This is a genomic window from Pseudophaeobacter sp. 1A16562 (assembly GCF_041008785.1).
GTDB lineage: Bacteria > Pseudomonadota > Alphaproteobacteria > Rhodobacterales > Rhodobacteraceae > Phycobacter > Phycobacter gallaeciensis_A.
Map to the genome: position 1 here is coordinate 170334 of NZ_JAXGFT010000001.1, position 56341 is coordinate 226674.

Sequence of the window (56341 nt, forward strand, 5' to 3'; positions counted from 1 at the left end):
TCAGCCTCGTCGCCTTTGACCCGGTGCAGATCGAAAGTGCCACCTTCACCGGCCCCTCGGCCCATACGCTGATGTTCTTCCTCGACCGCAACGCCATTCTTGAATTCGACGTGGGCCTGGTGCCGGGCGTCTTTATCGGCGCGATGCTGGCCGCTGCCCTGTCTGGGGAAATGAGGATCCAGGCCTTTGACGGCGCTGTCACCATGCGCAAGGCGATGATCGGCGCGGCCCTGATGGGATTTGGCGGCATGCTGGCGGGTGGCTGCGCCATCGGCGCAGGCGTCACCGGCGGGTCGATCTTTGCCGGCACTGCCTGGCTGGCGCTGTTCTGCATGTGGATCGGAGCGATGCTGACCGATTTCCTGATCGATCAGCCGGGCCGGACGGTGACCGCATAAAAATTTGTAGGTCAGTGGGATTATTTCTCGCGCAGGCGCGTCTTATTATCTGCCGGTCGCAACGGACCGGTACGATCTTAGATGAAAGGACCAAAAGATGCGCTTCACCTTCCCTATCGCCGTTATCGCCGCAGCCATGATCGGTTCAGTCGTACAGGCGGCTACCGCGATCCAGAGCGGCGACAGCGCCAAGGGCGCGATCCTGACCGACGGCGGCGGCATGTCGCTTTATACCTTCGACAAGGACACAGCCGCCGTTTCCAACTGCTATGGCGATTGCGCCACAAAATGGCCGCCGCTGGAGGCCAGCAGCAAGGCCCGACCGCAGGGCGCCTTTGGCATCATCCTGCGCGCCGATGGCGCCCGCCAGTGGACCCACGAGGGCAAGCCGCTCTACACATGGTTCAAGGATGCCAAGTCCGGCGATATCACCGGTGACGGCGTCAAGGGCGTCTGGCACCTCGCCCGCCCGTAGGCGCGCCCCGGCCCGAAGGTCCCCCCCTCCCATGACCGACTTGGACAAGATCGAAGCCCAGATCCCGGCACTGCGCCGCTACGCCCATGCGCTGATGCGCGACGCCGAGGCGGGCGACGATCTTGTCCAGGATTGCCTCGAACGGGCCGTGGCCAAGCTGCATCAGCGCCGTCCCGATGGCGCGCTGCGAGCCTGGTTGTTCCGCATCCTGATCAACCGCCACCGCGACCTGATGCGCCGGGCCCCACGGCCTGGCCACCTGATCGCCGTCGACGAGCTGCCAAGCGAACCCTCGCGCCCGGCAGGACAGGAGGCACATATGGCGCTGCGTGAAACCGAGGCTGCCATCGCCCGGCTGCCCGAGGACCAGCGCCGCGCTCTGTTGCTTGTGGCGCTTGATGGCGCCACATTCGACGAGGCCGCGACCATGCTCGACATTCCGCGCGGCACGCTGATGTCACGGCTGGCCCGGGCCCGCGCCAGCCTGCGCACCATGACCGGCCGCGGCGGCGCAACGTCCGCCGCACCGAAACCAACCGGAAGACCCAACCGATGACCACCCATCCCGACACCCCGCTGAGCGATGATGAGCTGCTCGCCTATCACCACGGCGAACTGGACGAGGCCGCGCGCGCCGCGCTTACCGAGCGGATCGCAGCCGACCCCACGGCACAGACACGGCTCGCCGACTGGGCGCAGCAGGACGAGGAATTGCGGATGCTCTTCCCTGAACCGGAGGAGCCCACGCCCGAGGCCCTGACCGATATTCTGTGCCGCCCCACCCCTGCAACCGCGCCGCGCTCGCCCCTTCGCGCCCCGGCACGCGTGGCGGCAATGGTGGGCCTTCTGACACTTGGCGGGCTTGGCGGCTGGATCGGGCGCGGCGCGCTGGCTCCCATGACGTCTGGCAATGATCTGGCACAGGCCGCGCTCAAGGCTCATGACACCTATGTGGTCGAGGTGGTGCACCCGGTCGAAGTGCCCGCCAGTCAGCGCGACCATCTGGAAAGCTGGATCTCAAAACGCGTCGGCGCCCCGCTGGTTCCACCCGACCTCGCTGCCTCCGGTTTTGCGCTGATGGGTGGCCGGGTTCTACCGTCCGAGGACGGAACGGCCGGGCTTTTCATGTACGAAAACGACGTAGGCACCCGGATTACCCTTTATATTGCCCCCCAGCATTCCGGCGGCGACAGCGCCTTCCGTTACGCTGGTGAAGGAGCAACACAAGGCCTTTACTGGCAGGATGGCCCGCTGGGCTATGCGGTGGTCGGCCAGATGCCACGTGATCACCTGCGCACATTGGCCGAGAAGGCCTATGATCAGCTGCTCTGACTTTTCGTGACCATATCGGCCAGCGAAAAGCAGTGCACAGAATCAAGTAGGAAGGCCCCGTGCCCTAAAAGAAACTCTGCGGGTCGATATCGACGCTGAGGCGCAGATCGCCCTTTGGCCGCACCGGCGCGATCCAACGGGCGATGGCCTCTTGCAAGGGCGCGCCCTTGGCCACCTTCACCAGCAGCCTTACCCGGTGGCGGCCCCGGACCCGGGCGATGGGCGCAGGGGCCGGGCCGAACAGTTGCGCGCCGATCTGGCGCAGGGCACCATCGTTGCGCGCCAGCGTTTCGCCAAGATCAAAGACCTGCGCCAGATCCGATCCCGACAGGATGATCCCCGCCATCCGGCCAAAGGGCGGCACCCCGGCGGCCTGCCGTTCAGCGGCCTCCGCCTTCCAGAAGGCTTCCTCGTCCCCCGACAGGATCGCCCGGATCACCGGATGCTCGGGCTGAAAGGTCTGCAAGAGCGCCTCGCCCGGCTTTTCCGCCCGGCCCGCACGCCCCGCGACCTGCCGCATCAGCTGGAATGTCCGCTCTGCTGCGCGCAAGTCCGAGCCTTGCAGACCCAGATCCGCATCGATCACGCCCACCAGCGTCAGCAGCGGAAAGTTATGCCCCTTGGCCACCAATTGCGTGCCGAGGATGATATCCGCCTCCCCCGCCGCAATCTCCTCGATCCGCTGTTTCAACGCGCGGGCCGAGCCGAACAGATCGGAACTCAGCACCGCGATGCGCGCCTCGGGGAACAGCGCGGCGGCTTCCTCGCCCAGCCGTTCGATGCCGGGGCCAACCGGGGCCATCTTGCCCTCAACCTGACAGGAGGGGCAGACCTCGGGCACCGGTTTCGTCTCACCGCATTGGTGGCACATCAGCCGTTTCAGGAACCGGTGCTCGACCATGCGGCTGTCGCAGTGATCGCAAGCCACCTGTGCGCCGCAGGCCCGGCAGATGGTCACCGGCGCAAATCCCCGCCGGTTGAGGAACAACAGCGACTGTTCCCCCCGCTCCAGCCGCGCCTTCATGGCGTATTTCAGCGTCGGAGAGATCCAGGTCGAGGGCAGCAGATCCTCGGCCCGCATATCCACCGCGCGCATCTCCGGCAGCACCGAGGCGCCAAAGCGCGAGGTCAGATCCAGCCGCTTGTACTTGCCTGCGTCGGCGTTGGCCCAGGTTTCAAGGCTGGGCGTCGCCGAGGCCAATACCACCTGCGCCGAACACATGGCCGCGCGCAGCACCGCCATGTCGCGGGCATTGTAAAGGACGCCATCCTCCTGCTTGTAAGAGGTATCGTGTTCCTCATCGACGATGATCAGCCCAAGGTTCCGGTACGGCAGGAACAGCGCCGAGCGCGCGCCGATCACCAGCTGCGCCTTGCCCTGCCCCACCATGCGCCAGACCCGTCGGCGTTCGGTCATGGTGGCGCCGGAATGCCATTCCGCCGGGGTGGCGCCGAACCGCGCTTCGACCCGTTTCAGAAACTCCGCTGTCAGCGCGATCTCGGGCAACAGGACCAGCGCCTGCCGCCCGGCGCGCAAGGCCGCCGCCACCGCTTCCAGATAAACCTCGGTTTTGCCCGATCCGGTGACACCTTTCAGCAGCGTGGTGCCATAGGCGCCGCTTTTGACGCCCTCTTCCAGCGCCGCCGCTGCTGCCGCCTGATCGTCGGTCAGCGCCTTGCCCGGCAGATCGGGGTCCAGATGCGGGTAGGGCAGATCGCGCGGGGTTTCCTCCTCGCGCAGGGCGCCCTGTTTTACGAGCCCCTTGACCACCGACGGAGTCACGCCCGCCATATCGGCCAGTTCCTTGGGGGTGAAAGCCAGCCCACCAAATTCCTCCATCGCGTCCAAAACCCGGGCGCGGGCATCGGTCATCCGGTCCGGCTCTTGATCGCCGCGGCGCAGGATCTTGCGCATCGAGGGCGGATTGGACAGCCCCGGCGCCCGGCTCGCCAACCGCAGCATCGCGGGCATCGGCGTCAGCGTGTAATCGGCCGCCTTGCCCAGAAACGCGCGCATCTCGCCCCGCATCGGCGCCACATCCAGAACCCGGGTCACGCTGCGCAGTTTCGACGAATCAAAATCGCCCGCGCCCGGCCCCCAGACCACGCCCAGCACCTTGCGCGGACCCAGCGGCACCTCGACATAGGCACCGAGGAAACAACCGCCCTCGGGGGCGCGGTAATCCAGAAGCCGGTCAAGCGGCTGCGTGGTCAGCACCGCCACTCGCTCTCCTGCTTCGAAATGCTCCTGATCGCTCACCGCTACCTACCTTGTGCCCTTGCAAATTGTCCGTGCAAAGTGTCCCTGCAAAACCGCCGGGGCTTTTTAATGCCTCCCCCATGAGGTAAAGGCTAGCCCAATCAAGGCCAACCCACGCCAAAGGATTCCCGGATATGAAATTCTTCGTAGATACCGCCGAAATCGATGCCATTGCCGAACTCAATGACCTTGGCATGGTGGATGGCGTCACCACCAACCCCTCGCTGATCAAGAAATCCGGCCGTGACATCATCGAAGTCACCAAGGAAATCTGCGATCTGGTCGACGGTCCCGTTTCCGCCGAAGTGACGGCCACCGATGCCGAAACCATGATCGCCGAAGGCCGCAAGCTGGTCGAAATCGCCGAGAATATCGCCGTCAAGGTGCCGCTGACCTGGGATGGCCTCAAGGCCTGCAAGGTGCTCAGCGACGACGGAAATATGGTCAACGTAACGCTCTGCTTCTCCGCCAATCAGGCGCTTCTGGCGGCCAAGGCCGGTGCCAGCTTCATCTCTCCCTTCATCGGGCGTCTGGATGACATCAACCTCGATGGCATGGAGCTGATCGAAGACATCCGCACCATCTACGACAACTACGGCTTCGAGACCGAGATTCTCGCCGCCTCGATCCGCACCGTGAACCACGTGCTGGATAGCGCCCGAATCGGCGCCGATGTGATCACCGCCCCGCCCGCCGTGATCAAATCCATGGTCAATCACCCGCTGACCGACAAGGGCCTCGATGCCTTCCTCGCAGATATCAAGGCCGCAGGCATCAAGATCCTCTGATCCGGGTCCAATAACCCGACGCCCCAAAGGCGCCCTTTCCAGGGCGCCTTTTTCTTATCCCACGCCCCGCCGGGTCAAGGGCCGCAGAGCGGTCGCGCCCCGCGCGATCCACCCTTGACGCGGTCCCTTCCAATACACAATCGACATGGCGCTTTGAGGGGGCAGAGCGCCCCCTCAAACGCTTCTCAGCAAACCTCAAAAGGTCCGCCAGGACCGCCACGCCGGGCAACAGCCCGGCGCCCGGCCCAACCAGCGAGGAGGCCGCCCATGGCGGCCCCGCAGTGGGCGGGAGCCTCCCGATACCCTTAATGCGGAGCTTCGGCGTTTTCCCACCAGAGACAGATTTTTCACCCGCATCGCCCGAAACCCATGTTATAACCCTGTCAAAAGACCCCAAAGAGGTTCGAACATGAGCAGCAATACCGCCAAACTCGACGACGCCCTGCGCGCCGCGATTCTGGAAAAACCAGACGCGATCCTGGAGGATCAGAATCTGATGAACGCCCTCGTCAGCGCCAATGAACGCGCGATGGGCTCGAATATCGTGGATCTGCGCGGCATCGCCATGGAGCGGCTGGAGGCGCGACTGGATCGGCTGGAGGACACCCACCGTTCGGTCATCGCCGCGGCCTATGAAAACCTGTCCGGCACAAACCAGATCCACCGCGCGGTGCTGCGCCTGCTGGACCCCACCGATTTCACTGGTTTCCTGACCAGCCTCAATCAGGAGATGGCCGAAATTCTGCGTGTCGATGCACTGGCACTGGTGCTGGAAACCCGGCAGGAGGACGGCAGCGCCGCCGCCGAACGTATTGGCGATGTGCTGAAAATCGTCTCTCCCGGCTATGTCGCCGACTATGCCGCCGCAGGCGGGCGCGGCGGGCCGGACCGTCAGGTCACCCTGCGCCAGCTGCAGACCGGCAGCGCCCGGATCTATGGCGGCAAGGCGGAGTGGATCCGCTCCGAGGCCTGCCTGAAGCTGGATCTGGGCAGCGGCCGCCTGCCCGGCATGCTGGTGCTCGGCTCTGAGGATCCGCATCAGTTCTCGCCGCAGCAGGGCACTGACCTTCTCGGCTTCTTCGCGGGCGTCTTTGAACGAACCATGCGCCGCTGGCTGTCATGAGCCTGATCTCCCCGGCCTGCCGCGACGCCCTGCAGCACTGGCTGGAAGGGCTTGCCGCGCTGGGGGGCGCCTCGGCCAATACGATCACCGCCTATCAGGGCGATGTCACCAGCTTCCTTGCCTTCATGACCAGCCATACCGGCGGCCCGCAGGGGCTTGGCGCGCTGGCGCAGATCTCCACCGCCGACATGCGCGCCTGGATGGCGTCTGAGCGCAGCGCGGGCACCGGCTCGCGTTCACTGGCGCGCAAGCTGTCCTCGGTCAAAAGCTTCTATCGCTGGCTGGCGGCGCGCGAAGGGTTCGAGCCCACCGCGGTTCTTGCGGTGCGGGCACCGAAGTTCCAGAAAAAGCTGCCCCGCCCGCTGGCGCAGGACGCCGCCCGCGCCGTCATCGAGACGGTCGAGCTGCAATCCACCAGCGACTGGGTCGCCGCCCGCGATGTTGCGGTCGTGACCCTGCTTTACGGCTGCGGCTTGCGCATTTCCGAGGCGCTCAGCCTCACCGGCGGCGATGCGCCGCTGCCACAGGTCCTGCGGATCAAGGGCAAGGGCGAAAAGGAACGGGTGGTGCCTGTGATCGCCGCCGCCCGCGATGCCGTGGATCGCTATCTTGACCTCTGCCCGCATCCGCAGATGCAGGACGCACCGCTGTTTCGCGGCCAGCGCGGCGGTGCCCTCAATCCCCGCCAGATCCAGGGGGTCATGGCGAGAACCCGCGCCCAGCTGGGCCTGCCTGCCTCGGCCACGCCCCACGCGCTGCGGCACAGTTTTGCCACCCACCTGCTGGAGGCCGGAGGCGATCTGCGCGCCATTCAGGAGCTTCTGGGCCATGCCTCGCTTTCCACCACGCAGGCCTACACGGCGGTGGATACGGCACATCTGATGGAAGTCTACAACCGCGCCCATCCCAAGGCTTGATCTCAGACCGAAAGGCCCCTCAGCGTCGCTGGAAGACAGCCCAGGTAAAGGGTTGCTCGGCGCCGCCCGGTGTCTGGTGTACTTCTCGCCAGTGGTGCAACAGGGTGAACGCGTCCCCCAGCTCCTGCCCCAGCCCTTCGGCGGAATATCTGCGCACCGGCAGGCCGCTGCATGTCTCCGGCCCGTCCGGCGCAAAGGTTGCAAGGATCACATGTCCATCGGGACGCACCCCAATCCGCAAAGCAGCCACATAGGCGGCACGGTCGGCCGCGTTGGTCAGAAAGTGGAACACCGCCCGATCGTGCCAGATCCCATAGGCGCGCGGCGGCACCCATTCAGTGATATTGGCAGCGATGCGCACGACCTCCTGCGCCCGGTCTCCCAGCCGCTGTGCCTGTACCGACAAAGCAGCGTCGGAGATATCCAGAACCGTCAGATCCCGCCAGCCACGTTCCAGCAGAACCGCCGCCAGATCCGAAGCGCCACCCCCAACGTCCAGAAACGGCTGATCCTGCGCGCCGATCAGATCAATAGCCTTCAGCGAAGCCTTGGGATACGCCTGATACCAGCTGACGCTCGTCGGCGCCTTGCTCTCATAGACAGCATTCCAATGTGCGCTCTGGTCTGGCATCGCGCTCCCCCTTCAGACGCTCCCCGTGCCGGAGCATATCTGGCCAGCACATTAGACATGCGATTATCAGAATGCAAAACGCTCAGGCGGCCCCCCACCGGATGAGACAGGCATCCAAGCGCGCGGAATAAATAAAATGCAATATATTCCGAAGCCTGCCGACAACCTCTCCTTAACCGCGTTCAGAGTTGATAGGGGCAAACCCGCTCCAGAAAGGATGCCCTATGTATCACGACCCCCATTTCTGTTTTGGCCAGGCTCCCGCTGCACCGGCGGCGCCCGTCTCTCAGATCCGCCTCCCCCGCTCCATTCCTGTTTCGCATTGGCCCTTCCCCGGCTCCATCCCCGGCGTCGTAAGGGAAATGCTGTATATGTCCGATGATGGTGCCGCCTTTGATGCGGCCGTGGAAAACGCGCCCCATATCAGCAAAACGCTGCACTGAACCCTTGCGGGCCGAGGGCAAATTCGCCATCACGGGTGAATGAAACCTCAGATCCGCGCCATTCTCGTTCATCTTCTAACCGCCACCGGCGCCGTCTTTGCCATTCTGGCAATGCTGGCGGCCGCCGATGCCAAGTGGAGCCTGATGTTCCTGTGGCTGGTGGTCGCCTTTGCGGTGGACGGTGTGGATGGCCCGCTGGCGCGGCATTATCACGTAAAACGCTACGCGCCGCAGTTTGACGGGGTCCTGCTGGATCTAATCATCGATTACCTGACCTATGTCTTCATCCCGGCTTTTGCCCTGTTTAAATCCGGGCTGATGGCAGGCTGGACCGGCTGGTTCGCCATTATCGTCATCACCTTTGCCAGTGCGATGTATTTTGCTGACACCCGGATGAAGACAAAGGACAACTCCTTTTCCGGCTTCCCCGGCTGCTGGAACATGCTGGTGCTGGTGATCTTTGCGCTGGAGCCGAGCCACTGGACCAGCCTGGCGCTGGTGACGTTGCTCTCCATCGCGATGTTCCTGCCGCTGAAGTTCATTCATCCGGTCCGCACCCAGCGCTGGCGCCGCATTTCGCTGCCGGTGGCGCTGGTCTGGACCGCGCTGGCAGGCTATGCGGCCTGGATCGATTTCCATCCCGAAAGCTGGGCCCACTGGGGGCTGATCGTGACCTCGGTCTACCTGCTTTTCGTCGGGATCGTGCAGCAGATTTTCCCGCCCAAACGCGCCTGAGCCTGCTGCCGACGCAACCACGTGCGACAAAACCGGCCTGAAACCAGTAGCTTCTGAATACGTCTCAAAGCCGTCTCAAATGCGAGGCACTATGGCTTCCCTCGGGTAAGCCTGCCTTAAATTCTGATCGTCAGGATCGATGGAGCATCCTTTGCACCGGGGGTGCGTTCCAATCGTTCAGGAGATCATACCATGAATTCGATCCATGCCCCCGGCGGCCAGTCATCCGCCCATCACGCCCACTCTGCGCCCCGGCAGTTCACGCCGCCCGGCCAGTCGGACCAGCCGGACCGCGTTGGTCCGCCCGATCATGCCAAGGCCTGGGGCTGGCGCGCCAAGCAGGCCGCTGAAACGCCCGCAGAGCCTCCGGCAGAAACCACACAACCCAAGGGTGTTAATGCGGTGCTGAGCGGCAGCTTTGGCGAAATTTCCATCCGGATTGAAGACCTCGGCGGCGCATTCGACATCGAGGTCACCCGCGAGGACGGCGGGCTGAATGTCGCGACAGACAGCGGCACCGGCGGCGGCGAGATCAGGATTAACTTCGAGAACGGCGAACACGGCGGCCTTGTGGCCCTGTTTGAAACCAATGAAGCAGGCGAGATCACCGTTTCTGTGAGCAATGTCAGCGACAGCGATCCGGCGACCGAGGTCGCGGTCAGCCCGCTTGAGGTCCCCGAAGAGGCAGAGCCCGCGCAGGCGGACACCAGCCTGGCAGAGACCAGCGGCGCAGATATGGAAACCGTCGTTCTGGGTCTGGCCGCAGGCGATCCTGCCCCAACCGGCACCGGCGCCATGTCAGAGTATGACAAGGCGAAAGCATTGTTGTCCTGAACAGCGCTTCAGGCGTCTCGCCTGACGGACAAACCTTAGGATCTCAGATCAGCAACCCTGCCGCGCCCTCATGGCGCAGCAGGGATACTTTTGTTTCGATCCCACCCTGCCCTGAAAACCCGCCAAGCCCGCTGCCACCCAGCACCCGATGACAGGGGATGATGATCGGAATGGGATTGGCGCCGCAAGCATTGCCTACGGCCTGCGCCGAACTGCCAAGAGTCTGCGCCAGCTGACCGTAGGTGCGCGTCTCGCCAAAGGGAATGGCGGCGATTTCCGCGCAAACCGCCTGCTGATAGGCGGACCCTGCCACATCCAGCGGCAGGCTGAAGGCCTCTAACTCTCCCGCGAAATAGGCACGCAGCTGCGCCAATGCCCGGCTCAACACCTCCTCCGTTGCGGCATCTCCGGCGTGCGCCTGCGTAGGTTCTGCGGGAGTTTCCTTCCATCGCAGCCGGGTGATCGCCCCATCCTGCGCGGTCACGACCACCCGCCCGACCGGGGTTTTCAGATGCGCGCTCGGCTGCTGCATGCGTTCTGTCCTCTTGCAGTTGTTCACTTTGGGCGTTCCCACCCTGCGGCGGGCCGAAGCGGGCCGCAAGCCCGGGCGAGCAGCTCAAGGTGCGAAATGCGCACTTTGGTATAGGTGCCTTATCCCTCTGCCGCTCTCCCCTGCCCAAGCGGGCAGGTGCCAAGCAGTTTAATTAATATGTATTAATGATGGAACGCAGAGCGGGGTGCCTGCGTCGTGCTGCAATATCCCGGCCTCTGCCACGGACAGCCTTTCGGCCACCTGGAGGAGCAATGACAGGACAGACCAGCTGCACGTCTCGGTAAAGTAAAGGTGGGAACAAGGACATGATTCGACTGGATGCGGCCAACCTGGCCTGGAAACAAAGCTGGTCAGCCAATCAGCCGGTCATGGTCGGCCCAGTGCAGGCTGAAAAGGAGAACACCAGCCTGTCCGAAAAGATGGGCCTCTCCGAACAATCGGCCTATCGCCTGAAAGCCTTGCCCGAGAAGGAAAAGATTCAAGCCGCGACCGAACAGGTTGATGGCAGCCAGCAGGGTCTGGCCTTCCGCCAGCAGCGCGAAGAGGCCCTGCAAAACTCGCCAAACATGCAGAATAGCAGTGTGAACTCGGTCTTTACTGGTCCGGCCAAGCCGTCCCTGGTGGTACGCGACGCGCAGCAGATGCCGGGGCAACCGGATGCATCACCCTGGGAAAAGGCGCAGGACGACATGCGCCGCGAACGCGTGACAGGCTCTGCCTACGGTGCCCAATCCGAGATTTCCGCCGCTGCCAAGGCACTGTGGCGGCAGTATATTGCGCTGCTGGCCGGCCACCCGGTTGGGCCGCTGCCGATGAACGTCATCAACGCCTGTGCCAATTACAAGGCGGCGCAAAAGGTCGTTGCAGCCTGATCTCCGCTCGCCGCCCCTCTCCAAAGACCCGGATGTCCGACGAAAAAGCGCCGCCGTTACCCTCAGAAGGCAACGGCGGCGCAATCTGTTTTGGACCCGCCCCCGCAAAAGGAGGCGGTACGTCTTAGCTCAGCGCGCTGTCGCAGCGACCACAGACACCGGCATGGGCATGGGTGCCCACATCCGGCAGGATCTTCCAGCAGCGCTGGCATTTCTCGCCTTCTGCCTTTTCAAACACAACCGAGATGCCGTCGATCTCTGGCATGCGGAAGGCTTCGGCTGGGGCCGGATCGCCGGTCAAAACCACATCCGAAGTGATGCAGATATCGGCAAAATTCACCGATTTCAGCGCCTCCAGAACCTCCGGGTCGCGCAGATGCACCACCGGCGCGGCTTCAAGCGAGGCACCGATCACCTTGTCGGTACGCTGGATTTCCAGCGCCGAGGTCACCACCCGACGGGCCTGACGGATCGCGGCCCATTTCGCGGCCAGCGGCTCGTTCAGCCAGTCGGCCGGGGTTTCGGGGATGTCCACCAGATGGACCGAGCTGTCCTCGCCCGGGAAGCGTTCCAGCCAGACTTCTTCCATGGTGAAGACCAGGATCGGCGCCAGCCAGGTGGTCAGGCGGTGGAACAGGATGTCCAGAACGGTGCGCGCGGCGCGGGCATTCAGCGTATCGCCATCACAATAGAGCGCATCCTTGCGCACGTCGAAATAGAAGGCCGACAGATCCACGGTGGCAAAGGTGAAGACCGCCGAGAACACGCCCTGGAAGTCGAAGGCGGCATAGCCGGAGCGCACCTTGTGATCCAGTTCCGCAAGACGGTGCAGCACCCATTGCTCCAGCTCGGGCATATCGGCGGGATCAACGCGCTGGTCCTCGGTGAAATCGCCAAGGCTGCCCAGCATGTACCGCATGGTGTTGCGCAAGCGGCGGTAGCTGTCGGCGGTGCCTTTCAGGATCTCCGGACCGATCCGCTGGTCGGCGGTGTAATCGGTCTGGGCCACCCACAGACGCAGGATATCGGCGCCGTATTGCTGTACGACCTTTTCCGGCACGATGGTGTTGCCCAGCGATTTGGACATCTTCATGCCCTTCTCATCCAGCGTGAAGCCGTGGGTCACCACGTTGCGGTAAGGCGCGCGGCCCAGGGTGCCACAGGCCTCCAGCAGGGAGGAGTGGAACCAGCCACGGTGCTGGTCGGTGCCTTCCATGTAGACATCGGCGATACCGTCTTCGGTGCCATCTTCGCGGTCACGCAGCACAAAGGCGTGGGTGGAACCGGAATCGAACCACACGTCGAGAACGTCGAACACCTGCTCGTAGGCGTCCGGATCGACGATACCGTCCAGCACCTGCGCCTTGAAGCCGTCCTCGTACCAGACATCAGCGCCCTTTTCGTCAAAGGCGGCGACGATACGGGCGTTGACCTCATCGTTGCGCAGCAGGAAATCGTCATCGGTGGGCAGGGCGCCCTTCTTGGTGAAGCAGGTCAGCGGCACACCCCAGGCGCGCTGACGCGACAGCACCCAGTCGGGGCGCGCTTCGATCATCGAATAGAGACGATTGCGCCCGGTCTGCGGGGTCCATTTCACCAGCTGGTCGATCGAGGTCAGCGCCCGCTCGCGGATGGTCTTGCCATAGGTATCGAGCCCGTCGCCCAACTCCTTGTCCACGGCTGCAAACCATTGCGGCGTGTTGCGATAGATGATCGGTGCCTTCGAACGCCAGGAATGCGGGTAGCTGTGCTTGATCTTGCCACGCGCCATCAGCCCGCCGACCTCGACCAGCTTGTCGATGACGGTCTTGTTGGCATCGCCCTCGCCGCCTTTGCGGTTCAGGATGTATTTGCCGCCAAAGAACGGCAGATCGGCACGGAAGGAACCGTCGTCCATCACGTTGTAGGTGATGACCTGCTTCAGCATGCCAAGGTCACGGTAGAGTTCGAATTCCTCCATCCCGTGGCTGGGCGCGCAGTGCACGAAACCGGTGCCTTCGGTGTCGGTGACGAAATCGGCCGCGCGGAAATCGCGGATATCGTCCCATTCGCCATTGGAGCCTTCGGCACCTGCGAGGGGGTGAGTCAGGCCGATGCCTTCGAGATCGGACACCGGAACATCGGCAACGCGGGTATACTGGTCTTCCTCCAGCCGCGCGCGCTTCATGACGTCGGCGGCCAGGTTATCGGCCAGAACGTATTTGTCGCCCACCTTGACCCAGGATTCCTCTGGCGTGCCGGTCACCTCATAAAGGCCATAGGCAATGTCTTCGCCGTAAACCACGGCCTTGTTCGAGGGCATGGTCCAGGGGGTGGTGGTCCAGATCACCACATAGGCACCTGCCAGTTTGTGATCCGCAGGCTCGGCTACCTTGAACTTCACCCAGATGGTGAAGCTTTCCTTGTCGTGGTATTCCACCTCGGCCTCGGCCAGTGCGGTTTTTTCCACCGGCGACCACATCACGGGTTTGGAGCCCTGATACAGCGTGCCGTTCATCAGGAACTTCTGAAATTCGCCCGCGATCACCGCCTCGGCATGGTAATCCATGGTGAGATACGGATTGGCCCAGTTGCCGGTGATGCCAAGACGCTTGAACTCTTCGCGCTGGATGTCGACCCATTCATCGGCAAAGGCGCGGCACTCCTGGCGGAACTCGATGACCGGCACCGCGTCCTTGTTCTTGCCCTTCTTGCGGTACTGTTCCTCGATCTTCCATTCGATCGGCAGACCGTGGCAGTCCCAGCCCGGCACGTAACGCGCATCATAGCCCATCATCTGGTGCGAGCGCACGATCATGTCCTTGATGGTCTTGTTCAGCGCGTGACCGATGTGCAGGTGGCCGTTGGCATAGGGTGGGCCGTCATGCAGCGTGAACGGCTCGCGGCCTTCGTTGTTTTCGCGCAGCCGGTCATAGACACCGATCTTTGCCCAGCGCTCCAGCCATGCGGGTTCCCGCTTGGGCAGGCCCGCGCGCATGGGGAAATCGGTCTTGGGCAGGTTCAGGGTGTTCTTATAGTCGGGGGTCTGAGGCGTGTCGGCGCACATCGGTGGCGTCCTTTGAATAGCTGGTCGTCGTCAGGATTATCTGTGGGATATTCGGTTCGGTGCGATGGCTCAAGCACCTTTGCCCGGCGGCTCTTAGGATTCCGTGTTCGGATCAGAGCGCCGGGTACGTAATTCGAATAATGATGGCCGCACGGTGGGACATGCGGGCCTTATAGGGCGCTGCATCAGGAGGGTAAAGCACACAACGTCGCGACACCCTGCGCTGCTGCGCAACATTCTTGCGCCTCAACAGTTGCCGGACACACTCATGCGCTGTATTTACGGAAGAATAATCAATTAAAAACACAACACAGGACCCTTTTTAGTGAAAACCTACATTCTACCCGCGCTGCTTTCCGCCAGCGTCACGCTTTCGGCTTGCGACACAGCAGAATCCCCCAGCGAAACCTACGCCAGCAGGCTGCAAACCGCAGAACAGCTGCCTGTCTCAAAGAATATCTCGCTGACCGCGGCCGGGAAAAGGCTGCCATTGCAAACGGCGACACAGACCCGGATCAGCTTTGCGCAAAACGAGTTGAACGAAGCCAATCCCCCCATGACCCAAGCGGACTGTACACTGACCAGCTCCGCCTTTTCGGGCGCCCTGCGGGTTCCGGGCAAGGTGAACCTGCCCAGTTTTGGTCGCGCCACACCGCCGATGACGATCGCCTGCACAGATGGCAAAAAGACTGTCACTCAAACCATAGAGGTGACGAACCTCACCAAGCTCAAGGCCCAGGAAAATGCCGCAGCGCAGGTTCTTTGGGGTGGTGGTCTGCTGGGGGCGGCTGTGCTGGCCGGAATGTCCAGTGAACGCGACAAGTCTCTGGACCTCTACGGCTACCCTCCAAAAATCCAGGTCAAGTGATCCGCGTTGCGGATCAGTCAGAAGCAAAGGTTCTGCGGCCCCCGTTGCGGGGCCTCAGCGCGCCATAAAAATGGAATGTCAGGATAACCTGACAAGGTCTTAAACCGTTTCGCACGCGAAACATTTCCCCCCGCAGGGCAGACACCGCGCCTCAAGCGTGGAACATCAACCCCACGCCGTAGGCCATGGCCGCCGCCGCGCCGCCGATCACCAGCGTTTCCCCGCCCGAGCGCCACCAGGGCGCCAGCGACCAGCGGCTTTTGAGGGCGCCAATGGCAAAGAAACAGCCCATGGTCATCCAGGAGGACACGGTAAAGGCGTTGGAAAGACCGAAGAGAAAGGGCAGCAGCGGCACCATCCCCGCCACCAGAAAGGCAGCAAAGGTAGCGATGGCGGCCTTCATCGGGTGCGGGTCCACCCCGGCCAGCCCGTATTCGCCCTCGATCATCAGGTCGACCCAGGTTTCACGGTTCTTGCAGATCTCGTCGGTGGCCTCGTCCAGCACGCGACCGCTTAAACCCTTGAGCCGCAGGATCTCTCGCACCTCCTCGCGCTCTCCATCCGGGTAGTGGTCGATATGATGGTTCTCGACCTGGCGCAGTCGGCGGGCGTCGTCCAGTTCAGCCTTGGTGCCGGAATAGTTGCCTGCCGCCATGGAGAACCCATCGGCCAGCACATTGGCCAGCCCCAACGCCACGATCACAAAGGGCGACAGCCCCGCGCCCGCCACCCCCGCCACGATGGCAAAGGTGGTGACGGATCCGTCGATGCCGCCATAGACCACATCGCGCAGCACCCCCCGCCCCGGCGGTGCGCCGATCCGGTCCTTGATCTCCTGCGGGCTGTGGCCGTGGTCTGTCATTGTGGGGTCTCCGGGCAGGGCATTTACGCTACCCTATCGCGGCAAAAGAAGGGGCGCAGCCCTCAAATAGAAGACCGCGCCCCGTCGTTGTTTTGCCCTCAACAGCAGGGATCAGAAGATGAAATCGCTTTGGTCCAGCTGATCCGCCATGACGCCTTCGAGCAGGATCGAGGTATTGCCAAATTCCACCCGCGTGCCGCGCCCCGCATCGCTGATGCTGAGATCGGCAAAATCCATGCCCAGCGTATTGAGGCTGATCAGGTCGATCCCGTCCTCGAAATCGGAGATCCGGTCGCGCCCTTCGCGCATATCGGCATAGACGAACTCATCCCAGCCCGCGCCACCGGTCAGCACGTCGCGGCCATTGCCGCCGGTCAGGACATCATCGCCGCTGTGACCCTTCAGCATGTCGCGTCCGGCGCCGCCCTCCAGCATATCATCTCCGCGGTGGCCTTTCAGCATGTCATTGCCAGAGCCGCCGTTCAGATCATCGCCGCCACCGTGGCCCTTCAGGTGGTCATCCCCCTCATCACCGAACAGGCGGTCGCTGCCCTTGTTGCCGAAAAGATGATCGTCGCCACCGTCACCGCGCAGCACATCGTTCTGGCTACGTCCCCAGAGCCAGTCATCATCGGCGCCGCCATCGATCCGATCAGTGCCCTTGCCACCATAAATCCGGTCATTGCCAAGACCGCCATCAAAGACATCGTCCCCCGCGCCCAGACGCACGGTTTCCGAAGCCCGCTGGAACTGGTCCTCAAGGATGTCGAGCGCCTGCGCCCGGTTGGTGCCTTCGATCTCACCCGCGGCCACGGGCAGCAGGCCGACATAGCCATCCTGCGATCCGTTGATCTCGCCGCCGGTCCCGGCGCCGAAGCCCGACCCCACATTTTGCCCATGAATAACGATTTCCCGGTTTTCCATCGGCATCAGATCCGCCGCAGTATAGTCGTTGCCGCTGACCGGGCTGAAGAAGTTGCTGTCGTCACCCAGCTCATAACTCTGGATGAAATTCATCGTGCCGTCCGACCGGGTCATCGGCAGCACCCCGTCGCCATCGGTCAGCGGCAACAGGATGTCGCCATAGGCGGCCAACCCTTCCAGCACTTCGACAAATCCGTCCTGATCCGCATCATCCGCAATCAATGGCATGCGGGCATCCGAGGGGTTCCCTTCGTCATCAAAGGTGCCATGCACATGCTGGGCGTGGCGCACATCCGGGGTCAGCCCCGCCGCCGAGATCGAGATATTCAGATAGCGGGTACCGTCCTCTTCGGTATTGACCGACAGCAGCGCATCGCCGGTGACGCCCGAATTATTCATCGCCCCCAGGTCTACCGACCAGAAGGCGTCCGCGCCGCGCAGGAACGTCTCGTAGGATGCATAGGATGAAGCCAGATGGGCCATAGGTATCTCTCCCTTTGTTTGAACCTCTGCCCACAGCCACGAAGCCCCCGCGCAAAAAGTTTCATGCCCGATGCGATTTTTTTTCAAAACGGCTTTGGCCAGCCTAGGTCAGCCCCCTTTTCCCGCGCCTCTGGCCCGGCTATTGCTGTCCTTCGAAACCAAAGTCAGGAGCTCCCGTGACCTCCCCCGATCTGCCCACCCCCCCCGCACAAAACGCCCCGCTGCGCCGCTTTGACATCAGCGGCGCCGAGATCGACGAGGTCGTGCGTGTTTTTTATGGCAAGATACGGCAGCACCCCGTGTTAGGGCCGGTGTTCGGCGCCCATGTGACCGACTGGCCGGAACACGAGGAAAAGATCGCCCGGTTCTGGCGCAACGCAATCCTGCGCGAGAAGTGCTACAACGGCAATCCGATGCGGGTGCATGTCTCTCGCCCCGATATCAAGGCCGAGCATTTCCCACTCTGGCTTGACCTGTTTCACAGCGTTCTGAAGGCTGAGCTGCCCACGCAGACCGCGCAAAGCTGGGGCGCGCTCGCCGACCGGATCGGCGAAGGCTTCAGAACCGGTGTAACCGCCATGCGCCAGCCCAAGGATGCCCCGCCCAAACTGTTCTAAGGCGCGCGCCTAGCGGTCTGCGTCCACCTTTGACTTGGATCTTGAAAACAGACCGGACAGCGCCCGCTGCACGACCCTGCGGGTCGAAGGGCGGTGGCGCGGGGAAAACGGCATCGGACGGCAGACCTCCATCGCGGCGATGCCAACCCGCGCCGACAGCGCCCCATTGACCACACCTTCGCCAAACCGCCGCGACAATTTCGACAGGACCGATCCGCCCAGCACGGATTCCAGCAGATCGTCCCCCGCCGCAACCGCGCCGGTGGCCACCAGATGCGCCAGCACCGCCCGCGTCAGCCGCCAGGAGCCAAGCAGGCCCGAGCGTCCGCCGTAGATCTCGGCCACCCGCCGGATCATCCGCACCGAGGCAACAAGCGCCGTCACAACATCGGCCAGTGCCAGCGGCACCAGCGCCGTCACCGTCGCCACCTGCCGCGCGGCGCCTTCGACCTCCTGCAGGGCGCGCGCATCCAGCGGCGCCAGCAACTCGTCTTCTGCCAGCTGCAACAAGGCATCGGCATCCATCACCTCGGGGCTGCGTTCCGCCAGCCGCGCGCGATGCCAGGCCAGATCCGCGCGATCTCCGTAAAACCGCTCCAGCCGCGCCACATAGGCGCGCGCCGCCGTGGGATCCTCCACCGCCGGGATCGCGGCCTGTCGCAGATCGTCAACCCGCTTCAGCCGCGCCAGCGCCAGCCCTTCGCGCAGCAGCATCAGCGCCGCCAGCACCAGCGCCAGCAGCAAAGCGGCAGAGATCGCCCAGCCCAGAACCGGCACCCGTGCAATCAGCCCGGTGGCAAAATCCCAGGCCGCAACGGACACCATCGCGCCGAGCAGTGCCAGAACCGTGCCCCAGAACCAGCGCGACAGCCGCGAGGGAGGCCGGGCCGCCAGCGCCGCAGCCCGCTGCATGGCAGCCGGAGGCGGCCCGCCCGGCACCTCCGGCCCAAGATCGGGAACCGGCGGCGCATCGCTGACAGCGGGGGCCGATTTCTGGTCTTCCTCCAGATCAAAGACGACGGGTCCCTGGCTCATCACGCGGCCTCCTGTTTCGCGGCCTGCCAGGCATAGGAAATATCCGGCAGCCCTTCGTCATTGCGCGCGCCATCGCTGCGCGCCGTCTCAGTAAACCCTTCGCGCAGGTAGAACCGCTGCGCCCCGGAATTGGCCTCAAAGGTCCAGAGGTGCAGATGCCCGCTGGTCCCCTTGGCCGCGTCCAGAAGGCGTTTGCCTATGCCCTGCCCGCGCGCCTCGGGCGCCAGATAGAGGGCGCAGATTTCCGCGCCATCACGGGCCAAAAATCCCAGCACCCTGGCGCCCTCCTCGGCCACGGTGACCCATCCCCGGTCGATCATCACCCCGCAAAAGGAAATCGCCTCGGCCCCGGAATACAGCTCTGGCATCCAGGGCGTTTCTGCCGCAAACCGGTGCAGGATATCGCCAATCGTGCCCGCATCCGTCGGGCGCGCCGGGCGCAATTCAAGGCTCATAGACGGTCTCCGATCAGGAATTCGGCGGCCCGGTCCAGTCGGATATGCGGCAGGCCATCCCCGGGTCTGAGGCTCAGGGGCGCAGGCGCAAAGGCCATGCTCTGATAGTCTCCCTCCAGCCAGCTCTCAGCACCCTGGCGCGCCGGGGTCAGCAGCTTGCCCGGGTCCTCGGGCAAAGCGCCGGGGTAAAAGGCCGCTTGCCGTCCACCCTCCAGCAATGTGCCGCGCACGCAGGGCAACTCCCGTCCCTGATGGGCGCGCATTTCCTCGGTCGTGGTCCGCAAAGAGGCCAGCGACAGGGCCGCCGTTTCCGCCCCGGCAAAGCGGGCGCGGTCCTGCGCCTCGCGAGTCAACGCCTCGATGATCGCGGTCAGCTGCGGATGCTGGACGTGGTGCAAATGGTCCGCCTTGGTGGCGGCAAACAGGATCTTCTCCACCCTTTTGCCGCCCAGGATCCGGGTCAGGAACCGGTTGCGCCCGGGCCGGAAGGCGCCCAGGATATCCGCCATCGACTGGCGCAGATCCTCGACTGCGGGTGGGCCGGAATGGATCGCCCCCAGCGCATCGACCAGCACCACCTGACGGTCGATGCGGGAAAAGTGATCGCGAAAGAACGGCTTCACCACCCGCGCCTTGTAGGCCTCATAGCGGCGCGCCATTTCACGCCGCAGACTGCCACGCGGCGGGCTGCCCTCCCCGGCGGCAAGCGGCGCAAAGGTCAGCACCGGTGAGCCTGCGAGATCACCCGGCAGCAGGAACCGGCCCGGCGTGCAGTCATAGAACCCGGCATTGCGCGCGGCGTTGAGGTATTCGGTAAAGGAGGCCGCCAGCGCCTGCGCCTGCCCCTCGTCATGGGCGGCATGCGCATCGGTGGCCCCTGCGGCCGCAAGGAACCCCTGCGCCTCTTCCCGCCCGGCGATCCGGGCCAGCACTTCGCCGGACCACTGGTCATAGCTCTTGTCCAGCAGCGCCAGATCCAGCAGCCATTCCCCCGGATAATCCACGATATCCAAATGCAGCACCCGGGGGCCCTGCAACCCGGCAAGCAGCCCGGAGGGCCGCACCTTCAGGCTGAGGCGCAGTTCGGAAACGGCGCGGGTGCTGTCCGGCCAATGCGGATCAGCCCCGGTGAGGGCGGCCAGATGGGATTCATAGTCGAACCGCGGCACGGTGTCGTCGGGCTGGGGTTGCAGATAGGCGGTCTCGATCCGCCCATCCCGCGCCGCCGATAGCTGCACCATGCGGCCCCGGTTCATCAGATTGGCCACCAAAGAGGTGATAAAGACGGTCTTGCCCGCCCGCGCCAGACCGGTGACGCCGAGCCTCAGGCTCGGTTCCAGAAAAGTCTCCGACAGGCTGCTGCCCAGGGCCTCGACCCGGCGGGCTGCGCTGTCGGCTAGGGATGTCAGTACCACGCGCCTGCCTTTGTCCTGTTCTGCTGTACTCTGCTCTGCTTTGTCGCTCCGGCGGCCGGGCCGCTCAGCCCAAGATAGGCAGGCTCCAGGCTGGATACCAGTGCCCGATGCAGCAGGCAAAGGCCCGCCGGGGCAAAGGACTTGCCTTGCGTCCCGCACCGCGCTACTGCCGCGCCATGCCGCGTTTTGCTCTCAAAGTCGAATATCATGGAGCGCCCTTTGCCGGCTGGCAAAGGCAGAAGGAACACCCCTCTGTGCAGGGGGCGATCGAGGCTGCGCTGGCGCGACTGGAGCCTGGGGATCACACCATCGCAGCCGCCGGACGTACCGATGCCGGAGTGCACGGGCTGGGCCAGGTGTCGCATTGCGATCTGCAGAAAAACTGGGACCCCTTCCGCCTGTCAGAGGCGCTGAACTTCCACCTGAAGCCCAATCCGGTCGCCATCACCGCCTGCGCAAGGGTCGCCGATGACTGGCACGCGCGGTTCTCGGCGGTAGAGCGGCAATACCTCTTCCGCATCCTGATGCGCCGCGCCCCGGCCACCCATGAGGCAGGCCAGGTCTGGCAGGTGCCGCATGAACTTGATGCCGAGGCGATGCAGCAGGCCGCAGATCACCTGATCGGGCACCACGATTTCACCACCTTCCGCTCCACCATCTGCCAGGCCGCCAGCCCGGTCAAAACCCTGGATGAGCTGACGGTGGAACGGGTCGACGGCTTCACCGGGCCGGAAATCCATTTCCACGTGCGCGCTCGCAGCTTTCTGCACAATCAGGTGCGCAGCTTCGTCGGCACGCTGGAACGGGTCGGCGCAGGCAGCTGGTCCCCCGCCGACGTAAAGGCAGCACTTGAGGCCCGTGATCGCGCTGCCTGTGGCCCGGTCTGCCCCGGACATGGCCTCTATCTGGCCCGCGTCGGTTACCCCGATCCGGTCTTTGCCACAGACAGTCGGTAGCACACGTCCCAGAATGCAGGGGCGGGCTCCCGCGCCTTTTCCCTGCATCACAGATGCAAAGCAAAGCCTTGGGCCGGGCGCCACTGACGCGGCGCAGATCCCTCCCCCACTGCCGGGTCAAGGGCGGCCCTGCCGCCGCGCGGCACGCGCGGTTTACCCTTGAGGCGGCATTTCAAACTCACAATCGAAGGCGCGCGTTCAGGGCAGACCTGCCCCTGAACCGCTTCCCCAGCCCCCCTGCGCCGCGCAAGCGGCGCCACGCCCAACTGTGCGGAGCATTCGCAGAATGCTGCAAGCAGGCGGGAGCGCTCACCCGCCGCAACTTCAGGAGGGCGGGTGCAGCACCAGAGTCTGCAAGGCGGTCGCGACCGGCCCTTTGGTGTCCTGCAGGACCGATTGCGACATGCCGATGCCGGTGCCGTGCCAATGCGACACGGAATCGGAGGCCAGCCAGTCGCTTTCCGGGGCGCGGTGCACATGCAGGGTCAGGTCGGTGTTCATGAAGCCCATTTCGGCCGGACGCGCGTTCCAGGAGATACCATTGCCGCAATCGGCAAGCGCGCAAAGCGACTGGATCGGCGACTGCTCCTCTTCCTCCAGCAGGGTCGTCGTGCGCATCCACATCGCCTTAGGGCCAGGGCCAAAGCCCGCCCCCGGTGGATAGGCAACATCCAGAAACTGCCCGAAATAGGGCCTGTCGTGCAGCCCGGCGCCGATGGTGAAATCGCCGGGCGTGGCCTCCTCCAGCCGCAGGGGCGTGACCGGCGCCGTCGGCACCTGCCCCAGATCCTTCTCGACCAGATGCATCGAAGAGGCCCGCACGCAGAGTGTTCCGTCGTCATCGTGGACAGTCACCGAAGTGGTTGCCAACGTCCGGGTGTGGCGGGTGGTTTCCGCCGCCACCCAAAGCCCCGCCAGCGGCAGGGGGCGCAGGATGTCAAGAGTAAGCCGGGTCAGCATCTTGCCCGGCCCCACCGCCTGCTCTGCCGCCCGCGCCACCAGCCCGGTGACCGGACCGGCGTGGCAATGATCCGGGGACCAGGGGCCCCGGGCCGGGTCATTGCCGACAAAAGCGCCATCGGCGCGCTGGGAAAAGAACGGCGCCGCCGACAGGGCGTTTGACGACTGCGCCTTTGACATCAGCCTCAGACCTTTTCCTGCGTGTATTTCTTCAGCTCGGTCCGTGCCACCTGACGGCGGTGCACCGCATCCGGCCCATCGGCAAAGCGCAGCGCCCGCTGCCAGGTCCAGCCCATGGCCAGCGGCGTGTCCTGAGAAATGCCCTGACCGCCGTGCATCTGCATCGCCTCGTCCAGCACCTTCAGCGCAACCCGGGGGGCAACCACCTTGATCTGCGAGATATGCGGCGCGGCAGCGCGCGCATCGCCCTGATCCATCATCCAGGCGGCCTTGAGGCACAGAAGCCGCGCCATCTCGATCTCCATACGGCATTCTGCGATGATATCGTAGTTGGCCCCCAGCTGCGCCAGCTTCTTGCCAAAGGCTTCTTTTTCGAGCGAGCGGCGGCACATCAGCTCCAGCGCCGACTCGGCCTGACCGATCGAGCGCATGCAATGGTGGATACGGCCCGGCCCAAGGCGCCCTTGGGCGATTTCGAAGCCGCGTCCTTCGCCAACCAGCAGGTTCTCGGCCGGAACGCGCACGTTGGTAAAGCGCAGATGCATGTGGCCATGGGGCGCATCGTCGTGGCCAAAGACCTCCATCGGGCGCAGGATCTCGATGCCCGGCGCATCGGCAGGCACCACGATCATCGAATGGCGCCCGTGTTTCGGCAGATCGTCACCGCCGGTTTTCACCATCACGATATAGACCTTGCAGCGCGGATCACCTGCCCCCGAGGCCCAGTATTTTTCACCGCTCAAGACATAGTCATCGCCATCGCGCACGCAGGACATGTCGATATTGGTGGCATCGGAAGATGCAACTTCCGGCTCGGTCATCAGATAGGCGGAGCGGATTTCCCCCTCCAGAAGCGGCGCCAGCCATTCCTTCTTCATCTTTTCGGTACCGTAGCGCTCGAAAACTTCCATATTGCCAGTATCGGGGGCTGAACAGTTGAACACTTCGGAGCCCAGCGGCGTCTTACCCATTTCCTCGGCAAAGTGGGCATATTCCACGGTGGTGAGGCCAAAGCCACGGTCGCTGTCGGTCAGCCAGAAGTTCCACAGACCGGCAGCTTTCGCCTTGGCCTTCAGCCCTTCAAGGATCTCTGCCTGACGCTCGGTATAGGCCCAGCGGTCGCCCTTGCCGATCTCGGCCTGATACTCGGCCTCCAGCGGCATGATCTCATCGCGCACCATCGCCGCGACCCGGTCCAGCAGCTTGCGGTTCTCGTCCCGCATCCCAAAATTCATATCCATGACCTTCCTCCCTGCGCCTTTCGCTTTGGCTGAAATCATGGCTTAGTCGCGCGAACGCTGTCCAGCACTGTGACGGAACGTAACAGGCTGACGGTACGGAAGTAACGGAAGGAAACAGAGCGAATGGCACTACTTATCAGCATCGGACATGGCGGCTGGTTCACCGAAGAAGAGCTGGCACAAGAGCTGCGCGCGCTCAGCCCCGGCGCGGATATCCGCCCGGCCTCAAACCCTGGAAACCTAGATGAGATCACCATGCTGGCCGTTTCTTCGCTGAAAACCGACATCGCCGCACAGCTGCCCAATCTGCAACTGGTGCAGAAACTGGGCGCCGGGGTCGAAACCATCGTCAACCACCCCACCGTGGCGCCGCATGTGCGCGTGGCACGGCTGAAGCCGGAAGAACCCGCGCGCGAAATCGCGGAATACTGCCTCGCCTATATTTTGCGCGAACAGCGCAATCTCCTGCATCACGCGGCGGCGCAGGCCCGGGCTGAATGGGATTCGGTGGCCCCGAAACGCACCCATATGACAACGGTCGGCGTTCTTGGCCTTGGTCATATCGGCGGGCTGACCGCGCGGCTGATGGCGAGCCTTGGCTTTCAGGTTCACGGCTGGAGCCGCTCCCCCAAGGAGATCGAAGGCATCACCTGTCACCACGGCGCAGAGGCACTGCCGCAGATGCTGGGCCAATGCGATTATGTCTGCGCCATCCTGCCCTCGACCGCCGATACGCGCGGGCTGATGGATGCGGAGCTTCTGGCGGCGATGAGACCCGGCGCGGTGCTGATCAACGCCGGGCGCGGCGATCTGATCGACGAGGCCGCCCTGATCGCAGCGCTGGATCGCGGCACGCCCGGTCATGCGGTGCTGGATGTCCTGTGCACGGAACCCCTGCTCCAAGATGATCCGCTGTGGCGCCACCCGCGTGTGACCATCACCCCGCATGTGTCGGGCTGGCATCTGGGGGATGCACTGGGGGATGTGGTGGAGAACCTGCGCCGCCTTGGCACCGGTCAGGCGCTGCTGCACGAGGTGGACCGGGCGCGCGGTTACTGACGCGCCCGGAAACCGGTCTTCAGATCGGGGCGAGGCACTGGAACCCCGACCGCTCATACAGCAGCGGCTCGCCATCGCCGTGGGCGATATCGGTGATCTCACCGATGAATACCGTATGGCTGCCCGCGTCAGTCGCTTCGCGTACCTCGCAGGAAAAGCACAATAGCGCAGAGGCAAGGCGTGGCAGGCCGCGGGAGTCCTCCTGCCAATCGCCCTCGGCGAATTTCTCTTCGCCGGTGACCCCACCCTGCCCCGCGAATTGCAGTGCCAGCAGGCCATCGGGTTTGGCCAGCAAGTTGACATTGAACCGCCCGGTGTCCCGGATCGCGGCGCCGGTACCGGTGGCGCGGTTGACGCAGACCAGAAGGCTGGGCGGCTCTGCCGAAACCGAACAGACGGCGGTGGCGGTGATACCCCGGCGCTCCCGGCCCGCATCTGGCCCCGACAGGGCGGTGATCACCGTCACCGCCCCCGGGAACCGCGCCATCGCCGAACGGAAGCTGGCTGGATCGACGCTCATGCCCATGCCTCAGGCCGCCTGCAATTGCGACAGATAAGCCTCTGCCGCCTGCGGATCGGCGAACCACGGGAAGAAGTCGCGCGGATCGTCGAACCCGTTGGTGATCCGGTTGGCCAGACGCGGCTCGGCGCAGGCGGTGCCCATGATGTTGAGCACATGCGGCGGCGGCGGCAGCAGCATCATGTTGGTCCAGTTCACCACCCATTGCGCATAGTCCCAATAGGCGTTGAATGTGCCCTGCATCCAGGCCTCGTCAAAGGGCAGATCATCCCGCGCAAGAATCCGGTCCATATAGACCTTGGCCGCCTTTGAGGCGTTGTTGGAGCCTTGCCCGGTGATCGGATCGTTGAGGCAAACCGCATCGCCAATCCCCAGCACCTTGGCCCCCGAGGGCAGCGTCGCCACCGGCTTGCGCACCGTCGGCGGGAAGCGACCAGCCAGGATGCCGTTGTCGTCGGTCAGCTCGATATCGGTGCACCGCTCGGCCTCCCAGGGCAGGAAGGTCGACAGGATTTCTTTGGATTTCGCCAGATGCTGTTCGGGGGATTTCACATCGCCCCAGCAATCCATCGGACCACCCGGCACGCCTTCAAACACCATGATCTCGCACGGACCGGTGGTGGTCAGCGCCGGGAAGACGAAATATTCGCCAACGCCCGGGATCAGGTTGAAACAGACCGCCGAATGCTCGGGGCGCGGGGTCATGCCGGTGACATAGGTCAGCGCCAGCGCCCGCATCGGTTTGTCATAGGGAGATTTCTCCGCGTCGCGTTCAAACAGCCGCCCCACATCGCCCTTGCCCGAGGCGACCAGCACCAGATCGTCTTCGCGTGCATAAAGCTCCAGATCGCTGATGCCGGCCTCCTTGATGACCAGCTGGCCGCCGAGGCGTTCGAATTCCTCCAGCCAGACCGGGATCTTGACCCGCTGGTCCACAGAATAGGCAAAGCGGTCCAGCCGCCCGGTCCAGTCGATCGCCTTGGCGCCTGCCTCTTCAGGGTGCGGCACGGCAAAGGAGATGCCTTCGACCGGGGGGCACTGGTCCTCGGTCCAGAAATCGATGCCGAGATCGCGTTCGTTCTGCACCGATTCGCCGAACATGCACTGGCTGGACATGACGCGGCCGGTCTTGATGTCTTCGGCGGTGCGGTTCTGCACGATGCGGACCTTGTAGCCCTGTTTCAAAAGGCCAAGCCCCAGTTGCAGTCCGGACTGGCCGCCACCGATGATGGTGATCATTCTCATGGTTGTTACTCCCTGTCGGTTTGTTTTTATGCGCAGGCTCAGGCCATCAGCTGGGCGATGGCTTCTTCGTCGCGTTCCGGCCCCATGGCGGTATAGCCGCCGTCGACGCGGATATCGGTGCCGGTGATGAAGCCCGCCTCGTCCGAGCAGAGGAACAGCACCGAATTGGCGACTTCCTCGGGGTTGCCGGTGCGCCCCAGCAGGTGGAACGGCTTGGCCACGCTGTCGGTCTTCTCCCGGTCGCCGCCGGTCAGCTCGTCCATGATGTTCGACCATGTCCAGCCGGGGCTGACCGCGTTGACGCGAATGCCATCGGGCGCCAGATCCATCGCCTGGTTACGCGTCAGTTGCAGGATGGCGGCCTTGGACACCGGATAGAGCCAGCGACCCTTTTGCGCGACACGCGCCGAGATCGAGCCGAAATTGACGATGGCGCCGCGGTTCTTGGCCAGATCTTCGCGCGCGGCCTGCATCAGCATGACCGAGCCGACGATGTTCACATCAAGGCTTTCCAGCCACTCCGCCCGGGTCGATTCCGCGCCGTTATCGAGGTAGGAACAGGCCACGTTGACCAGAAAGTCGATGCGCCCGAATTCTTTCTTGGTGGCCGCGACCAGCGCCGCGATGTCATCATCCTCGCGCAGGTTGGTCTTGCAAAAGGCGATGCCATCGCCCACCAGCGCCTGACCTGCCTCTTCATTGATGTCGGCGATCATCACCTTTGTGCCCGCGGCGCGAAACGCCTGTGCGATGGCCGCGCCGATCTTGGTGGCGCCGCCCGGAATGATGGCAACTTTGCCGTCCAGTCCCTTCATCTGTCATATCCCTGTCGTGCTGTTGTGGTTCTTGTGCAGTTGTGAAAGACAGGTTTCCCGCCGCATCGGTCTCCGGCTATCCGATAGGCGCAGCCATTATCCAAAAAACGAAGAAATCTGCGTCGCCCTAGGTGGAATGGCGGAACCCGTGCTATGCAGGGGCAGGTTCAACAGGACGACAGATGCCAGGCCCGCAGGAGACATTCCGGGAACCGGCAGTACCGCTTGCGCGGTTTGCGCGGTTCCGCACCCACGATCTGGACGAGGCCCGAGAGGCCGTCGGCCGCATTTTCTGTCCGCATCAGCTCAATACCATCGGCAAGGCACCATTCCAGGCGCGGCACCACCATGTGCCAGGGGAACGCGTGTCGCTGAACTACATCGAATATGGTGCCAAGACGCAGATCGCGCCGGGATGTCTGGACCAGTTCTATCTGGTGCAAATCCCGGTCAGCGGCAGCGCCGCCATCGTCAATGGCACCGATCGCTATACCAGCGATGCGGGGCGCGCCGCAGTGCTGAACCCACACCGAGAAACCACAATGATCTGGGAGGAAGGCTGCAAACAGCTGCTGTTGCAGATCAGCCGCCGGGCGCTGACCGCCCACGCCAATGCCAATCTCGGCCTCACCACCGATCAGCCCATCGCATTCGAAGGGGCGCTGGATCTGACCAGCGCCGCCGGGACCCGGCTGCTGCGCTTGGTGCATCTTCTGGTGGCGGATGCGGAACAGGCGCGGGATCCTGCCCTGCCCCCCAGCGCCCCATTCCCTGCCCCGTCCGCCGTTTCGGCAAATCCCAGCCCGCTGCTGACGCATTACATGGAAAACACGGTGATGACCGGCCTGCTGGAGGCGCATCGGCACAACTATTCCGGCCAGCTGCGGCGGGTGACCTCCTCGGTCATTCCCGGCCATGTGCGCCGGGCGCAGGCCTATATGCTGGCCAACCTCGACCGCCCGCTGGATATCGACGAGATCGCCGCCTATGCCGGGGTCAGCGCGCGCAACCTGCAACTGGGGTTCAAACGCTTCCTGTCGATGGCGCCCATGGCCTATCTGCGTGACATCCGTCTGCAGCGGGCACACGAGGATCTGCTGCAGGGGCGGCGCGAGGCCAGCGTCACCGAAGTGGCCGAACGCTGGGGCATGACCCATCTCGGGCGGTTCTCACAATACTATAAGACACGCTATGGGTGTACCCCACAGGAAACGCTGAAGAACGCCCGCGCCCGCGACTTTCTCGGCTGAATTTCCACCCCTTTCCCGTTTTCCATTGGATTTCTGCAGGTTTGAGGCTGAAGCCCTCCGCCTGCACCGTCAGTGCTGCGATGCAGCAACTGACCTTGCGTCAGCCACCTGCGCCAATCGACACAAGAATCCTGTTGCCTTTCTCCCCATGATCAGCCAAGAATTTCCCTATATCGGAACTTAATTCTACATAGTGGAATATCTCTGGGAGGAGACCGTCATGAATACCCCGTTTAAATCACGCCTGAAATCCGCCCTGCTGCCCGCTGCGCTGATGGCCTTTGCCGGCGTTGCTTCGGCGCAGACCACCCTGATCCACGGCGAGGCCGGCCCGAATCGCGGCGCCCGTGCCGCCGCGCTGCAATGGTTCGCCGATACCGTCGGCGAGACCTCGGGCGGCGATCTGAAGGTGGACGTGCAATGGGGCGGCGCCCTGTTCAAGGCCAATGCCGCCGTGCAATCCATCGGTGACGGCGTTGCCGACCTCGGCACCGTGATCGCGGTCTACTATCCGCAGGAAATGCAGTCCTATGGCATCGCGGATCTGCCGCTCGACAACCCGGACGCCTGGGTCGGCATGCGCGCCACGGATGAGCTGATGCGCTCTTCCCCGGTGATTGCCGAGGATCTGGCCAAGAAGAACCTCGTTTACATCGGCACCTTCACCACCTCCGCCGTGCACATCGGCTGCACCGGCGATGCGATCCGTTCGGTCGAAGACATCAAGGACCGCAAGATCCGCGGCACCGGCGCTTATGGCAAGGTCTTCGGCGAGCTTGGCGCCAACATGGTCAACATGAGCATCTACAAGGCCTACCAAGGTCTGGACACCGGCCTGCTGGAATGCTCGCAGGGTTATTCCTACGCTGTCACCGCCCTGAAACAGCAGGAAGTCATGGACAACTACACCCTGCTGAACTGGGGTCAGGTCGGCGGCCTTGGTATCCTGATGAACAAGGACGTCTTTGACAGCCTTTCCGAAGACCAGCAGCAGGTCCTGCTGGAGGCCGGTCGCGGCATGGCGGATGAATTCGGTCGTCTGATCACCACCGCCAACGATGCTGCCATCGAAACCATGAAGGAAAAGGGCATCGAGGTCATCACCCTGCCCGAGGAAGAGCGCGCCAAGATGGTCGCCGCAGGCACCAAGCATATCGACGCCTGGGTCGAGCAGATGAACGCCTCCGGCATGGACGGTGCGGCCCTCCTGGAGGAATACCGCGGCCTGATCGCCAAATACACCGAAGAGCGTGACAGCAAGGGTTATCCCTGGACCCGCTAAACCGTAGGTCCCGCCTCCTCATGACTGGTGGCAACACCACACCGGGACCAACGACTGCGGGGGCGGGCCTCTTGCCGCCCCCGCTTTTTCTCCTGCAATGCCTGACCCACACGAGGCTCTGATGCTGAAAGCACTGGAAACTTTCCTGCTGAACCTTGCGGTGGCAGCCGTCATCGCCCTGGGGCTGATGATCACCGCCAGCGTATTTTCGCGGGCCATCTTCAACGTGGCCCTGCCCGACACGATCGTCATCGTGCGCGAACTGATGGTCGCCGCCATCGTGCTGCCGCTGGCCGCTGCCACCCTGGCGCGCAGCCACGTAGCGGTCGAATTCCTCGCCAACCGCCTACCGCCAAAGGCACAGGCCTGGCTGGCGGTCTTCGGCTCAATCGTGGGTCTCTTTGCCCTGATGCCGCTGATCTATGCGGGCGGGCGCGAATTTGCCCATAACTTTACCTCGGGCGGGTTTTTCTACGGCGATCTGGAACTGCCGAAATGGCCCGGCCGCCTGATTTTCCTGATCGGGATTTCCCTGTGCTGGCTGCGCCTTCTGGTGCTGGTGGTGCAGGACATCCGCGCCATCCGCGCGGGCGATTACAGCTTTGCCGACACACATGCCGAGGGACTGGACTGATGGACGCCTCTACGATTGGGCTGATTGCCTTTGCCGCCGTTCTGATCCTGCTGGCACTGCGGGTGCCGATCAGCTTCACCCTTGCCGCTGTGGCGGCCGTCGGCACCTTCTGCATATTCGCCTTCCGCACCGGCACCTTCATGCCGGAACGCGCCATCCGGGCGACCACCTCGATGGTGTTTTCCAACTCCTTCGACCTTATTCACTCCTATGATCTGTCGATGATACCGTTGTTCATCGCGCTGGGGCATATCGCCTATAAGGCCGATATCACCACGCGGATCTACCACGCAGCGCGGGTCTGGCTGTCGGCGGTGCCCGGCGGCGTTGCCATGGCATCAGTCATGGGCTGCGGCGGCTTTTCCGCCATCACCGGATCGTCGATTGCCTGCGCTTCGACCATGGGCCGGATCTGCACGCCGGAAATGCTGCGCATGGGCTATGACAACCGCCTGGCCACCGCATCGGTCGCAGCGGGCGGCACCCTGGGATCCCTGATCCCGCCCAGCGTTCTGTTCATCATCTACGGCATCTTCACCGAAACCTCGATCAACCGGCTGTTCGTCGCTGGCATCCTGCCCGGTCTTCTGACCCTCGCCGGTTTCGTTCTGGTGATCTTTATCTGGGTCAAACGCGACCCCGCTGCCGCCCCGGTGGACACGGCCGAGATTTCCTACGCCGACAGGTTCCGCGCCGCTGCACTGGCCTGGCCTGCCTTCGTGCTGTTCATCGTCATCATCGGCGGCATCTACGGCGGCATCTTCACCGCGACCGAGGCAGCAGCTGTCTGTCTCAGCCTTGCAGTGCTGATAGGTGTGCTGCAGCGCAAGCTGACCCTGACCTCGATCTGGGAAGCCTTCCGCGAGACCTGCCTGCAGACCGCGTCGATCTTCTTCATCGCGGCAGGGGCCAAGATCTTTGTCGCCTTCGTGGCGCTGACTGGCGTCGCCCCCGCGATTGTCGATGTGGTGACCCAGGCCGAGCTGTCGGTGTTCTGGCTGCTGCTGTCGATTGCGCTGATCTACCTGTTGCTGGGCATGTTCCTCGATCCCATCGGGATCATGGTTCTGACCCTGCCGCTGGTGGTGCCGCTGGTGGAAACCTACGGGATGGACCTGATCTGGTTCGGCGTCGTGATCATCAAGCTGTTGGAAATCGGCCTGATCACCCCGCCGGTGGGGCTCAACGTCTTTGTCATCGCCAATGTGGTGGGCAAGGACGCGCCGATTGACCGGATCTTTGCCGGAATCGCACGGTTTCTGTCCGTCGACGTCATTGTCCTGATCCTTCTGATGGCCTTTCCCGCGATTTCGTTGCTTCTACCGAACTCGATGATGTAATCCGGTCTGAAGCAAAACATGACGGGATTGACACATATGGCCAAGGAAGCTCCGACGGATCGCCGGTTTGCAACCACCCTGGCGCGCGGGATGAGTGTTCTGCGCGCCTTCAGGCCCAGCGATGACGGGCTCAGCAATCAGGAACTGTCCGAGCGCACCGGTCTGCCGAAATCCACCGTGTCGCGGCTGACCTTCACCCTGCAGGCGCTTGGCTACCTATCGCACGGGCACCGGCACGACCGCTACCGCCCCGGCCCGGCGCTGCTGGCACTTGGCAATGTGGCGGCGGCCTCGGTGTCCTTCGTCGATACCGCCACCGACATCATGCAGCCGCTGGCGGATGAAACCGGCACCCTGGTTCTAATCGGGGTGCGGGACGATCAGAAGATCCTGCTGACCAAGACCTGGCGCCCGCATCAGGCGTCATCGATCTGGCTGGAGGTCGGTCACCGTATCCCGCTGACGCACTCCTCCTCGGGGCAGGCGCAGCTCGCGGCCCAGTCGGATCGGGAATTCGCCAGCTATGTCGACACCTATGGCGAAATGGTCGAAGACTCCGACGTCACCGTAGCTAGCCTGCGCGAGGATGCCTATTCGCAGCTGGTCGCCCGGGGCTTCGTGATCGCCGGGCACGGGCTGCGCTATGCCAGTACGGTCAACGCGGTTTCCGTTCCCTTCCGCAGCCATGAATTCGACGAACCCGTGGTCTTCACCTGCGGCGCCACCCCCGAGATGCTGACGGTCGAGCGGATGGAGACCGAAGTGGGACCGAAACTGCAGGCCGCCGTGCGTACGCTAGAGCGAATGACAGGCAAAAGTCCGGCGCTTGTCCAACGCGGATAATTCCGCATATCGGAATTGTATTTTATTTATTGAAATGATCGACGGCCCTGCTAAGGTGCCGCAAAATCGGCTGCGCGCGCCCGTGTTGTGCCCGCATCATGCCCGCGACCGGCGCAGTCCAGCCCCCGCAGACCAAGGAGCCTTCAATGTCCACTGACGACCTGATCATCCATTCCGAAACCGGCCCGCAGCGCCTGATCGGCTATGTTCTGGACGTCAGCAACAGCGCAGGTAATGGCGGCGCGCGCTGCTGGCTGGACCTCAACGAAACGCACCTGAACCGCCACGGGGTTCTGCACGGCGGCATCGCCACCACGCTGCTGGACAGCGCCAGCGGCGCCACCGGCTCTATGAGCGTCGATCCCACGGGACGCGCGCCGTTTCTGACCATCTCCCTGACCACCCAGTTCATCGCCCCCGCCTATGCCGGACGGGTTACCGCAACCGGGCAGATCACCGGCGGCGGGCGCAGCACCCTGTTCATTTCCGGGCGGCTGGAGGCCGAGGACGGCACCCTGATCGCCACCTCGAACGGGGTATTTCGCCGGGTTCCCACCGACCGGCTGAACGGCGGCTCTGCTGCCAAAGACTGACCCGCGCGCACCACTCCTGAACACTCACCACTGATCCCGGACCCAGCTCATGACCGATTATACCCGCATCCACGAAACCGTTGAGCATTGGGCCGTGACCTCTCCCGAGGCGCTGGCTCTCATTGATTTCGACGGGCGCCCGCTGAGCTATGCTGAATTGCAGCAGGCCAGCAAGGACGCCGAGGCGGATCTGCGCACCGAAGGCGTGGCGCCAGGGGACCGGGTTTTGATCGTGTCGGAAAACGCGGCGGCGACTGTGGCTTTCCTGTTTGCCTGCAGCCGGATCGGCGCCTGGGCGGTTCCGGTCAATGCACGGATGAGCGCGGATGAAATCACCCGCGTCACCGCCCATGCCACCCCGCGCGTGATCGTCTTGACCACCGCCTCGTCAAAGGACGCCGCCGCCCATGCGCTCCGGCTGGAGGCACAAAGCCGTTATGGACTTTATGGTCAGGTGGCCATTGCCGTGGCTGGTCCCAGCGCGCCGGAACCGGTTCAGGACGGGCCGGAGCAGATCGCGGTCATGCTCTATACCACCGGCACCACCGGCGATCCCAAGGGCGTGATGCTGAGCCATGCGAACCTGCTGTTTGCGGGACAAGCCTCGGCCAATCTGCGCGGGATCAAGCCCGGCGATCAAGTCTATGGCGGACTGCCTGTCACCCATGTCTTTGGCCTGGCCTCGATGATCGTTGCCTCGGCCCGCGCCGGGGCTGCAGTGCGGCTGCAGGCCCGGTTCACGCCCGCCGCCCTTTATGAGGCGCTGCAGGATGGCGTCACCGTGCTGCCCGCCGTGCCTCAGATGCACGCGCTGCTGATGCAATACGCCCGCGAGCAGGGCGTCAGCAAACTCGAAGGCAGCAAGCTGCGCTATGTCTCCTCCGGGGCGGCGCCGCTGGACCCGGCCTGGAAACGCAACGCCGAGGCCTTTTACGGTCTGGCGCTGCAGAACGGTTATGGCATGACCGAATGCACCGCCGGCTTGTCGGCCACCACCAATTTGATCGGCGATCCCGACACCAGCGTCGGCACCGCCCTGCCCGGTACCGAGGCCCGCATCAAGGACGGCGCCGAAACCGGCGAGATCGAGGCCCGTGGCCCGCATGTCATGGTCGGCTATTACCGCAACCCCGAGGCCACCCGCGCCACCATCGACGCGGATGGCTGGCTCAGCACAGGTGACATCGGCCGGTTCGATGAACAGGGCCGGTTGCATATCGTCGGGCGCAGCAAGGAAATCATCATCCGCTCAGGCTTTAACGTCTACCCGCAAGAGGTCGAGGCAGCCCTGAACGATCACCCCACCGTGGTACAAAGCGCCGTGGTGGGCCGCACGGCGGATGGCAATGAAGAGGTGCTGGCCTTTGTGCAGGTGGCCGATCTTGCTGCCACCGATGAGGCCACGTTGAAGGCGCATGTGGCCGAGCGGCTGTCGGGCTACAAACGCCCCTCGCGGGTGGTACTGACCCTGCAGCTGCCTGCTGCCCCGACGGGCAAGATCCTGAAGCACAAGTTGATCGAAACCTTCGCAGCGGATTTGGACTGAGCCGCCACTGCGGTCAGCCCAGCATGGTTCAACTTTGATCCGGGCGCGGCGCGATTGCGCTGCCGTCCGAGATCAGGTCCGAAGGGTGCAGGATGACCTGATCACCGGGGGAGAGCCCTTCCAACACCTCGGCGCTGCGGTCGTTGCGGCGGCCCAGCCTCACAGCTTTGCGCCGGGCGATGCCCGCCTCATTGACAAAGACCGCCCAGCCTGCGCCCTGACGGAACACCGCGCTCAGCGGCACCGACAGGACATCCATGCCTTCCCATTCGACGATGCGCAGGAAAACGGCATAGCCATCGCCCATGCCCGCGTAGTCTTCGGGCGCAGAGGTCAGGTCGAGGATCACATCGACCCGCTGTTCCTCGATCCCGAGGGCCGAAACCTTGGTATAGGCTGCCGGTTCGATGCGCCGCACCCGCGCTTCCAGCAGCGCATCGCGGCCCCAGCGTTCCACGATGGCCCGGTCGCCTTCCTTCAGCCGCACCGCATCGGTGGACAGAAGATCGGCAACGATCTCCAGATCCTCGGGATCCCCGATGGAGATCAGCCGGGTTCCGGCCAGCACGGTCTGTTCGCTCAGCACATCGACGGTCAGCACCTGCCCCGACATCGGCGCGGTCACGGTCAGGCAGCAGGTCTGCCCCGCCTCGGCGGCGCCGGGTTCGATCAGCGCAGCGCGGGCGCGATCCAGCGTGCCCTTGGCCATTTCCAGCGCCGACACTGCCGCCGTCATCGCCGCCCGGTCGATATGCAGCTTCTGTTCGAGCTCCTCCAGCCGGGTGCGGGAAACCACGCCGCGCTGCACTAGCGTATCGGCGCGGCGGAATTCGCTTTCCGACAGAGTCAACGTTTCCGAGGCCTGGCGCATCTTGCTGCGCGCCACCGCCAGTCCTGCCTCGGCCTCGCGCACGGCGGCCTCGGCTTCGGCCTGGCTGCGCGCATCGAGCAGATTTGCGGCGGCGGGCGTCAGCACCGCCACCACGGTTTCCCCGGCCACGACACTATCGCCCACCCGCACCGGCGCGCGCTGCGCGGTGCCGGTGATCGGCGCCGCGACATCGTAGATTTCGCGGATGCGGGTCTTGCCATCGGCATTGACCGTCACCTGCAAAGGCCCTGTGCCGATCTGGTGCAGATCCACCGCCACCGGATCGGTCCGCATGGCGACAAAGGCCAAGGTTCCGGCAACCAGCGCCGCCCCTGCGGCCATGACAACGGTTCGTGTTCTCAGCATCGTCTTTCTACTCCCGCGTTTTCATGACCTGGACCAGATCCAGCCGGTCCAGTCGCCGCCGCACCAGCAGCACCGACGCCAGCGCCGCCCCCAGCACCACAAGGCTGGCCGTGGCAAAACCCGCCGGTTTCAGGACCAGTGGAATCGAATAGAGGTCACTGGACGACCCATGTGCCAGCAGCGCCGCAATCCCCGCGCCCAGAAGCCATCCGACCGGCTGGGCCAGCAGCGCCAGCAGCATGGTCTCCCCCACCAGAATGAAAGAAACCTCGGCCCGGGTGAAGCCCAGGATCCGCAGGCTGGCCAGTTCGCGGGCGCGTTCGGACATCTGGATGCGGGCGCCGTTATAGGCCACCCCAACCGTGATCAGCACCGCGATCACGCCATAGACCGTGGTCATCACGATGACATTCTCGCGGATGGTTTCGCGGAACGACTGGCGGATCTCGCTCATCATGCTGAGCCCGCTGAGCGAGGGCGTTTCCTTCAGCAGGGCGTGCAGCTCTGGCACCGCGTTCTGATCCAGCCGCAGATGCGCCACGGTGATGCGCGGCGCCTGCCGCAGCAGTGCGCTCAACGTGTCGAGGTCCATATAGGCACCGATGCCGAAATACTGTGTCACAGTGCCCGAGACCCGCACCATGTGCGTTTCGTTGCGCCCGCCCTTGAACTCGACCTCGATCACATCGCCCGCGCGCGCCTCCAGCTGCCCGGCCAAACGTTCGGACAGCAGGATGCCACCTGCAGGCGGCTCCACCACCCGGCCGTCGCCATCCAGAATGCGGGCCAGATCGGCGCCGGGGCGGCGGGCCTCGATCGAGATATCCTTGCTGAGATGACCATGGCGCAGCACCGCCGCCTGATAGAACTGCCCCTCGGCCTGCAGCACGCCGGGCAGGTTCGCCACCTCGGGCAAGGCTGTTTCCGGGATATCAGGCGTAAAGATCAGCGCCGCATCCTGCCGGTTCGCTTGATAGAAAGAGGTCTCCATGATCTCGTCCAGCGCGTCCTGGAAAAAGCCCGAGGCCACCAGCACCGACACCGCCAGCGACAGCCCCAGAATGCTGAGCCCCGAGCGCACCGGCCAGCGCACCAGACTGCGCAGGATCATCATCACCGCCTGCGAGGGACGCAGCCGGGTCAGCATCCGGTCCAGAAGGTTGCGTTTGAACCGGGGCGGCGCGGGCGGCGACATCGCCACCGCGGGCGCCATACGGGCCACATGCAGCGCGCTTTGCGCCGCGCCAAGACCCGCGGTCAGCAACGCCAGCACCCCGGACAGCGCATAGGCATCAAGCCGCGTGTGGAAGATCAGATAGGGAAATTCGAAGAACTGCGCGTAGATCTGCGCCAGCGACCGCGACAGCCAGGTGCCCGCAGCCCAGCCAATGAGCACCCCAAGGCAGGCGATCAGCCCGGCCAGCAGCAGATAATGCAGGCAGACCTCATAGTTGGAATAGCCCAGCGCCTTCAGAAGGCCGATCTCACTGCGCTCCAGCAGCACGATCCGCCCCACCACCATATTGACCAGAAAGGCGGTGATCCCAAAAAAGATCGGCGGCAGGATCAGCGCGGTATTGCGCAGCTCGCTCAGCTCGGCATCGATGAACTGATCCGACAGTTGCAGATCGCGGCCATGCGCGCCAAGCCCGCCATAGGGCGCCATAATATCGTCGATCCGGTCGATCACCTCATCCTGCCGGGCGGCGGGGTTGAGCTTGACCGACAGGCTGTTGAAGGCGCCCTTCATATCAAAGGCCGCTTCGGCCACCCGTTCCGGCAGCCAGATAATGCCAAAGGTTTCATTGTCCGGCAGCAGCGCACCGGGCCCCAGAGTATAGATGAATTCCGGCGACAGCACCGTGCCAGTCACCCGCAGGTCGCGCCGCTGGCCGTTCAGGTTGGCGCTGAACCGGTCGCCGGGGCGCAGCCCGTTGGCGCGGGCAAAGGGATCATTGATCGCCACCTCGTCCGAGGCATCCGCGTCCGGCAGGCGCCCGCTCCGCAGGAGTGGCACGTTGAGCAACGGCCCGCCATTTCCGGGCAGCGACAGCACCAGCCCCGTCACCGTCTCGACCTTCTCCGGCAGATCGAGGATGGCGTAGTGTTCGACCCGCGCCTCGGCAGCGCGCACACCGTCGATGGCCTGCACCCGCCCCATCTCGTGATCCGGCACCCGCGTTGCGCGTGCAAAGACATCGGCAAAGCGGTTTCGCTCGTAATAGGCGGCGCGGGTGTCATCCAGAGCCCGCTCCATGCCAAAGGCCATCAGCAGGATCGAAACCCCACAGGCCAACACCAGTGCAATGGCCAGCGCCTGCGCCCAAAGACGGCGGAAACTGCGCAAGAGTTTAAGATCAAGCGCCTGCATCGCCCTACCACTCGATCTCGGCAGGGGCGAGCCGGGTGGCGTTTTCCTCCACCAGACGGATCTTGCCATCCTGGAACCAGATCACCCGATGCGCCATCTGCCGGATCGCGGCATTGTGGGTGATCACCACGGTCGTGGTACCGGTGCTCTCATTGATGCGGCGCAGCGCCTCCAGCACCTGCACCCCGGTCTTGCTGTCGAGCGCCCCAGTGGGTTCATCGCACAACAGGATCTCGGGGCGTTTGGCGATGGCGCGGGCAATGGCGACGCGCTGCTGCTCGCCGCCGGACATTTCCGCCGGGAAGTGATCCATGCGGCTGCCAAGGCCGACCTCTTTCAGCGCCTCTTCGGGCGGCATCGGGTCGCGCGCCACGTCCGTCACCAGCTGCACGTTTTCCCAGGCGGTCAGACTGGGCACCAGATTGTAGAATTGAAAGACAAACCCGACGTGATCGCGCCGGAACCGGGTCAGCCCCCGGTCGCCCATGCCCGTCAGCTCCTGATCGCGGAACCAGACGCGGCCGTCGGTGGCGTGATCCAGCCCGCCAAGAATGTTCAGCAGCGTGGATTTGCCACTGCCCGACGGCCCCAGCAGCACCACCAGCTCACCAGCGTATAGTTCAAGATCGACACCCGCCAGCGCATGCACCTTTTGCTGGCCGGTATCATAGACCTTGGTCAGGTCCTTGGTTCTGAAGACGACGTCGGGCATGTTCACCTCTTGGCCCCCATCGATAGGGGCACGGCGCGCCCTGAACTTTGACATGGCTCAACCCCGAATACAAAGCCCCGGCAGATGGGCCCCCTACCGTTGCAGCGACAACGCCCGCACCTGCCCCGCAAAAGGCACGCAACGTGACGGAGGGTTCTGCCCGTCCAAAGGCTTGACGCCCCGGCGACATCGGGCAGGATCTCGCCAGAACCAGGGAGGACAGAATGACAACACAGACCGAAGCGGAGCTTTCCGCCACCATCGCCCGTGCCCGCAGCCAGCAGCTGGGCGATCTCTTGCGCCGCAGCGCCGCCCGCACGCCGCAGAAGACCGCGCTGGTGTTCCGCGGGCAGCGCGACAGCTTTGCCGAACTCGATGCAGCGGTGAACCGCGCTGCCAACGGTCTGGCCGCGCGCGGCATCACCAAGGGCGACAGGGTGGCGCTCCTGTCCCACAACAACCGCGCCTTCGTGGTGTTCCGACTGGCTCTGGCACGGCTGGGGGCGGTGACGACGCCCGTCAACTTCATGCTGAACGCCGAAGACGTGGCCTATATCCTCGATCACTCCGGCGCACGTGCCATCATCGCCGAGGACGCGCTCTGTGCCACTGCCGATGCGGCGCTCGCCCAGCTGGAACAGCCGATGCTGTTCCGCCTGTCGATTGCCCATGCCGCCGACGCGGTTCCCGCAGGCTGGGAAGCCGCCGAGACCGTGCTGGAGCATACCGACGACAGCGCGCCGTATGTGGAGATCGCGGGCGATGATCCGATCCAGATGATGTATACCAGCGGCACGGAATCCCGGCCCAAGGGCGCGCTGCTGTCCTCGGACGCGCTTTATGCGCAATACGGCAGCTGCATCAGCGATGGAGAGATGGCTGCCGACGACATCGAGCTGCACTGCCTGCCGCTGTTCCACTGCGCGCAGTTGGACTGTTTCCTGACACCCGACATGTATCTGGGTGCCACCAGCATTCTGATGGAGGCCGCCGATCCGGGCAAGATGCTGGAAGCCATCGCCGCCGAGGGCGTCACCAAACTGTTCTGCCCCCCCACCGTCTGGATCGCGCTGCTGCGCCACCCGGATTTCGACAAGACCGACCTCAGTTCCCTGCGCAAGGGCTATTACGGTGCCTCGATCATGCCCACGGCAATCATCGAGGAGCTGACCAGCCGCCTGCAGAACCTGCGCCTGTTCAATTTCTACGGCCAGACGGAAATGGCCCCTGTCGCCACCATCCTGCTGCCGCATGAACAGCTGAGCAAGCTCGGCTCGGCCGGTCGGCCCGCGCTGAACGTCGAAACCCGCGTGGTCGATGACGATGGCAACGACCTGCCCGTTGGCGAAGTCGGCGAAATCGTGCACCGCAGCCCGCATCTGATCCTTGGTTACTACAAGGACCCCGCCAAGACCGCCGAAGCCTTTCAGGGCGGCTGGTTCCATTCCGGCGATCTGGGCCGTTTTGACGAGGAAGGCTACCTCTATGTGGTCGACCGCAAGAAGGACATGATCAAGACCGGCGGTGAAAACGTCGCCAGCCGTGAGGTGGAGGAAGCCATCTTCCGCCATCCCGCCGTGGCCGAGGTCGCGGTCTTTGGTATTCCGCACCCCAAATGGATCGAGGCGGTAACCGCCGTGGTGGTGGCCAAACCGGGCGAAGACACCAGCATAGAGGCGCTGATGGACTATTGCCGTGAAAACCTGGCCCATTTCAAAAGCCCCAAGCATATCGCCCTGGTCGAGGCGCTGCCCAAGAACGCCAGCGGCAAGATCCTGAAGCGCGACCTGCGGATCGCATACGCGGGCGTCTTTGAAGAAGAGAGTGCCTGACCAGTAGATCCAGGCCCCCAGACCCCGCCCGAACCATGGGCGGGGCGCCCCCCATCCGCATCCTCCATATGACGCTTTGAGTGGCGAAAATTCTTGCCTTTGCCCACAAATTAGGCGAAGGCTCAGAAGGATACATGTCCAACATATGACCGCTTGCCTGATCGGCGCGGTGTTTCTACCGATTGGACAATTGTCCCGTGTTTCAGGGGCTTATTCAACAGGGGGATTGTTCCATGACAAATGAATTCAAGGGCGCCGTATCGCGCCGCCAGTTCCTGGCCACCAGCGCTGCCGCTGCTCTGACCGCAGGCGCCGTTGCCGCGCCTGGCCGCCTGATGGCCTCTGAGCCGCTGAAAGTTGCGGGCATCTATACCGTGCCGGTCGAACAGCAATGGGTCAGCCGTATCCATGTGGCCGCCCTGACCGCGCAGGACCGCGGCGACATCAGCTATACCTATTCCGAGAACACCTCGAACTCGGACTATTCCCGCGTGATGCGCGAATATGCCGAACAGGGCTACCAGCTGATCATCGGTGAAATCTTCGGTGTCGAAGCCGAAGCGCGCGAAGTTGCCGCCGAATACCCCGATGTGGCCTTCCTGATGGGCTCTTCCTTCAAGGAAGACCCGGCAATCCCGAACCTGTCCGTTTTTGACAATTATATTCAGGATGCCTCCTATCTTTCCGGCATTATCGCGGGCGCAATGTCGAAATCCGGCAATATCGGCATGGTCGGCGGCTTCCCGATCCCGGAAGTAAACCGCCTGATGCACGCCTTCATGGCCGGTGCGCGGGAGATGAACCCCGAGATGAAGTTCCAGGTCTCCTTCATCGGTTCCTGGTTCGATCCGCCGAAAGCCAAGGAAACCGCATTCGCCATGGTCGAGAACGGCGCCGACATCCTTTATGCCGAACGCTTTGGCGTGTCGGACGCGGCCAAGGAAAAGGGCCTTCTGGCCATCGGCAACGTCATCGACACCCAGTCGGATTACCCCGAAACCGTGGTTGCCTCGGCGATCTGGCATTTCGAACCGACGCTGGATGCGGCCATTGCAGCGGTCAAGGACGGCAGCTTTACCGCCGCTGACTACGGCATGTATTCCTTCATGAAGGAAGGCGGCTGTTCGCTGGCGCCCTATGGCACCTTCGAAGGCAAGATCCCGCAAGAGGCGCTGGATCTGGTTGCCTCCCGCACCGCCGCGATCAAGGACGGTTCCTTCACCGTTGCGATCAACGACGAAGAACCCAAATCCTCCTGATACGGGCCTTTCGGCTATGACAGAAACAGACAAGGCGCAGGTTGTCCTGCGCCTTCAGAACATTACGAAACGGTTCGGTCCCGTCACCGCCAACGAAGACGTCAGCTTTTCCCTGCACCGGGGTGAGGTGATCGCGCTTTTGGGGGAAAACGGCGCGGGCAAGACCACGCTGATGAACATCCTGTTCGGCCAGTACACCGCCGATGAAGGATCGGTGGAGCTGTTCGGCCAGCCCCTGCCCGCGGGCAATCCGCGCGCGGCGCTGGATGCGGGTGTCGGCATGGTGCACCAGCATTTCACCCTCGCGGGGAACCTGACGGTCTGGGAAAACATCGTGCTGGGTGTTGATGCCCTTAGCGCTGCCAGCCTGAGGCCCGCCGCCGCCAAGGCGCGCATCCGCGACCTGTCGGAACGCTTCCACCTGAAGGTCGATCCCGACGCCAAGGTGGGACGCTTGACCGTCGGCGAGCGTCAGCGGGTCGAGATCCTGAAGGCGCTTTACCGCGATGCAAAGATCCTGATCCTGGACGAGCCCACTGCGGTTCTGACCCCGCAAGAGGCCGACGCGCTGTTCGCCACCCTGCGCGAAGCGATTGCCTCGGGGCTGTCCGTCATCTTCATTTCCCACAAATTGCACGAGGTCATGGCGATTTCCGACCGCGTGCTGGTGCTGCGCCATGGCCGCCTGGTGGCCGAGCGCGCCACCACAGACACCAATGGCGAGGAACTCGCCGCGCTGATGGTCGGCGCAGAGGTTAGCGCGCCCAGCATTGCCCCCGCTACCCCCGGCGCGCCGCTGCTGTCCTTGCGCGAAGTCACCACGCCGGGCGCCGGATCGGCGCCGGGGCTGGCACGGGTGGCGCTGGACCTGCGCGCAGGCCAGATCACCGGCCTTGCCGGGGTATCTGGCAATGGGCAGGCGGCGCTGTCGGATCTGATTTCCGGCCTCATCGCCCCATCCAGCGGCAGCATCACCCTGCACGGGCAAGCACCGCAGGGCTGGTCGCCCCGCGCCGCCATCGCCAACGGCGTCGCCCGCATTCCCGAGGACCGGCACAAGACCGGCACCATCGCCGATTTCGACCTGACCGAGAACGCGATCCTCGAAACCTACGCTACCCGGTTCAGCCAGCGCGGCTGGATGAACTGGAAAAAAGCGCGCGCCTTTGCCGAGAGCCTGATCAAGGGCTACGACATCCGCTGCCCGGGGCCGGATATCCGCATTCGCCTGTTGTCGGGCGGCAATATGCAAAAACTAATTCTCGGCCGGGTGCTCGAAGGCGCACCGGATATCATCCTCGCCAACCAGCCGGTGCGGGGGCTGGACATCGGCGCGGTGAACTACGTGCATGAACAACTGGCCAAGGCCCGCGACCGCGGCGCCGCCGTTCTGCTGATCTCCGAGGACCTCGATGAAATCATGCGCCTGTCGGATGTGATCCACGTGATTTCCGAAGGGCGGCTCAGCCCGGAATTTGCCCGTGGCACCATGCGCCCCGAGGATCTGGGCCGCTGGATGGCAGGCGAAGGCTTTGACAAGGACATAACCGATGCGGCTTGAACCCATTGCTGCGCCCTCCCTTGGGCGGCGCGTGTTGCCGCCAGCGCTGGCCATCGCCGCGACCTTTGTGGTGGCGGCCCTGCTGGCGATGATCGCGGGCGGCAACCCCTTTGCCGTCTTTGGCCTGATCCTGAAAGGCGCCTTCGGATCCAAGTTTGCCATTCTGGAAACGCTGAACAGCGCAACACCGCTGATCTTTACCGGGCTGGCCATCGCGGTGGCGTTCCGGGCCAAGCTGTGGAACATCGGTGCCGAGGCGCAGCTTTATGCGGGTGCGGTGATCACGGTGGTTCTGGGGACAGGTGCGATGTCCCTGCCCGCGCCGCTGATGCTTGCACTTTGCGCCATAGCCGCGATGCTGGCCGGGGCGCTGATCCTCTTGGGCCCTGCCCTCCTGAAAACCCGGCTGGGGGTCGATGAGGTGGTGACAACGCTACTCCTCAACTTCATTTTCCTGTTGTTTGTCAGCTACCTGCTCGAAGGACCGTTGAAGGATCCCATGGGCATGGGCTGGCCCAAATCCGCGCGACTGCTGCCAGAGGCTCGCCTGCCCCGCATCGTCGAGGGGCTGCGCCTGCACTGGGGCTTTGCGCTGGCACTGATCGCGGCCCTTGGCGTCTGGGTGATCAACACCCGCACCACGCTGGGCTATGAAATGCGCGCCGTCGGCCAGAACGCCGAGGCCGCCGGTTTCGCCGGCATCCCGGTCACCAAGGTGATCCTCAAAACCGCACTGCTATCCGGTGGCCTTGCCGGTCTTGCGGGCTTTTCCGAGGTCTCGGGCCTCAAGGGGTCTCTGACGCTCGATCTTAGTCCCGGCTTTGGCTACACCGGCATCGTGGTCGCCATGCTGGCGCTGCTGCACCCGCTGGGCGTGGTTGTCGCCGCGCTGTTCGTGGCCGCCATCTTTGTCGGCGCCGACAGCATGAGCCGCGCCGCAGGCGTGCCCAGTTACCTTGCCGATATCATGCTCGCCTCGGCCCTGTTGTTCATGGTGCTAGCGATCCTTCTCACCAAATTCCGCCTGCGGAGGGACTGACATGGATCTCATCGACATCCTGCTGTCGGCCAGTTTCTGGGCTGCAGCCATCCGCATCGCATCGCCGCTGATCTTTGCCACCATCGGAGAGCTGATCTGCGAACGCGCGGGCGTTCTGAACCTCGGCATCGAGGGCATCATGGTCGCGGGCGCATTTGCAGGCTGGATCGCGGTCTGGGGCGGCCTGCCGCTTTGGGGCGGGGTCGCGGTGGCCATGCTGACCGGCATGATGCTGGGGCTGGTGCATTCGGTGTTTTCCGTGCCCTTTGGTCTGTCGCAGCACGTGGTCGGGGTCGGGCTGACGCTGTTGGCGACCTCGCTGACCTTCTATACCTACCGGGTGATCCTGCCCGAGGTGTCTTCGCCGCCGAAAATCACCGCTTTTCAACCCTATGAGATCCCGCTTCTGTCAGATCTGCCCCTCGTAGGCCCTGCGCTGTTCTCGCAAACGCCGCTCACCTATGCCGCCTTTGTGCTGGCGGGGCTGACGGCGCTGGTGCTGTACCGGACGCCGCTGGGCCTTGCGGTGCGGGCAGCCGGGGAAAACCCGCAGGCTGTGGCGGCGCAGGGCCTGTCGGTCACCGCGATCCGCATGGGCGCGGTGGTGGTCGGCTCGGGCTTCATGGCCATTGGCGGCGCCTTCCTGACGCTGTCGGCCTTTGACAGTTTCTTCTTTGACATGGTGAACGGGCGCGGCTGGATCTGTATCGCGCTGGTGGTCTTTGGCGCCTGGAAGCCGGGCAAGGCGGTGCTGGGCGCGGTGCTGTTTGCCGCCTTTGACGCCCTGCAAATCCGCCTGCAACAAACCGGCATCGGCGCGGTGGTGCCCTATCAGGTCTTCCTGATGATGCCCTATATCCTGTCCATTCTGGCGCTGGTGGTGATGTCCCGCCGCGCCGAGATCCCGGCGGCGCTGATGGTGCCCTTCAACAAGGGGGAAAGATGATGTTCGACCTGATCGTCAAGGGCGGCACCCTGCCCGATGGAACAACCGCCGATATCGGCATTGCAGGCGGCAAGATCACCGCCATCGAGGCCCGTCTGGAGGCCGAAGCGGCTGAGGTCATCGACGCAAGTGGCGATCTGGTGGCGCCGCCCTTTGTCGATCCGCATTTCCATATGGATGCGACGCTGTCTTATGGCAAACCGCGGCTGAACGCCTCTGGCACGCTGCTGGAAGGGATCTCCCTTTGGGGGGAGCTGCGCGACATCGCCACGGTGGATGAGATGGTCGAGCGCGCCCTCACCTATTGCGACTGGGCGGCCTCCATGGGGACGCTGGCGATCCGCTCTCACGTGGATACAACGCCCGATCACCTTAATACCGTCACCGCCATGCTGGAGGTGAAGGAGAAGGTCAAAGACTACATCGACCTGCAACTGGTCGCCTTCCCGCAGGATGGCCTATACCGTACCAAGACGGGGCGCGAGAACGTGATCCGCGCGCTGGACATGGGGGTGGAGGTCGTCGGCGGCATCCCCCATTTCGAACGCACCATGGCCGACGGCGCCGAGTCGATGCGTGATCTCTGCGAGATCGCCGCGGAACGGGGCCTGATGGTCGACATCCACTGCGATGAGACCGACGACCCGATGTCCCGCCATATCGAGGCGCTGGCCTATGAGACCCAGCGGCTCGGCCTGCAGGGGCGCGTTGCGGGCAGTCACCTGACCTCGATGCATTCGATGGACAACTACTACGTCAGCAAGCTGTTGCCGCTGATCGCCGAGGCCGGGATCTCCGCGATCCCGAACCCCTTGATCAACATCATGCTGCAGGGGCGGCACGATACCTTCCCCAAACGCCGTGGCCTGACCCGCGTGAAGGAAATGCAGGCCCTTGGCATTCCCGTCGGCTGGGGACAGGACTGCGTGCTCGATCCCTGGTATTCCCTTGGCACCGGAGACATGCTGGACGTCGCCTTCATGGGGCTGCATGTGGCGCAGATGAGCCATCCGGACGAGATGGCCCGCTGTTTCACCATGGTGACCGAGGTCAACGCCCAGATCATCGGGCTGCAGGACTACGGCCTGAAGGTCGGCGCCGATGCCTCACTGGTGGTTCTGGACGCCAGCACCCCCACCGAAGCCGTCCGCCTGCGCCCCGCCCGTCTGGCGGTAGTCGCCAAGGGCAAGGTCATCGCCCGCAGCGCCCGTGGAGATGCGCGCCTAGGCCTGCCGGGACGTCCCGAGACTGTGCGGCGGCGGCATGAGGTGGGGTAGTGCGCAGAAGTATCGCGATGCTTAGCTACCGCCGCGCGAGGTGAACCACCTGAGTTGGGAAACCAGCATAGGAAAGTGCTGATGCAGCGAGGCGACTTGCGTCTTCGTCAAAGGTGAAAAAGAAATCGCAACGGGAAGCTTCTTCAATGTGCATTGCATCTTTGAACTCAGCGGCAAACTTTTGAAGTTGGCGAGTACCAGAGAATTTGCCCTTTCGCTTGGTCAAGCCCAAAGTGAAAAGTAGAAAAGAGAAAACCGTCAACTCACCGCTAGCCAACGGTCTTTTCGTGGCAAAATGGAGAGGGTACTTTTCTTCAATTTCATCGCGGCTCTCCTCGTCGAGAGTTGAGAAAAGATGGGCGACTTTTTCTGTAGGATCCATGTCTCTCATCGGATCGCCATGTCTGGTAGCCTGGAACTGGGTCTCCACTATCAATCGGCTTTTCTCTGCATCGATCGAGGTAAGTTTTTCGCTCGAACCGGCAAGGGCGGCCTTGATTTTCTCCCGCACCGCAGAGCGGCTAATTTTATCTACATGATCCCCGACTAGCTGAGACAACAAATCAGAAACCTCGGACGCCGTGCCTTCCGCAATGTCGGAAATTGTCGCGTCCTTTTGCCCCCCTAGCAAATGCTGCATTGGTGCCAGCATCGCATATAACGCCTGATTTGCGGTTCTAAAGTCAGCGTGTTCGATGAACCGTCGCTCTATGTCACATTCATCTAGGGAGCAGATGTGATGGTATTCCCCATGAAGCACGCCTGGGTTTCGGATGAATAAGGCATCCAACCGTTGTAAGAGACGGGCGTAGTTGGCGCAATTATCCTGCATCTCTTCGAGGTGAACATCAGAAAACGCAACCCTATTGTCACCAGCCAAGAAGGAGTTGAGCAGCCAGTCAAAATCTGGCTCCAGCATCTTGCTGTAAACACAATTGTCCAAGTAATAAACAAGCTGCTGTTTCATCCGAAACCCATTTTGCGATCGAACACAACTTTGCCGAGCTGCCGCACCCACGGCAACCCCTGCACTTGGGAGTGAGCTAGGTACGCTGCAGACGTGCCTCACCCTCTGTGGCCTCTCAAACTCCCAGATACTGATCCGTCAGATCCGGGGTCAGGTCCTCCATGCGTCCGGTCCAGACGCTTTGGCCGCGGTTCAGGATCACCGCGTGATCGGCGATCTGGGCGAGTTCCTTCAGCGTCTTGTCCACCACCAGGATCGACAGACCCGCCTCACGCTTCAGCTGCGCAATCGCTGCCCAGATTTCCTGCCGCACCACGGGAGCCAGCCCCTCGGTCGCCTCATCCAGGATCAAAAGGCGCGGGTTGGTCATCAGGGCGCGGCCGATGGCCAGCATCTGCTGCTCGCCGCCCGACAGGGAACTTGCGGTCTGGTCGCGCCGTTCCTTGAGCCGCGGAAACAGCCCAGCGACACGCTCAAAATCCCAGGGGCCCGGACGGGCGGCGGCGGTCAGGTTTTCCTCCACCGTCAGCGGGCCGAAACAGCGGCGCCCCTCGGGTACCAGACCAATCCCCAGCCGCGCAATCTTGTGCGAGGGCAGCTGCCGCAGGTCGTGCCCGTCAAAGCGAACCTCACCCGCAGAGGGATGTACCATGCCGCAGATCGATTTGATGGTGGTGGTCTTGCCCATGCCATTGCGGCCCATCAGGGCGACGACCTCGCCTTCGGCCAGATCCAGCGAGACGCCGAACAGCGCCTGCGAGGGGCCGTAGGAGGCCTCGACTTTGTTCAGGGACAACAGGCTCATGCGGCGTCCTCCTCTCCGAGGTAAGCGCGGCGCACCTCGGGATTTGCGCGGATTTCATCGGCGGTGCCGGTGGCGATCACCGCGCCATAGACCAGCACGCTGATCCGGTCAGCAAGGGCAAAGACCGCATCCATATCGTGTTCCACCAGCAGGATCGGCGCCTCGTGACGCAGCTCATCCAGAAACCCGGTGAGGGTCTTGGAGCCACTGGCGCCAAGACCGGCCATGGGTTCATCCATCAGGAACAGTTTGGGATTGAGCGTCAGGGCCACCGCGACCTCCAGCTGACGGCGCTGGCCATGCGACAGATCCGCAGTGCGCCGCTGCGCCTCATCCTGCAGACCGACGCGCTCCAAGGCGCGGCGGGCAGGCTCCAACAAGGTCTTGTCCTTCATCACATTGCGGAAGAAGGAAAACACCCGGCCCTGCGCGCCAAGGGCGCCCAGCACCACGTTTTGCAGCACGGTGAACTCCATCGCGAGCGAGGAGATCTGGAACGTCCGCCCCAGTCCCAGCCGCGCCCGCGCCACGGTATCAAGATCGGTGACATCGCGGCCCAGAACCTCGATCCGGCCGGTGTCGGGGCGCAAACTGCCCGAGATCTGCTTGATCAGGGTGGATTTGCCCGCGCCATTGGGGCCGATCAGGGCGTGGATTTCACCGGGGCGCAGGTCGATGCTGACATTGTCGCTGGCCTTGAGCGCGCCAAAGCTTTTGCTGATGCCTTCGACCTTCAGCACCGGGTTTGTATGCGGATCAGTCATGGGCCACCTCACGTCCTGTCAGGGCGCCGATCAGGCCGCCGCGGGCAAACAGCACCATGAGGAGCAGCAATAGCCCGAGGAAGATCTGCCAGTATTCACTGATCCCGCCCAGAAGATGTTCCAGCAGGATATAAACGGCAGCGCCCACAACCGGGCCGAACAGCCGCCCCACCCCGCCGATGATGACAAAGACCATGATTTCACCGCTGGTGTGCCAGCTCAGCATGGTTGGGCTGACAAAACGGTTGAGATCAGCATAAAGCGCGCCGGCAAGACCGGTGATCGCGCCCGAGATGACAAAGGCCACAAGCCGCAGATGAAAGGGCGTCAGCCCCACGGTCATCACCCGTTCTTCGGTCTGGCGGGCAGCCGCCAGCGCCAGGCCAAAGGGCGAGCGCCCCAGCCGGGCAGAGAAAACCAGCACCAGGCAGAGGATGACATAGGCGATCATGAAGAACTGGATCGGATCCAGCGTGTTGAGGCCGGGAAATTCGTTGCGCACCCAGATCGACAACCCGTCCTCACCGCCATAGGCGGACCAGGAGATCGCGAAATAGTAAAGCATCTGACCAAAGGCCAGCGTGATCATGATGAAATAGACGCCCGAGGTGCGCAGCGACAGCGCCCCGATCACCAGCGCCACCAGCGCGCTGGCCACGGTGGCCACCAGCCAGATCACCGGCATCTGATTGGTGCCCTCGATCAGAAATGGCACCTGCATCAGCGGCTCATAGTTCTGGGCATGGGCGGCCAGAATGCCCATGGCATAGCCGCCGATCCCAAAGAACGCCGCATGGCCAAGGCTCACCAGCCCGCCGATGCCCAGCGCGATATTGAGGCCGACACCGGCCAGCGCCAGGATCGCGACCTTGGTGGCGAGGGTAATGATAAAGGGCTCGTCCATGGCATTGGCCCAGAGCGGCACCGCCAGCAGTGCCAGCGCCAGCGCCCAGTTGAACAGGTTTTCGCGGGTCATGCTCATGCGCTCCCCCCATAAAGTCCCGAGGGACGCACCAGCAGAACCGCCGCCATCAGGATGTAGATCAGCATCGATGCCAGCGAGGCCCCGACCGAGGCAGCACTTGCCGGTTCCAGGAACAGACCAAAGAATTGCGGCAGGAAGACCTTGCCCAGCGTATCCGTTAGCCCCACCAGCAGCGCGCCGACCAGCGCGCCCTTGATCGAGCCGATGCCACCGATGACAATCACCACAAAGGCGAGGATCAGAACCGGCTCTCCCATGCCGACCTGAACCGACTGGATGGCTCCGACCAGCGCGCCCGCAAGGCCCGCCAGCGCGGCGCCAAGGGCAAAGACCAGCGTATAAAGTCGGGAAATATCCACCCCCAGCGCCGCGATCATCTCGCGGTCGGCTTCACCGGCGCGGATCTGGATCCCAATGCGGGTGCGGGCGATCAGCCAGAACAGCAGCGCTGCCACCACCAGCCCGATGCCGATAATGGCAAGGCGGTAGGCCGGGTATTCGATGCCGCCCGGCAGGCTGAGCGGCCCGGCCAATGCGGCAGGCACATCCAGAAACAGCGGAAAGGAGCCGAAGATCCAGCGGGTGCCTTCGGAGAAAATCAGGATCAGCGCAAAGGTCGCCAGGACCTGATCAAGGTGATCCCGGTCATAAAGCCGCCGGATCACCGCGATCTCGACCACAGCCCCGGCCGCAGCCGCCGCAGCCAGGCTGGCCATCAGCGCCAGCAGGAAGGAACCGGTCAGCCCGGCCACTGCTGCCGCCGCAAAGGCCCCGACCATATAAAGCGCACCATGGGCGAGGTTGATCAGGCCCATGACGCCAAAGACCAGCGTCAGGCCCGCAGCCATGAGAAACAGCATGACCCCGAACTGCAATCCGTTCAGGATCTGCTCAAGAATGAGAACAATGGACATGGGAGATTTCCGTTCTGACGGGGGCACCAATGCGGCGCCCCCGCAGGGAGGATCAGATTACATCTTGCACTCGGCCGCGTAGGCGTCGGAATGATCTGTCAGACTGGTGCCGATGATCTTATTGGTGAAGATATCACCTTCCTTGATGACCTCGCGGACATAGATGTCCTGGATCGGGTGCTGGTTCGGACCAAAGCTGAACTTACCCCGCACCGATGCGAAATCGGCTTCTTTCAGGGCAGCGCGGAAGGCGTCTTTGTCCGACACGTCGGCCTTGTCCAGCGCGCTCAGGATCAGGTTGGCGGTGTCATAGCCCTGCGCCGCATAAAGCGACGGCAGGCGGCCGTATTTTTCCTGGAAACCAGAGACGAATTCGGCGTTGGCCGCATTGTCCAGATCCTTGTTCCACTGCGAGGTGTTCTTCACCCCCAGCGCCGCATCGCCCACGGCCTGCAGGATGCCCTGATCAAAGGAGAAGGCCGGGCCCACTACGGGCAGATCGATACCGCTGGCGGCGTATTGCTTGAGGAAGGAGATCCCCATTCCGCCAGGTAGGAAGAAGAAGACCGAGTCGGCGCCGCTGGCACGGACCTGCGCCAGTTCGGCAGCATAATCGGTCTGACCCAGCTTGGTGTAGATCTCACCCGCCAGTTCACCCTTGTAGAAGCGCTTGAACCCGTTGAGGGAATCCTTCCCGGCCGGATAGTTCGGCGCCATGATGAAGGTCTTCTTGAAATCGGCGCTGGTGGCGTAGGCACCGGCCGCTTCGTGCAGGTTGTCGTTCTGATAGGAGACCGAGAAATAGTTCGGGTTGCAGCCCTTGCCCGCCAGCTGCGCCGGCGCCGCATTGGTCGACAGGTAGAACAGCCCCTGCCCGGTCGCCGAGGGCACCACGGCCATGGCCAGGTTCGACCAGACGATACCGGTCAGGATATCCACCTTTTCGGACTGGATCATCTGATCGGCGATCTGGACTGCGGTTGCTGGTTTGCGCTGATCGTCCTCGATCACCACTTCGACGTCATCGCGCCCGGCGTTTTCCATCGCCAGCATGAACCCGTCGCGGGTATCCACGCCAAGGCTGGCGCCGCCGCCGGACAGGGTGGTGATCATGCCAATCTTGGTCTCGGCCTGCGCCGCGACGGCCAGAGCGGACACCGCTGTCGCCAGCGCCAGTGTTTTGATTGCTTTCATTTCCTATAGTCTCCCTATTGCAGTTATCGACCGGATCCGCGTTGGCCGCGGTTATTCCTGTGACCCCACTATTTCCGCTTCGCGCGGGTGGCGCCAGTCCTTGATCGCCTTTTCCCTCTGACGGGGACACCTTCTGCCGTTTGCCGTGCAGTGGTGGATTTCACATCCTGACGTCTCATCCGCCGCCCGGGGCAAGGCTGCCGCATCCGGCAGGCCCACCGCCTGGTGGCTGACCTCAAAACTCTAGGCGGCTTCTCTGTTTTGTTTCAAGATTAAAATATTAAACCCTAAAACATAATTTAGCATGGAGTCGGAAAGGGGTGCACGCAACGGTTGAAGGACCCGTGATTTACGCAGCAGCACAACGCGTTAGATCAGTCATAATAGCAAACTAAGCACCTGATATATAATAATTACCTAAGCCAACACCAGTCGCGCCCGCCTGTTCCAGAAAGGCTTCTGCCACGATATACGCACCGCTCATTTCACGGTCAGATGACATCTTCACCAGATCCATTCCGCGCCTCATCTGAGGCATATCTAACGACCTCGGCACAACCTAAAGGCCTTGTGCCGCCAGCTCGCCGCCAAGACGTTCGGGCAGGATCACACCCTAAGTGACCGATGCTGCCGTCAGACGAATCGGATCCGTTTGGGCAGCTCTTGGCTTCTCCAACACGCCCCCAACGCAATCCCCCTTCGCCCCCTAGTCCCTGCTCAGATCCCGAGCAGGCGCCCCGGGCCCTTGCACTGTTTCGGCGCCCGCGCCAACTGCGCCATATGCCAGGCAAGCACCTGATTGCTGCTCAGCACCGGCCTGCCTAGACGCGCCTCAAGATCGTCTATGATATCGAGCGTGCGCAGGTTGGTGCAGGACAGGAACACCGCATCGGCGTCCCCGGCCACGGAAAGGGCCGCCGCGTGGATCGAGGCCGGGTCGATCCGCGCCACCCGCGCCTCCACTTCTTCCCCGAACGACACGGTGCCGCTGACATCATATCCCCGCGCCGCAAAAGCCTGTCGGACCGGGGCACTGACGCTTTCCACATAAGGCGACACCAGGGCCAGCGACCGGACGTCCAACGCCGCAAGCGCTGCCAGAGCCGCGGTCAGAGGATCGGTGACATGGGTCGAGGCAGCGCCCTGCCGTACCAGATCCGCGACCCGGTCCGCACCGATCAAGGTCGTCCCGGAGGTACAGCCATAGCCGATCACGTCGAATTCCGCCGCCGGGGGCAACAGCGCGGCAGCCGCAGGCAGCGTCTCTTTCATGGTGGCAATGGTATCCGGAGTCAGCTCATCGCCGCTGGGAATACGGCTGACATGATGGGCGACCTCGCCTCCCGGCAGCAGGCGGCGCATGTCCTGCTCCAGCGTCTCATCCACCTGCAGCACGATATGGCCAAAGGTTGCGCGGCTGCCGATCGGGCCAGTCAGCTCATAGGGAAAAGTCTGCATGATCTACTCCAGAACCGGCAGCTCTGCCGGTGCGCGGGTGGACAAAAGCTCGGGGCCGCTGTCGCGCAGGACGATGTTTTCCTCGTGCACCAGAATGCGGCCCGGGGCGATCTCGGCGCCCGGTTCGAGCGTCAGCACCATCCCGGCGCGCAGCACCGTCTGATCCTTGGGCGTAAACGAGGACCATTCGGTCAGCGTCACCCCCAGTCCATGGCCAAGCCGCCCACCGCCGGGCGTGGCGCCATGGGCACGCAGCCCCTCGCAGAGAATCCGGTGCGCATCCGCGGCAGTCATGCCGGGGCGCAGCTGCTCCAGCGCCAGATCCGTGGCCGCATAAAGCGCTGCATGCGCCTGAGCGGTCTCAGGCGCGACCAGACCGATGGCGTAGTTGCGGTCGAAATCGCAGAAATAGCCATCGCGCACCGCACCGGTGTCCAGCATCAGCACATCGCCTGCCGCCAGCGGCTGCGGCGTCGCCGGAGAGATCACATCACCGTAGCCCCCCGGCCCGGCACCCCCAGCCGTGTAGCTGACCCAATCGGCGCCCTCTTCCAGCAGCACCCGCTGGAAATCACGGAACACCGCATCAAGCGGCCTGCCGGGGCCTGCGAACTCCGGCACCCGGGCAAAACTGCGATCCGCCACCGCGCAGGCGGCGCGGATCTTGGCCACCTCGGCCTCAGACTTTATCTCGCGCACCCGCTGCACCACATCCGTGGCATCCACCATGCGGCGCGGCGCCAGGCGCGCGGTCAGCGCCATGTAATCGCCAAGCGCCATGCGCAATTGCGTCTCCAGCCCCATCGGCGTGCCGATGGCCCCGGTTTCCGGCACCAGATCGCCAAGGGTCGCCGCCAGCAGGCTGACGCCATCATCCTTCGGATCCGGCGCATCCCAACAGCGGATGTCGGAAATCCAGCTTTGCCGCATCAGATCCACGCCAATGGCGGGAATCACCGCAACCGGGTCACCTTTGGCCGGGACCACCACAAACCAGGGGCGCGCCGGGCTTTCCCAGAACCGCGTCAGGAACCCAGTGACATAGAAGATATCCGCCGCCGCAGTCAGCAGAAGCGCCTCCATGCCCGCTGCCGCCATGCCCGCCTGCAGGGCATCGCGCCGCCGCAGGAACTCACCCCGGTCAAAGCCGCGGGCGGGCTCAGCCATCTTCCGGCCCTTCGCTGAGGATGGCCAGCACCCGCGCATCGGGTCCCAGATCCTTCACACGCCCCGCCAAAAGCGCTGCCAGACCGGCGCCGCCCGATGGCGTCGTTGCATAGCCATATTCGGCAAGGGTCCGGACCCCTGCGGCAGCTTCTTCCTCGGATATGGTGGCGAAGACATCGGCATCGCGCGCCAGCCCGTTCAGCGCCACCATCGACGGGGTCTTGCAATCGAGCCGCCCCATGGAGGACACCGGCCCCTGCGTGTCCTGCAATTCGCCGCTGCGAATACTCTCGATCAGCGCGGGCGCCGCGTCCGGTTCGACC

General features: G+C 63.6%; 55 protein-coding genes (2 of these 55 only partly in view). 28 read left to right on the forward strand and 27 right to left on the reverse strand.

Going from position 1 to position 56341, the window contains the following annotated elements; translation table 11 throughout:
- From SM764_RS00810 to SM764_RS00825, 4 genes are all read left to right on the forward strand, one after another.
- Positions 1-398: the end of a YeeE/YedE family protein gene (locus SM764_RS00810; RefSeq protein ID WP_065272662.1), read on the forward strand. The gene continues 664 nt to the left of window position 1, outside the view; the window shows 398 of its 1062 coding nt (coding positions 665-1062); the start codon falls outside the window, past its left edge; its stop codon occupies positions 396-398.
- Between the two features lie 97 nt (positions 399-495).
- Entirely contained in the window at positions 496-873 is a 378-nt protein-coding gene (locus SM764_RS00815) for a COG4315 family predicted lipoprotein (protein WP_369000769.1), read from the forward strand.
- Positions 874-904: 31 nt separating this feature from the next.
- Positions 905-1429, forward strand: a complete 525-nt coding sequence (locus SM764_RS00820) for a sigma-70 family RNA polymerase sigma factor (RefSeq protein ID WP_274831320.1) — start codon at positions 905-907, stop codon at positions 1427-1429.
- Entirely contained in the window at positions 1426-2205 is a 780-nt protein-coding gene (locus SM764_RS00825) for an anti-sigma factor family protein (protein WP_369000770.1), read from the forward strand. The genes SM764_RS00820 and SM764_RS00825 overlap by 4 nt, the downstream gene beginning before the upstream one ends.
- Before the next feature lie 64 nt (positions 2206-2269).
- Here the strand turns inward: SM764_RS00825 and SM764_RS00830 are convergent, their stop codons facing one another.
- The gene (locus SM764_RS00830; protein ID WP_369000771.1) at positions 2270-4465 is read right to left on the reverse strand and encodes a primosomal protein N'; all 2196 of its coding nucleotides are present in this window, start codon (positions 4463-4465) and stop codon (positions 2270-2272) included.
- A gap of 134 nt (positions 4466-4599) precedes the next feature.
- Here SM764_RS00830 and fsa point away from each other — a divergent pair, with 134 nt between their 5' ends.
- The 3 genes from fsa to SM764_RS00845 all read left to right on the forward strand — a co-directional run bounded on the left by fsa (position 4600) and on the right by SM764_RS00845 (position 7293).
- On the forward strand, positions 4600-5253 hold the full coding sequence (fsa, locus tag SM764_RS00835) for a fructose-6-phosphate aldolase (RefSeq protein ID WP_347509075.1): 654 nt from the start codon (positions 4600-4602) through the stop codon (positions 5251-5253).
- A gap of 409 nt (positions 5254-5662) precedes the next feature.
- Positions 5663-6376, forward strand: a complete 714-nt coding sequence (locus SM764_RS00840; RefSeq protein WP_369000772.1) for a DUF484 family protein — start codon at positions 5663-5665, stop codon at positions 6374-6376.
- On the forward strand, positions 6373-7293 hold the full coding sequence (locus SM764_RS00845; protein WP_369000773.1) for a tyrosine recombinase XerC: 921 nt from the start codon (positions 6373-6375) through the stop codon (positions 7291-7293). The genes SM764_RS00840 and SM764_RS00845 overlap by 4 nt, the downstream gene beginning before the upstream one ends.
- A gap of 19 nt (positions 7294-7312) precedes the next feature.
- On the opposite strand, the gene SM764_RS00850 is transcribed toward SM764_RS00845, so the two are convergent.
- Complete coding sequence (locus tag SM764_RS00850; protein ID WP_369000774.1) at positions 7313-7924, reverse strand: methyltransferase domain-containing protein; 612 nt, start codon at positions 7922-7924, stop codon at positions 7313-7315.
- Between the two features lie 224 nt (positions 7925-8148).
- Between SM764_RS00850 and SM764_RS00855 the strand changes: the two genes are divergently transcribed.
- The 3 genes from SM764_RS00855 (at position 8149) to SM764_RS00865 (ending at position 9936) form a co-directional block, all read left to right on the forward strand.
- Entirely contained in the window at positions 8149-8367 is a 219-nt protein-coding gene (locus tag SM764_RS00855) for a hypothetical protein (RefSeq protein ID WP_274827716.1), read from the forward strand.
- 39 nt (positions 8368-8406) lie between these two features.
- Positions 8407-9102, forward strand: a complete 696-nt coding sequence (locus tag SM764_RS00860) for a CDP-alcohol phosphatidyltransferase family protein (RefSeq protein ID WP_065272653.1) — start codon at positions 8407-8409, stop codon at positions 9100-9102.
- Between the two features lie 192 nt (positions 9103-9294).
- Complete coding sequence (locus SM764_RS00865; protein WP_368947197.1) at positions 9295-9936, forward strand: hypothetical protein; 642 nt, start codon at positions 9295-9297, stop codon at positions 9934-9936.
- Between the two features lie 43 nt (positions 9937-9979).
- On the opposite strand, the gene SM764_RS00870 is transcribed toward SM764_RS00865, so the two are convergent.
- Complete coding sequence (locus SM764_RS00870) at positions 9980-10468, reverse strand: methylated-DNA--[protein]-cysteine S-methyltransferase (RefSeq protein ID WP_369000775.1); 489 nt, start codon at positions 10466-10468, stop codon at positions 9980-9982.
- Between the two features lie 326 nt (positions 10469-10794).
- Between SM764_RS00870 and SM764_RS00875 the strand changes: the two genes are divergently transcribed.
- Positions 10795-11361: a hypothetical protein gene (locus SM764_RS00875; RefSeq protein ID WP_369000776.1), complete on the forward strand. Its 567-nt coding sequence runs from the start codon at positions 10795-10797 to the stop codon at positions 11359-11361.
- Between the two features lie 124 nt (positions 11362-11485).
- Here the strand turns inward: SM764_RS00875 and ileS are convergent, their stop codons facing one another.
- On the reverse strand, positions 11486-14407 hold the full coding sequence (gene ileS / locus SM764_RS00880) for an isoleucine--tRNA ligase (RefSeq protein ID WP_369000777.1): 2922 nt from the start codon (positions 14405-14407) through the stop codon (positions 11486-11488).
- Between the two features lie 325 nt (positions 14408-14732).
- Here ileS and SM764_RS00885 point away from each other — a divergent pair, with 325 nt between their 5' ends.
- Positions 14733-15275, forward strand: coding sequence for a hypothetical protein (locus tag SM764_RS00885; protein ID WP_347509069.1), 543 nt, complete (start codon positions 14733-14735; stop codon positions 15273-15275).
- 151 nt (positions 15276-15426) lie between these two features.
- Here the strand turns inward: SM764_RS00885 and SM764_RS00890 are convergent, their stop codons facing one another.
- Together SM764_RS00890 and SM764_RS00895 are read right to left on the reverse strand one after the other, a co-directional pair.
- The gene (locus SM764_RS00890) at positions 15427-16137 is read right to left on the reverse strand and encodes a VIT1/CCC1 transporter family protein (RefSeq protein ID WP_274827710.1); all 711 of its coding nucleotides are present in this window, start codon (positions 16135-16137) and stop codon (positions 15427-15429) included.
- 111 nt (positions 16138-16248) lie between these two features.
- On the reverse strand, positions 16249-17544 hold the full coding sequence (locus SM764_RS00895; protein ID WP_369000778.1) for a calcium-binding protein: 1296 nt from the start codon (positions 17542-17544) through the stop codon (positions 16249-16251).
- 176 nt (positions 17545-17720) lie between these two features.
- On the opposite strand from SM764_RS00895, the gene SM764_RS00900 reads away from it, so the two are divergent.
- Positions 17721-18161, forward strand: a complete 441-nt coding sequence (locus SM764_RS00900; RefSeq protein ID WP_368947203.1) for a group III truncated hemoglobin — start codon at positions 17721-17723, stop codon at positions 18159-18161.
- Positions 18162-18170: 9 nt separating this feature from the next.
- On the opposite strand, the gene SM764_RS00905 is transcribed toward SM764_RS00900, so the two are convergent.
- Genes SM764_RS00905 through SM764_RS00915 form a run of 3 tightly spaced genes read right to left on the reverse strand, consistent with a single transcriptional unit; the run spans position 18171 to position 21066 of the window.
- Positions 18171-19196, reverse strand: coding sequence for a YcjF family protein (locus SM764_RS00905; RefSeq protein WP_368947204.1), 1026 nt, complete (start codon positions 19194-19196; stop codon positions 18171-18173).
- A complete protein-coding gene (locus tag SM764_RS00910) occupies positions 19196-19651 on the reverse strand; it encodes a GNAT family N-acetyltransferase (RefSeq protein ID WP_368947205.1) in 456 nt (151 codons plus the stop codon). Before SM764_RS00910 ends, SM764_RS00905 begins: the two co-directional genes overlap by 1 nt.
- The gene (locus SM764_RS00915; protein WP_368947206.1) at positions 19648-21066 is read right to left on the reverse strand and encodes a YcjX family GTP-binding protein; all 1419 of its coding nucleotides are present in this window, start codon (positions 21064-21066) and stop codon (positions 19648-19650) included. The genes SM764_RS00910 and SM764_RS00915 overlap by 4 nt, the downstream gene beginning before the upstream one ends.
- Before the next feature lie 176 nt (positions 21067-21242).
- Between SM764_RS00915 and truA the strand changes: the two genes are divergently transcribed.
- Complete coding sequence (truA, locus tag SM764_RS00920) at positions 21243-22022, forward strand: tRNA pseudouridine(38-40) synthase TruA (RefSeq protein ID WP_369000917.1); 780 nt, start codon at positions 21243-21245, stop codon at positions 22020-22022.
- A gap of 324 nt (positions 22023-22346) precedes the next feature.
- Here truA and SM764_RS00925 read toward each other — a convergent pair whose 3' ends face one another.
- Together SM764_RS00925 and SM764_RS00930 are read right to left on the reverse strand one after the other, a co-directional pair.
- Positions 22347-23162, reverse strand: coding sequence for a thioesterase family protein (locus SM764_RS00925; RefSeq protein ID WP_369000779.1), 816 nt, complete (start codon positions 23160-23162; stop codon positions 22347-22349).
- 5 nt (positions 23163-23167) lie between these two features.
- Complete coding sequence (locus tag SM764_RS00930; RefSeq protein WP_368947208.1) at positions 23168-24403, reverse strand: acyl-CoA dehydrogenase family protein; 1236 nt, start codon at positions 24401-24403, stop codon at positions 23168-23170.
- Positions 24404-24526: 123 nt separating this feature from the next.
- On the opposite strand from SM764_RS00930, the gene SM764_RS00935 reads away from it, so the two are divergent.
- On the forward strand, positions 24527-25462 hold the full coding sequence (locus SM764_RS00935) for a 2-hydroxyacid dehydrogenase (protein ID WP_369000780.1): 936 nt from the start codon (positions 24527-24529) through the stop codon (positions 25460-25462).
- 19 nt (positions 25463-25481) lie between these two features.
- On the opposite strand, the gene SM764_RS00940 is transcribed toward SM764_RS00935, so the two are convergent.
- From SM764_RS00940 to SM764_RS00950, 3 genes are read right to left on the reverse strand one after another with little or no spacing between them, the layout of a single operon-like run.
- Complete coding sequence (locus SM764_RS00940; RefSeq protein ID WP_369000781.1) at positions 25482-25982, reverse strand: flavin reductase family protein; 501 nt, start codon at positions 25980-25982, stop codon at positions 25482-25484.
- Between the two features lie 9 nt (positions 25983-25991).
- Positions 25992-27227 (reverse strand): styrene monooxygenase/indole monooxygenase family protein, encoded by a 1236-nt coding sequence (locus tag SM764_RS00945; protein ID WP_369000782.1) that lies wholly within the window; start codon positions 27225-27227, stop codon positions 25992-25994.
- A gap of 38 nt (positions 27228-27265) precedes the next feature.
- A complete protein-coding gene (locus tag SM764_RS00950; RefSeq protein ID WP_369000783.1) occupies positions 27266-28042 on the reverse strand; it encodes an SDR family oxidoreductase in 777 nt (258 codons plus the stop codon).
- 182 nt (positions 28043-28224) lie between these two features.
- On the opposite strand from SM764_RS00950, the gene SM764_RS00955 reads away from it, so the two are divergent.
- The 7 genes from SM764_RS00955 (at position 28225) to SM764_RS00985 (ending at position 35530) form a co-directional block, all read left to right on the forward strand.
- Positions 28225-29292: an AraC family transcriptional regulator gene (locus SM764_RS00955; protein ID WP_369000784.1), complete on the forward strand. Its 1068-nt coding sequence runs from the start codon at positions 28225-28227 to the stop codon at positions 29290-29292.
- A gap of 220 nt (positions 29293-29512) precedes the next feature.
- Positions 29513-30574: a C4-dicarboxylate TRAP transporter substrate-binding protein gene (locus tag SM764_RS00960; RefSeq protein WP_369000785.1), complete on the forward strand. Its 1062-nt coding sequence runs from the start codon at positions 29513-29515 to the stop codon at positions 30572-30574.
- A 121-nt stretch (positions 30575-30695) separates the two neighbouring features.
- Positions 30696-31208: a TRAP transporter small permease gene (locus SM764_RS00965; RefSeq protein WP_369000786.1), complete on the forward strand. Its 513-nt coding sequence runs from the start codon at positions 30696-30698 to the stop codon at positions 31206-31208.
- Positions 31208-32548, forward strand: coding sequence for a TRAP transporter large permease (locus tag SM764_RS00970; protein WP_065272635.1), 1341 nt, complete (start codon positions 31208-31210; stop codon positions 32546-32548). Before SM764_RS00965 ends, SM764_RS00970 begins: the two co-directional genes overlap by 1 nt.
- Positions 32549-32566: 18 nt before the next feature.
- A complete protein-coding gene (locus SM764_RS00975; protein WP_274834541.1) occupies positions 32567-33391 on the forward strand; it encodes an IclR family transcriptional regulator in 825 nt (274 codons plus the stop codon).
- Positions 33392-33537: 146 nt separating this feature from the next.
- On the forward strand, positions 33538-33984 hold the full coding sequence (locus SM764_RS00980; RefSeq protein ID WP_369000787.1) for a PaaI family thioesterase: 447 nt from the start codon (positions 33538-33540) through the stop codon (positions 33982-33984).
- Positions 33985-34033: 49 nt separating this feature from the next.
- Positions 34034-35530 (forward strand): class I adenylate-forming enzyme family protein, encoded by a 1497-nt coding sequence (locus tag SM764_RS00985; RefSeq protein WP_369000788.1) that lies wholly within the window; start codon positions 34034-34036, stop codon positions 35528-35530.
- 28 nt (positions 35531-35558) lie between these two features.
- On the opposite strand, the gene SM764_RS00990 is transcribed toward SM764_RS00985, so the two are convergent.
- Genes SM764_RS00990 through SM764_RS01000 form a run of 3 tightly spaced genes read right to left on the reverse strand, consistent with a single transcriptional unit; the run spans position 35559 to position 39850 of the window.
- Complete coding sequence (locus SM764_RS00990) at positions 35559-36767, reverse strand: efflux RND transporter periplasmic adaptor subunit (RefSeq protein ID WP_369000789.1); 1209 nt, start codon at positions 36765-36767, stop codon at positions 35559-35561.
- Between the two features lie 7 nt (positions 36768-36774).
- The gene (locus SM764_RS00995; protein WP_369000790.1) at positions 36775-39138 is read right to left on the reverse strand and encodes an ABC transporter permease; all 2364 of its coding nucleotides are present in this window, start codon (positions 39136-39138) and stop codon (positions 36775-36777) included.
- A 4-nt stretch (positions 39139-39142) separates the two neighbouring features.
- Entirely contained in the window at positions 39143-39850 is a 708-nt protein-coding gene (locus tag SM764_RS01000) for an ABC transporter ATP-binding protein (protein WP_065273718.1), read from the reverse strand.
- 224 nt (positions 39851-40074) lie between these two features.
- Between SM764_RS01000 and SM764_RS01005 the strand changes: the two genes are divergently transcribed.
- The 6 genes from SM764_RS01005 to SM764_RS01030 all read left to right on the forward strand — a co-directional run bounded on the left by SM764_RS01005 (position 40075) and on the right by SM764_RS01030 (position 47764).
- Positions 40075-41682 carry an acyl-CoA synthetase gene (locus tag SM764_RS01005; RefSeq protein WP_369000791.1) on the forward strand — a complete coding sequence of 536 codons (1608 nt, stop codon included), beginning with the start codon at positions 40075-40077 and terminating at the stop codon, positions 41680-41682.
- Positions 41683-41915: 233 nt separating this feature from the next.
- Complete coding sequence (locus SM764_RS01010; RefSeq protein ID WP_369000792.1) at positions 41916-42941, forward strand: BMP family protein; 1026 nt, start codon at positions 41916-41918, stop codon at positions 42939-42941.
- A 16-nt stretch (positions 42942-42957) separates the two neighbouring features.
- Positions 42958-44502, forward strand: coding sequence for an ABC transporter ATP-binding protein (locus tag SM764_RS01015; RefSeq protein WP_369000793.1), 1545 nt, complete (start codon positions 42958-42960; stop codon positions 44500-44502).
- Entirely contained in the window at positions 44492-45541 is a 1050-nt protein-coding gene (locus tag SM764_RS01020) for an ABC transporter permease (RefSeq protein WP_369000794.1), read from the forward strand. The genes SM764_RS01015 and SM764_RS01020 overlap by 11 nt, the downstream gene beginning before the upstream one ends.
- 1 nt (position 45542) lies before the next feature.
- The gene (locus SM764_RS01025) at positions 45543-46487 is read left to right on the forward strand and encodes an ABC transporter permease (RefSeq protein WP_065272625.1); all 945 of its coding nucleotides are present in this window, start codon (positions 45543-45545) and stop codon (positions 46485-46487) included.
- A complete protein-coding gene (locus tag SM764_RS01030) occupies positions 46487-47764 on the forward strand; it encodes an amidohydrolase family protein (RefSeq protein WP_369000918.1) in 1278 nt (425 codons plus the stop codon). Before SM764_RS01025 ends, SM764_RS01030 begins: the two co-directional genes overlap by 1 nt.
- Before the next feature lie 25 nt (positions 47765-47789).
- On the opposite strand, the gene SM764_RS01035 is transcribed toward SM764_RS01030, so the two are convergent.
- The 10 genes from SM764_RS01035 to SM764_RS01080 form a co-directional block, all read right to left on the reverse strand.
- Entirely contained in the window at positions 47790-48731 is a 942-nt protein-coding gene (locus tag SM764_RS01035; protein ID WP_369000795.1) for a hypothetical protein, read from the reverse strand.
- A gap of 115 nt (positions 48732-48846) precedes the next feature.
- On the reverse strand, positions 48847-49536 hold the full coding sequence (locus SM764_RS01040; RefSeq protein ID WP_274866996.1) for an ABC transporter ATP-binding protein: 690 nt from the start codon (positions 49534-49536) through the stop codon (positions 48847-48849).
- Positions 49533-50300: an ABC transporter ATP-binding protein gene (locus tag SM764_RS01045; RefSeq protein ID WP_369000796.1), complete on the reverse strand. Its 768-nt coding sequence runs from the start codon at positions 50298-50300 to the stop codon at positions 49533-49535. The genes SM764_RS01040 and SM764_RS01045 overlap by 4 nt, the downstream gene beginning before the upstream one ends.
- Positions 50293-51276 carry a branched-chain amino acid ABC transporter permease gene (locus SM764_RS01050; RefSeq protein WP_274831744.1) on the reverse strand — a complete coding sequence of 328 codons (984 nt, stop codon included), beginning with the start codon at positions 51274-51276 and terminating at the stop codon, positions 50293-50295. The genes SM764_RS01045 and SM764_RS01050 overlap by 8 nt, the downstream gene beginning before the upstream one ends.
- A 2-nt stretch (positions 51277-51278) precedes the next feature.
- On the reverse strand, positions 51279-52199 hold the full coding sequence (locus SM764_RS01055; RefSeq protein ID WP_347508690.1) for a branched-chain amino acid ABC transporter permease: 921 nt from the start codon (positions 52197-52199) through the stop codon (positions 51279-51281).
- 57 nt (positions 52200-52256) lie between these two features.
- Positions 52257-53393 carry an ABC transporter substrate-binding protein gene (locus tag SM764_RS01060; RefSeq protein WP_065272620.1) on the reverse strand — a complete coding sequence of 379 codons (1137 nt, stop codon included), beginning with the start codon at positions 53391-53393 and terminating at the stop codon, positions 52257-52259.
- Between the two features lie 391 nt (positions 53394-53784).
- On the reverse strand, positions 53785-53910 hold the full coding sequence (locus tag SM764_RS01065; RefSeq protein WP_369000797.1) for a hypothetical protein: 126 nt from the start codon (positions 53908-53910) through the stop codon (positions 53785-53787).
- A 200-nt stretch (positions 53911-54110) separates the two neighbouring features.
- Entirely contained in the window at positions 54111-54851 is a 741-nt protein-coding gene (locus SM764_RS01070; protein ID WP_369000798.1) for a maleate cis-trans isomerase family protein, read from the reverse strand.
- A 3-nt stretch (positions 54852-54854) separates the two neighbouring features.
- Positions 54855-56018: a M24 family metallopeptidase gene (locus SM764_RS01075; protein ID WP_369000799.1), complete on the reverse strand. Its 1164-nt coding sequence runs from the start codon at positions 56016-56018 to the stop codon at positions 54855-54857.
- On the reverse strand, positions 56011-56341 hold the final stretch of the coding sequence (locus tag SM764_RS01080; RefSeq protein WP_368947223.1) for a pyridoxal-phosphate dependent enzyme. 761 nt of this gene lie beyond the right edge of the window; the window shows 331 of its 1092 coding nt (coding positions 762-1092); its start codon lies beyond the right edge, outside the window; the stop codon is at positions 56011-56013. Before SM764_RS01080 ends, SM764_RS01075 begins: the two co-directional genes overlap by 8 nt.

Coding starts and splice junctions, on each gene's coding strand:
- SM764_RS00815 (WP_369000769.1), top strand. CDS start 496: ATGCGCTTCACCTTCCCTATCGCCGTTATCGCCGCAGCCATGATCGGT.
- SM764_RS00820 (WP_274831320.1), top strand. CDS start 905: ATGACCGACTTGGACAAGATCGAAGCCCAGATCCCGGCACTGCGCCGC.
- SM764_RS00825 (WP_369000770.1), top strand. CDS start 1,426: ATGACCACCCATCCCGACACCCCGCTGAGCGATGATGAGCTGCTCGCC.
- fsa (WP_347509075.1), top strand. CDS start 4,600: ATGAAATTCTTCGTAGATACCGCCGAAATCGATGCCATTGCCGAACTC.
- SM764_RS00840 (WP_369000772.1), top strand. CDS start 5,663: ATGAGCAGCAATACCGCCAAACTCGACGACGCCCTGCGCGCCGCGATT.
- SM764_RS00845 (WP_369000773.1), top strand. CDS start 6,373: ATGAGCCTGATCTCCCCGGCCTGCCGCGACGCCCTGCAGCACTGGCTG.
- SM764_RS00850 (WP_369000774.1), bottom strand. CDS start 7,924: ATGCCAGACCAGAGCGCACATTGGAATGCTGTCTATGAGAGCAAGGCG.
- SM764_RS00855 (WP_274827716.1), top strand. CDS start 8,149: ATGTATCACGACCCCCATTTCTGTTTTGGCCAGGCTCCCGCTGCACCG.
- SM764_RS00860 (WP_065272653.1), top strand. CDS start 8,407: ATGAAACCTCAGATCCGCGCCATTCTCGTTCATCTTCTAACCGCCACC.
- SM764_RS00865 (WP_368947197.1), top strand. CDS start 9,295: ATGAATTCGATCCATGCCCCCGGCGGCCAGTCATCCGCCCATCACGCC.
- SM764_RS00870 (WP_369000775.1), bottom strand. CDS start 10,468: ATGCAGCAGCCGAGCGCGCATCTGAAAACCCCGGTCGGGCGGGTGGTC.
- SM764_RS00875 (WP_369000776.1), top strand. CDS start 10,795: ATGATTCGACTGGATGCGGCCAACCTGGCCTGGAAACAAAGCTGGTCA.
- ileS (WP_369000777.1), bottom strand. CDS start 14,407: ATGTGCGCCGACACGCCTCAGACCCCCGACTATAAGAACACCCTGAAC.
- SM764_RS00890 (WP_274827710.1), bottom strand. CDS start 16,137: ATGACAGACCACGGCCACAGCCCGCAGGAGATCAAGGACCGGATCGGC.
- SM764_RS00895 (WP_369000778.1), bottom strand. CDS start 17,544: ATGGCCCATCTGGCTTCATCCTATGCATCCTACGAGACGTTCCTGCGC.
- SM764_RS00905 (WP_368947204.1), bottom strand. CDS start 19,196: ATGAGCCAGGGACCCGTCGTCTTTGATCTGGAGGAAGACCAGAAATCG.
- SM764_RS00910 (WP_368947205.1), bottom strand. CDS start 19,651: ATGAGCCTTGAATTGCGCCCGGCGCGCCCGACGGATGCGGGCACGATT.
- truA (WP_369000917.1), top strand. CDS start 21,243: ATGCCGCGTTTTGCTCTCAAAGTCGAATATCATGGAGCGCCCTTTGCC.
- SM764_RS00925 (WP_369000779.1), bottom strand. CDS start 23,162: ATGTCAAAGGCGCAGTCGTCAAACGCCCTGTCGGCGGCGCCGTTCTTT.
- SM764_RS00930 (WP_368947208.1), bottom strand. CDS start 24,403: ATGGATATGAATTTTGGGATGCGGGACGAGAACCGCAAGCTGCTGGAC.
- SM764_RS00935 (WP_369000780.1), top strand. CDS start 24,527: ATGGCACTACTTATCAGCATCGGACATGGCGGCTGGTTCACCGAAGAA.
- SM764_RS00940 (WP_369000781.1), bottom strand. CDS start 25,982: ATGAGCGTCGATCCAGCCAGCTTCCGTTCGGCGATGGCGCGGTTCCCG.
- SM764_RS00945 (WP_369000782.1), bottom strand. CDS start 27,227: ATGAGAATGATCACCATCATCGGTGGCGGCCAGTCCGGACTGCAACTG.
- SM764_RS00950 (WP_369000783.1), bottom strand. CDS start 28,042: ATGAAGGGACTGGACGGCAAAGTTGCCATCATTCCGGGCGGCGCCACC.
- SM764_RS00955 (WP_369000784.1), top strand. CDS start 28,225: ATGCCAGGCCCGCAGGAGACATTCCGGGAACCGGCAGTACCGCTTGCG.
- SM764_RS00960 (WP_369000785.1), top strand. CDS start 29,513: ATGAATACCCCGTTTAAATCACGCCTGAAATCCGCCCTGCTGCCCGCT.
- SM764_RS00965 (WP_369000786.1), top strand. CDS start 30,696: ATGCTGAAAGCACTGGAAACTTTCCTGCTGAACCTTGCGGTGGCAGCC.
- SM764_RS00970 (WP_065272635.1), top strand. CDS start 31,208: ATGGACGCCTCTACGATTGGGCTGATTGCCTTTGCCGCCGTTCTGATC.
- SM764_RS00975 (WP_274834541.1), top strand. CDS start 32,567: ATGACGGGATTGACACATATGGCCAAGGAAGCTCCGACGGATCGCCGG.
- SM764_RS00980 (WP_369000787.1), top strand. CDS start 33,538: ATGTCCACTGACGACCTGATCATCCATTCCGAAACCGGCCCGCAGCGC.
- SM764_RS00985 (WP_369000788.1), top strand. CDS start 34,034: ATGACCGATTATACCCGCATCCACGAAACCGTTGAGCATTGGGCCGTG.
- SM764_RS00990 (WP_369000789.1), bottom strand. CDS start 36,767: ATGCTGAGAACACGAACCGTTGTCATGGCCGCAGGGGCGGCGCTGGTT.
- SM764_RS00995 (WP_369000790.1), bottom strand. CDS start 39,138: ATGCAGGCGCTTGATCTTAAACTCTTGCGCAGTTTCCGCCGTCTTTGG.
- SM764_RS01000 (WP_065273718.1), bottom strand. CDS start 39,850: ATGCCCGACGTCGTCTTCAGAACCAAGGACCTGACCAAGGTCTATGAT.
- SM764_RS01005 (WP_369000791.1), top strand. CDS start 40,075: ATGACAACACAGACCGAAGCGGAGCTTTCCGCCACCATCGCCCGTGCC.
- SM764_RS01010 (WP_369000792.1), top strand. CDS start 41,916: ATGACAAATGAATTCAAGGGCGCCGTATCGCGCCGCCAGTTCCTGGCC.
- SM764_RS01015 (WP_369000793.1), top strand. CDS start 42,958: ATGACAGAAACAGACAAGGCGCAGGTTGTCCTGCGCCTTCAGAACATT.
- SM764_RS01020 (WP_369000794.1), top strand. CDS start 44,492: ATGCGGCTTGAACCCATTGCTGCGCCCTCCCTTGGGCGGCGCGTGTTG.
- SM764_RS01025 (WP_065272625.1), top strand. CDS start 45,543: ATGGATCTCATCGACATCCTGCTGTCGGCCAGTTTCTGGGCTGCAGCC.
- SM764_RS01030 (WP_369000918.1), top strand. CDS start 46,487: ATGTTCGACCTGATCGTCAAGGGCGGCACCCTGCCCGATGGAACAACC.
- SM764_RS01035 (WP_369000795.1), bottom strand. CDS start 48,731: ATGAAACAGCAGCTTGTTTATTACTTGGACAATTGTGTTTACAGCAAG.
- SM764_RS01040 (WP_274866996.1), bottom strand. CDS start 49,536: ATGAGCCTGTTGTCCCTGAACAAAGTCGAGGCCTCCTACGGCCCCTCG.
- SM764_RS01045 (WP_369000796.1), bottom strand. CDS start 50,300: ATGACTGATCCGCATACAAACCCGGTGCTGAAGGTCGAAGGCATCAGC.
- SM764_RS01050 (WP_274831744.1), bottom strand. CDS start 51,276: ATGACCCGCGAAAACCTGTTCAACTGGGCGCTGGCGCTGGCACTGCTG.
- SM764_RS01055 (WP_347508690.1), bottom strand. CDS start 52,199: ATGTCCATTGTTCTCATTCTTGAGCAGATCCTGAACGGATTGCAGTTC.
- SM764_RS01060 (WP_065272620.1), bottom strand. CDS start 53,393: ATGAAAGCAATCAAAACACTGGCGCTGGCGACAGCGGTGTCCGCTCTG.
- SM764_RS01065 (WP_369000797.1), bottom strand. CDS start 53,910: ATGGATCTGGTGAAGATGTCATCTGACCGTGAAATGAGCGGTGCGTAT.
- SM764_RS01070 (WP_369000798.1), bottom strand. CDS start 54,851: ATGCAGACTTTTCCCTATGAGCTGACTGGCCCGATCGGCAGCCGCGCA.
- SM764_RS01075 (WP_369000799.1), bottom strand. CDS start 56,018: ATGGCTGAGCCCGCCCGCGGCTTTGACCGGGGTGAGTTCCTGCGGCGG.